Consider the following 57,671-nt stretch of genomic DNA (forward strand, 5'->3'; position numbering starts at 1 on the left):
GAGCTGCTTGCCGATGACCAGGGCGGGCTGCGACGGGCGACCGTCCTTGTAGACGACCCGCGTGTAGCTCTGCTGGGCGGCACTGCTGCTGTCGATCCGGGCGCGCAGGTTCTCCGGCACGCTCACCGTGGAGTCGACCCGCCCGGAGCCGCGCGGGGCGAGACCCGCACCGCTGTGGCCCGAGCCCGAGGGCGTGGAGTTGAGGGTGACGACGTCGAACGCGCCCTGGCCACCGCTGGACAGGGACACGACGAGATCGGTCATCCACTGGGTGACGTTCTTCGACAACGGGCCGGTCGCGGCCACACCGTCGTCGCCGCTCGCCGTCACCGTCGAGTCGGCGCCTCGCTTGGCCGCGGCGAAACCGCCGGTGGCCTGGCTCTGCGAGGCCTTCACCTTGGCGTCGAGCAGGCCGTTGCGGACCTGACCGATCACGACGAAGCCGAGCAGCAGCACGACGCCGAGCGACATCAGCAGTGTCGTCACGACGATCTTGAGCTGGATGTTGCGCCGCCACAGCCGCATCACGGGCAGCAGCGGACGGCGCACCCAGCGCATCAGGAGCCGGAGGACCGGGCTGCCCTGGACTCCGCCCTGGAGCAGCCCGCCCTCGAACAGGCGTCCCCAGCGGAAGCCCGTCATCTTCCGGCCGACAGGCCGCCCCGTACGTTCCCCCTGCTCAGCGGGCGCCGAAGCGGCACTGTCACGGGTCATGTCAGCTCGGTCCTGCCTTGTAACCGACGCCACGGACGGTCACCACGATCTCGGGCCGCTCCGGGTCCTTCTCGACCTTGGAGCGCAGCCGCTGGACATGGACGTTGACCAGCCGGGTGTCCGCCGCGTGCCGGTATCCCCACACCTGCTCCAGCAGGACCTCACGGGTGAACACCTGCCACGGCTTGCGGGCCAGCGCGACCAGCAGGTCGAACTCCAGCGGCGTCAGCGCGATCGACAGGCCCTCCCGTTTCACGGAGTGACCGGCGACGTCGATGACGAGATCACCGATGGAGAGCTGTTCGGGTGCCGGCTCCTCCGAACGGCGCAGCCGCGCCCTGATCCGTGCCACCAGCTCCTTTGGCTTGAACGGCTTCACGATGTAGTCGTCGGCGCCGGACTCGAGGCCGACCACGACATCGACGGTGTCGCTCTTCGCCGTGAGCATCACGATCGGCACCCCGGACTCCGCCCTGATCAGGCGGCACACCTCGATGCCGTCCCGTCCGGGCAGCATCAGGTCCAGGAGCACCAGATCGGGCTTGGTCTCGCGGAAAGCGGCCAGCGCCTTGTCGCCGTCGGCTACGAAAGACGGCTCAAAACCTTCACCACGCAACACGATGCCGAGCATCTCGGCCAGTGCGGTGTCGTCATCGACGACAAGGACTCGTCCCTTCATAAACGACATCATCCCATTAACTAAATCGTTACCTGGCGTGACAAGTCACACAGCTCGGCGAGAGCCTCAGCCGTCACGGGCGACACAACGCCCCCTTCGGTGACGATCGCCGTGATCAACTCCGGCGGCGTCACGTCGAACGCCGGGTTGTACGCCTGGGTCCCCAGGGGTGCCACAGGTATACCGCCTCCCGACTCCGCGCCCGCCATCGGCACCTGCGGAGCTGTGATCTCCGTCACTTCATGACCGGGTCGCTGCTCGACCTCGATGGACGCCCCGTCCGGCGTGTCCAGGTCCACCGACGTCACCGGCGCCACCACGATGAACGGCACGTGGTGGTACTTGGCCAGCACAGCGAGCGGATAGCTCCCCACCTTGTTCGCCACCGAACCGTCGGCCGCGATCCGGTCGGCCCCGATCAGCACCGCGTCCACCTCTCCGGACGCGAACAGCGAGCCGGCGGCGCTGTCCGTCAGCAGCGTGTACGCCATGCCGTTGCGTGCCGCCTCGTACGCCGTCAGGCGCGCGCCCTGCAGCAGCGGCCGCGTCTCGTCGACCCAGAGCCGCCGCAACTGCCCGGCCCGGTGCGCGGCGAGCGCCACGGCGAAGGCGGTGCCCTCGCCGCCCGACACCAGCGCACCGGTGTTGCAGTGCGTGAGCACCCGGTGTCCGCCGCCCGGCAGCAGCTCGTCGAGCAGCGCCAGACCGTGCCCGGCCATCCGCGCACTGGCCTCGGCGTCCTCCCGGTGCAGCGCCCGCGCCGCGGCGAGCGCCGCCGCCGCGGCCGCCTCCTGGTCACCGCCGTCGGCCAGCGCGGCCTGGTGAGCGGCCTGCGCCCTGCGGACACCGGCCGAGAGGTTCACCGCGGTGGGCCGGGCACCGGCGAGGTCCCGGGCCGCGTCGCCCACGTCGAAGCCGCGCACGGCGGCGAGCGCGACCCCGTACGCGCCGGCGATCCCCAGCAGGGGTGCCCCGCGCACGGCGAGCGTCCGGATCGCCTCCACCAGCGCGGGGGCGTCCGTGCACACCAGCTCGACCTCTTCGGCCGGCAGCCTGGTCTGGTCGAGAAGGACCACGACAGGTCCTTCGGGCGGCTCGTGCCAGCGGATCGCGGGTATCTCCGTCGGCCCGCTGTCCTCGCGGGATTGCGCGTAGTGATCAGCCATCCGCCCAGTCTGCCCCGTACCCGGCGGACAATTGAAGGTGTCCAGCTCATACAGGGGCCGGTCACCTGCCGGTCGGGCCGTGGCACGATGGCTGCCAACCTGCCGCCGCGACCGCGGAACGGGCACCGTGAAGGAGCGACGATGAACGACACTCCGGGCTGGGCGTCGCCCGGATCCGCCCCCTCCGACGGACAGGAGCCGGACTCCACCGGCACCCCGCAGCCCGCGGAGCAGCCCACGGACCCGGCCGGTGCGAACCAGCCCCAGCAGCCTCCGAACTGGTCCAAGGAGCAGCCCCCGCCCGCCCAGTGGTCGGCCCCCGGCTCGCAGGTACCCGCCCAGACCCCGCCCGCGCCCGGCCCGGGCTGGGGCGGCCAGTACCCCGGCGGTCAGCCCGGCCCCGGAGCACCCGGCGGCTGGGGAGCGCCCGGCCAGGGCTACGGCGGCCCCGGCGGCCCGGCCGGCTGGGGCGGCAACTGGGGCGGTCCGCCGCCCGCCGCCAAGCCCGGCGTGATCCCGCTGCGCCCCCTCGGTGTCGGCGAGATCCTCGACGGCGCCGTCTCCACCATGCGCACCTACTGGCGCACGGTGCTGGGCATCTCGCTGACGGTCGCGGTGATCACGGAGATCGCGGTCATCCTGCTCCAGGGCTTCTTCCTGAACGACACCGAGGGCTCCGACGCCCTCAGCGACCCGAGCGCCACCGTCGGCGAGCTGACGCGGGCCCTCGGCGACACGATGCTCAGCTCCGGTGTCGTCCTGCTCATCACCCTGCTTGGCACCATCGTCGCCACGGCCCTGCTCACCTCGGTCACCAGCCGCGCGGTGCTCGGCAAGCCGGTCACCACCGGCGAGGCCTGGCGGGACGCCCGGCCCCAGCTGCTGCGCCTGTCCGGCCTCACCCTGCTGCTGCCCGTCATCGCCCTCCTGATCGTCGGCGTCGGAACACTGCCCGGCGTACTCGTCGGCGTGGCCGGCTCGGGTGACGCCGGCGCCGCGCTCGCCGTCCTCGGCGGCCTCGCCGGGGCCGTCGTCGCCATCTGGCTGATGGTCCGCTTCTCGCTCTCCTCGCCCGCCCTGATGCTGGAGAAGCAGGGCATCGTGAAGTCGATGAGCCGCTCCGCAAAGCTCGTGCGCGGCTCCTGGTGGCGGGTCTTCGGCATCCAGCTGCTCGCCACGATCATCGCCAACATCGTGGCGTCGATCGTCGTCATCCCCTTCGCCCTCCTCGCCGCCGCCCTGAGCGGCGACGGCTTCAGCGGCCTGCTCGACAGCAACGGCGGCGACATCGGCTGGACGTTCCTGATCATCAGCGGCATCGGCTCGGTGATCGGCTCCATGCTCACCCTCCCGATCAGCGCGGGCGTCACCGTCCTCCTGTACATCGACCAGCGCATCCGCCGCGAGGCCCTCGACCTCGACCTGGCCCGCGCGGCCGGCGTGCCGGACTACGGCACCGAGCCCTCCGGCGCCACACCGGGGAGCTGATGCGGTGAACGGGGCGGGGGGAGCCTTCACAGCAGTACTCGCGGGACCGCACACCGGTGCCACGACCGTGCTCGCACTGGCGCGCGGGGACGCGCCACCGGTGACGACCCCGCGCGACCCCGCGCGGGAGGCCGCCAGACGCGAGCTGTCCAAGCGGATGTACCACGAGAACGACCCGGGCCTGATCCAGCGCGCCCTGAACGCCTTCTGGGACTGGGTCGACAAGCTGTTCGGCGCCGCCTCCACCGCGACACCCGGCGGAGCACTCGGCCTCGTCGTGATCGTCCTCGCCGTCCTGGCGGTCCTCGGCGCCCTCTGGTGGCGCCTGGGAACCCCGCACCGTACTTCCGTCCCGTCCGCCGCCCTGTTCGACGACCGCCCGAGAAGCGCGGCGGAACACCGTGCCGCCGCCGAGGCCCACGCGGCCCAGGGCCACTGGAACCAGGCCGTCCAGGAACGGATGCGCGCCGTCGTCCGCTCCCTGGAGGAACGCGCCCTGCTCGACCCGCGCCCCGGCCGCACCGCCGACGAGGCGGCCGCCGAGGCGAGCCGGACGCTTCCGGACCACACGGACCGACTGCGCTCGGCGGCACGGGACTTCGACGACGTCACGTACGGCGGCCGCACCGGCGACCGGCGCGCGTACCAGCACCTCACCGAACTGGACCGCGACCTGGAGCGCACCAAGCCCCTGCTCACGAGCGGCGCCCACAGCGCCCAGAAGACGTCGGCCACCACCCGCCGGGGCGCCGCCTCATGACCCAGGCCACGCTCACCCCCACGTCCACCTCCACCTCGGCCTCGCCCACGGCCCGGCAGGTGTGGACCCGCACGCGCGGAGTCGTCCTCGCCCTCGTCGTCCTCCTGGTGGCCGCCGTCGTGATCGCCGTGGTCCGCTCGGACGCCCGGCACGGCCGCCTCGACCCGCGCTCCGCCGACCCGCTCGGCAGCCGGGCCGTCGCCGAACTCCTCGCCGACCAAGGCGTCTCCACCCGCGTGGTCACCACCCTCGGCCAGGCCCGAGCCGCCGCCGGCCCCGACGCCACCCTGCTGATCGCCGCCCCGGACCTCCTGACCAAGCGTCAGCAGACCCTTCTGCACACGGCGACGGCGAACTCCGGTGGCCGGACCGTCCTGGTCGCCCCCGGCCGGCCCTCCGTCGGCACCCTCGCCCCCGGCGTGTCCGCCGACCCGGCCGTCAGCTTCGACTCGACGCTCTCCCCCGACTGCACGCTTCCCGCCGCCCGGCGAGCGGGCAGCGCCGACACCGGCGGCGTCCGCTACATCACCACCGCGCCGGACGCCGACGCCTGCTACCCCAGCGACGGCCGGCCCACGCTGCTGCGCCTCCCCGCCCGCCCGGGAAACGGCGACACCGTCGTCCTCGGCGCCCCCGACATCCTGTCCAACGAACGTCTCGACGAGCAGGGCAACGCCTCGCTCGCCCTCCAACTCCTCGGCTCCCGCTCCCACCTGGTCTGGTACCTCCCCTCGCTCTCCGACACCTCGGCCACCGACGCGGGCGACCGGAGCTTCTTCGACCTGCTCCCCTCGGGCTGGCTCTGGGGCACGCTGCAGCTCTTCGTCGCGGCGGCCCTTGCCGCCCTGTGGCGCGCACGTCGACTGGGCCCCCTCGTACCCGAACGGCTCCCCGTGGCGATCCGGGCCTCCGAAACCGCCGAAGGCCGCGCCCGCCTCTACCGCAAGGCCAACGCCCGCGACCGGGCGGCCACCGCTCTGCGCTCCACCACCCGCACCCGCCTCGCCCCCCTCGTCGGCGTCCCCCCGGCCCAGGCACACGCGCCCGAGGCCCTGCTCCCCGCCCTGTCCGCCCACCTCGACGGCGACGGCCAGGCCCTGCACCAGCTCCTCTTCGGACCGCCGCCGCACGACGACGCAGCCCTCGTCTCCCTCGCCGACCAACTCGACGCCCTCGCAAGAGAGGTACGCCATTCATGATGGACCCGACCACTGACAATGCCGGATACGCCGGACATTCCGGGGATGCGAGCACCGCCCGCGCCTCCCTGGAGTCCCTGCGCGCCGAGATCGCCAAAGCCGTGGTCGGCCAGGACCCCGCTGTGACCGGCCTCGTCGTCGCCCTGCTGTGCCGCGGACACGTCCTCCTCGAAGGCGTCCCCGGAGTGGCCAAGACGCTGCTCGTCCGAGCTCTGGCATCCGCGCTCGAACTCGACACCAAGCGCGTCCAGTTCACCCCCGACCTGATGCCGAGCGACATCACCGGCTCCCTGGTCTACGACGCCCGCACGGCCGAGTTCTCCTTCCAGCCCGGCCCGGTCTTCACCAACCTGCTGCTGGCCGACGAGATCAACCGCACGCCCCCGAAGACCCAGGCGTCCCTGCTGGAAGCCATGGAGGAACGCCAGGTCACGGTCGACGGCACCCCCCGGCCGCTCCCCGAGCCCTTCCTCGTCGCCGCGACCCAGAACCCCGTCGAGTACGAGGGCACGTATCCCCTGCCCGAAGCGCAACTGGACCGCTTCCTCCTGAAGCTGACGATCCCGCTGCCCACCCGGCAGGACGAGATCGCCGTCCTCACCCGGCACACCGACGGCTTCAACCCCCGCGACCTGCGCGCCGCCGGCCTGCGCCCGGTCGCTGGTCCCGCCGACCTCGAAGCCGCCCGCGCCGCCGTCGCCAAGACGGCGGTCTCCCCGGAGATCACCGGCTACGTCGTCGACATCTGCCGCGCCACCCGCGAGTCGCCGTCCCTCTCGCTCGGCGTCTCACCGCGCGGCGCGACCGCCCTCCTCGCCACCGCCCGCGCCTGGGCCTGGCTGACCGGCCGCGACTACGTCATCCCCGACGACGTGAAGGCCCTCGCCCTCCCCACCCTCCGCCACCGCGTCCAACTCCGTCCCGAAGCCGAGGTGGAGGGCGTGACGGCCGACTCCGTCATCAACGCGATCCTCACCCACGTCCCCGTCCCCCGCTGATGGCCTTCACCGGACGTGCCGCGCTCCTCGCGGCTCTCGGCGCACTCCCCGTCGGTATCTGGGAGCCGAGCTGGACGGGCATCCTCGCGGTGAACGCCCCGCTGGCCCTGGCCTGCGCCTGCGACGCCGCCCTCGCGGCCCCCGTACGCCGCCTCGGTCTGACCCGCTCCGGCGACACGTCCGTACGCCTCGGCGACACCGCGGACGTCACCCTCACCGTCACCAACCCCTCAGGCCGCCCGCTGCGCGCACACCTGAGGGACGCCTGGCCGCCGAGCAGTTGGGAGTCGGGCACCGAAGTCGCGTCCTCCCGGCACCACGTGTCCGTGCCCGCCGGCGAGCGCCGGCGTGTGACGACCCGTCTGCGCCCGACCCGCCGCGGCGACCGCCGGGCTGACCGTGTCACGATCCGCTCGTACGGCCCCCTGCGCCTCTTCGCCCGCCAGGGCAACCACAGGGTTCCCTGGTCCGTACGTGTGCTGCCCCCCTTCACCAGCCGGAAGCACCTCCCTTCGAAACTGGCCCGGCTCCGCGAACTGGACGGCCGCACCAGCGTGCTGACACGCGGTGAGGGAACTGAGTTCGACAGCCTGCGCGAGTACGTTCCGGGTGACGACACCCGTTCCATCGACTGGCGCGCGACAGCCCGCCAGAGCACGGTCGCCGTACGCACGTGGCGCCCCGAGCGGGACCGGCACATCCTCCTGGTCCTCGACACAGGCCGCACCTCGGCGGGCCGCGTCGGTGACGCCCCCCGTCTGGACGCCTCGATGGACGCGGCCCTGCTGCTCGCCGCCCTGGCCTCCCGCGCCGGCGACCGCGTCGACCTCCTTGCCTACGACCGCCGCGTCCGCGCCCTCGTCCAGGGCCGTGCGGCGGGCGAGGTCCTCCCGTCGCTGGTCAACGCGATGGCGGTCCTCGAACCCGAGTTGGTCGAAACGGACGCCCGCGGCCTGGCCGGCATCGCGCTCCGCACGGCTCCCCGCCGTTCCTTGATCGTGCTCCTGACGAGCCTGGACGCGGCGCCCGTCGAAGAGGGCCTGCTCCCCGTGCTCTCCGGTCTCACCCAGCGCCATACGGTCCTGGTGGCATCGGTCGCCGATCCGTACATCGCCCGCATGGCGAAGGCCCGGGGAGACGCCGAGGCGGTGTACGAAGCGGCGGCGGCAGCTCAGGCACAGACCGAACGTCATCGCACGGCGGAGCAGTTGAGGCGCCGTGGCGTGACTGTCGTCGACGCGATCCCGGACGATCTGGCCCCGGCTCTGGCGGACGCCTACCTGGCTCTCAAGGCCGCGGGCCGACTGTAGAAGCCGCCGGCCTCATCCGGACATCAAAAAAGGGCGGTCTCCTTTGGGAGACCACCCTTTGACAAATATCGTCGAAACGCAGAAAACCCCCGTACCGGTATCCCCGGCACGGGGGTTTTCTCAACAATAGTTCGGCGGCGTCCTACTCTCCCACAGGGTCCCCCCTGCAGTACCATCGGCGCTGTGAGGCTTAGCTTCCGGGTTCGGAATGTAACCGGGCGTTTCCCTCACGCTATGACCACCGAAACACTATGAAACTGTCAACCGGAGCCGTGGCATAGCTACGACGGTTGTTCGTGGTTTCAGAACCAACACAGTGGACGCGAGCAACTGAGGACAAGCCCTCGGCCTATTAGTACCAGTCACCTCCAGCGGTTACCCGCCTTCCAGATCTGGCCTATCAACCCAGTCGTCTACTGGGAGCCTTAACCCCTCAAGGGGGTGGGAATACTCATCTCGAAGCAGGCTTCCCGCTTAGATGCTTTCAGCGGTTATCCCTCCCGAACGTAGCCAACCAGCCATGCCCTTGGCAGGACAACTGGCACACCAGAGGTTCGTCCGTCCCGGTCCTCTCGTACTAGGGACAGCCCTTCTCAATATTCCTACGCGCACAGCGGATAGGGACCGAACTGTCTCACGACGTTCTAAACCCAGCTCGCGTACCGCTTTAATGGGCGAACAGCCCAACCCTTGGGACCGACTCCAGCCCCAGGATGCGACGAGCCGACATCGAGGTGCCAAACCATCCCGTCGATATGGACTCTTGGGGAAGATCAGCCTGTTATCCCCGGGGTACCTTTTATCCGTTGAGCGACGGCGCTTCCACAAGCCACCGCCGGATCACTAGTCCCGACTTTCGTCCCTGCTCGACCCGTCGGTCTCACAGTCAAGCTCCCTTGTGCACTTACACTCAACACCTGATTACCAACCAGGCTGAGGGAACCTTTGGGCGCCTCCGTTACTCTTTAGGAGGCAACCGCCCCAGTTAAACTACCCATCAGACACTGTCCCTGATCCGGATCACGGACCCAGGTTAGACATCCAGCACGACCAGACTGGTATTTCAACGACGACTCCACCATGGCTGGCGCCATGACTTCAAAGTCTCCCAGCTATCCTACACAAGCCGAACCGAACACCAATATCAAACTGTAGTAAAGGTCCCGGGGTCTTTCCGTCCTGCTGCGCGAAACGAGCATCTTTACTCGTAGTGCAATTTCACCGGGCCTATGGTTGAGACAGTCGAGAAGTCGTTACGCCATTCGTGCAGGTCGGAACTTACCCGACAAGGAATTTCGCTACCTTAGGATGGTTATAGTTACCACCGCCGTTTACTGGCGCTTAAGTTCTCAGCTTCGCCACCCCGAAGAGTGACTAACCGGTCCCCTTAACGTTCCAGCACCGGGCAGGCGTCAGTCCGTATACATCGCCTTACGGCTTCGCACGGACCTGTGTTTTTAGTAAACAGTCGCTTCTCGCTGGTCTCTGCGGCCACCCCCAGCTCACCGAGTAAATCGGATCACCAGTGATGGCCCCCCTTCTCCCGAAGTTACGGGGGCATTTTGCCGAGTTCCTTAACCATAGTTCACCCGAACGCCTCGGTATTCTCTACCTGACCACCTGAGTCGGTTTAGGGTACGGGCCGCCATGAAACTCGCTAGAGGCTTTTCTCGACAGCATAGGATCATCCACTTCACCACAATCGGCTCGGCATCAGGTCTCAGCCTTAATGTGTGACGGATTTACCTATCACACGGCCTACACCCTTACCCCGGGACAACCACCGCCCGGGATGGACTACCTTCCTGCGTCACCCCATCACTCACCTACTACCACCTTGGGCCGGCGGCTCCACCACTCCCCTCAACTCCGAAGAGATCAGGGCGGCTTCACGGCCTTAGCATTAATGGGCTCGATGTTTGACGCTTCACAGCGGGTACCGGAATATCAACCGGTTATCCATCGACTACGCCTGTCGGCCTCGCCTTAGGTCCCGACTTACCCTGGGCAGATCAGCTTGACCCAGGAACCCTTAGTCAATCGGCGCACACGTTTCTCACGTGTGTATCGCTACTCATGCCTGCATTCTCACTCGTGAACCGTCCACCACTGCCTTCCGGCGCGGCTTCACCCGGCACACGACGCTCCCCTACCCATCACAGCAGGCGTTGGCCCTATTGCTGCAATGACACGACTTCGGCGGTACGCTTGAGCCCCGCTACATTGTCGGCGCGGAATCACTAGACCAGTGAGCTATTACGCACTCTTTCAAGGGTGGCTGCTTCTAAGCCAACCTCCTGGTTGTCTGTGCGACTCCACATCCTTTCCCACTTAGCGTACGCTTAGGGGCCTTAGTCGATGCTCTGGGCTGTTTCCCTCTCGACCATGGAGCTTATCCCCCACAGTCTCACTGCCGTGCTCTCACTTACCGGCATTCGGAGTTTGGCTAAGGTCAGTAACCCGGTAGGGCCCATCGCCTATCCAGTGCTCTACCTCCGGCAAGAAACACACGACGCTGCACCTAAATGCATTTCGGGGAGAACCAGCTATCACGGAGTTTGATTGGCCTTTCACCCCTAACCACAGGTCATCCCCCAGGTTTTCAACCCTGGTGGGTTCGGTCCTCCACGACCTCTTACAGCCGCTTCAACCTGCCCATGGCTAGATCACTCCGCTTCGGGTCTTGAGCGCGCTACTGAATCGCCCTATTCGGACTCGCTTTCGCTACGGCTTCCCCACACGGGTTAACCTCGCAACGCACCGCAAACTCGCAGGCTCATTCTTCAAAAGGCACGCAGTCACGAGACATGTGCAAGCACATATCCGACGCTCCCACGGCTTGTAGGCACACGGTTTCAGGTACTATTTCACTCCGCTCCCGCGGTACTTTTCACCATTCCCTCACGGTACTATCCGCTATCGGTCACCAGGGAATATTTAGGCTTAGCGGGTGGTCCCGCCAGATTCACACGGGATTTCTCGGGCCCCGTGCTACTTGGGTGTCTCTCAAACGAGCCGTTGATGTTTCGACTACGGGGGTCTTACCCTCTACGCCGGACCTTTCGCATGTCCTTCGCCTACATCAACGGTTTCTGACTCGCCTCACAGCCGGCAGACTGTGAAAGAGAGATCCCACAACCCCCTGCATGCAACCCCTGCCGGGTCTCACACATACAAGGTTTGGCCTCATCCGGTTTCGCTCGCCACTACTCCCGGAATCACGGTTGTTTTCTCTTCCTGCGGGTACTGAGATGTTTCACTTCCCCGCGTTCCCTCCACACTGCCTATGTGTTCAGCAGTGGGTGACAGCCCATGACGACTGCCGGGTTTCCCCATTCGGAAACCCCCGGATCAAAGCCTGGTTGACGGCTCCCCGGGGACTATCGTGGCCTCCCACGTCCTTCATCGGTTCCTGGTGCCAAGGCATCCACCGTGCGCCCTTAAAAACTTGGCCACAGATGCTCGCGTCCACTGTGCAGTTCTCAAACAACGACCAACCACCCATCACCCCCGGTTACCACCGGAGTTCACTGGGGCCGGCACTGAAGGCAGCCAACCATCGGCCGTACCTTCAGACACCCAACAGCGTGCCCGACACCCTCGCCACTCGTGATCAGCTTTCCACGCTCCGAAGAACAGTACTTGCAGCCCGAGATGACTTGAGTGCCGAATAATCAACGTTCCACCCATGAGCAACCAGCATCGAACATTCGCCGATGTACTGGCCTCTGACCTCGCCCCGAAGGACTCGGTAAGAAGTGCTCCTTAGAAAGGAGGTGATCCAGCCGCACCTTCCGGTACGGCTACCTTGTTACGACTTCGTCCCAATCGCCAGTCCCACCTTCGACAGCTCCCTCCCACAAGGGGTTGGGCCACCGGCTTCGGGTGTTACCGACTTTCGTGACGTGACGGGCGGTGTGTACAAGGCCCGGGAACGTATTCACCGCAGCAATGCTGATCTGCGATTACTAGCAACTCCGACTTCATGGGGTCGAGTTGCAGACCCCAATCCGAACTGAGACAGGCTTTTTGAGATTCGCTCCGCCTCACGGCTTCGCAGCTCTTTGTACCTGCCATTGTAGCACGTGTGCAGCCCAAGACATAAGGGGCATGATGACTTGACGTCGTCCCCACCTTCCTCCGAGTTGACCCCGGCAGTCTCCTGTGAGTCCCCATCACCCCGAAGGGCATGCTGGCAACACAGAACAAGGGTTGCGCTCGTTGCGGGACTTAACCCAACATCTCACGACACGAGCTGACGACAGCCATGCACCACCTGTACACCGACCACAAGGGGGGCACTATCTCTAATGCTTTCCGGTGTATGTCAAGCCTTGGTAAGGTTCTTCGCGTTGCGTCGAATTAAGCCACATGCTCCGCTGCTTGTGCGGGCCCCCGTCAATTCCTTTGAGTTTTAGCCTTGCGGCCGTACTCCCCAGGCGGGGAACTTAATGCGTTAGCTGCGGCACCGACGACGTGGAATGTCGCCAACACCTAGTTCCCACCGTTTACGGCGTGGACTACCAGGGTATCTAATCCTGTTCGCTCCCCACGCTTTCGCTCCTCAGCGTCAGTAATGGCCCAGAGATCCGCCTTCGCCACCGGTGTTCCTCCTGATATCTGCGCATTTCACCGCTACACCAGGAATTCCGATCTCCCCTACCACACTCTAGCCTGCCCGTATCGACTGCAGACCCGGGGTTAAGCCCCGGGCTTTCACAACCGACGTGACAAGCCGCCTACGAGCTCTTTACGCCCAATAATTCCGGACAACGCTTGCGCCCTACGTATTACCGCGGCTGCTGGCACGTAGTTAGCCGGCGCTTCTTCTGCAGGTACCGTCACTTTCGCTTCTTCCCTGCTGAAAGAGGTTTACAACCCGAAGGCCGTCATCCCTCACGCGGCGTCGCTGCATCAGGCTTTCGCCCATTGTGCAATATTCCCCACTGCTGCCTCCCGTAGGAGTCTGGGCCGTGTCTCAGTCCCAGTGTGGCCGGTCGCCCTCTCAGGCCGGCTACCCGTCGTCGCCTTGGTGAGCCACTACCTCACCAACAAGCTGATAGGCCGCGGGCTCATCCTTCACCGCCGGAGCTTTTAACCCCCACCCATGCAGGCAGGAGTGTTATCCGGTATTAGACCCCGTTTCCAGGGCTTGTCCCAGAGTGAAGGGCAGATTGCCCACGTGTTACTCACCCGTTCGCCACTAATCCACCCCGAAGGGCTTCATCGTTCGACTTGCATGTGTTAAGCACGCCGCCAGCGTTCGTCCTGAGCCAGGATCAAACTCTCCGTGAATGTTTTCCCGTAATCGGGACGACACCACGAGAGCGGAACAACCGGTCGGAATAGGACCGGTCGTTCACAGCGTCCTCGCTGTGCGCCTACCCCGAGGGGCAGGACTTTTTCAAAGGAACCTCGTCCCGGCCGATCGGCCGGAGACGGGGTATCAACATATCTGGCGTTGATTTTTGGCACGCTGTTGAGTTCTCAAGGAACGGACGCTTCCTTTGTACTCACCCTCTCGGGCTTTCCTCCGGGCGCTTCCCTTCGGTCTTGCGTTTCCGACTCTATCAGACCGTTTCCGTATCCGATTTCCTCGGCGCTTTCCAGGTTTTCGCTTTCGCGTTTCCCTTTCCGGCGAGTCCGACTCTATCAGATCCTTTCGGGCCTGATTTCCTCGGTGCTTTCAAGTTCCGCGCTTTTCGCGCTTTCCTTTTCAGCGACTCCGACTTTATCAGAAGGTGTGGGCCGGATTTACCGGCGACCGTTTCTGAATCATCAAGAGGGGGGCTTCTTCGAATCGACGTATCGATTGCTTGGAGAAGCTCGCAGACTCTAACCGCTGCCGCCGGACGTGTCCAGTTCTAGGCAACTGTTCTAATCTACCTCCCCGAGCAACCCGTGTCAACGGGTCCCTTGGGGCGAAGAGGAGACTAGCAGCTCAGCGGAGGCCCACGCACATCAGGCGGCCGTGGGGAGAGTGGCGCTGCGCTCGGAGGCGTCGACGTCGCCTGTGACGCCCGAGCGGACCGCCCGGCCTCCGAGCACGTACACGTACAAGAGGAAGGCCAGTTCGGCCGCGATGCCGATGGCGATGCGCGCCCAGGTGGGCAGGCCGGACGGTGTGACGAAGCCTTCGATGGCACCCGAGACGAAGAGCACCAGCGCCAGGCCGACAGCCATTCCCAGTGCGGCGCGGCCTTCCTCGGCGAGCGCCGTGCGGCGGGAACGCGGGCCCGGGTCGATGACCGTCCAGCCCAGTCGCAGGCCGGTGCCCGCGGCGACGAACACGGCGGTCAGTTCGAGCAGGCCGTGCGGAAGGATCAGTCCCAGGAAGGTGTCGAGGCGGCCGGCCGATGACATCAGGCCGATGCCGACACCGACGTTGAGCATGTTCTGGAAGAGGATCCAGAGCACCGGGAGACCCAGGAAGATGCCGAGGACGAGGCACATGGCCGCGGCCTGGGCGTTGTTCGTCCATACCTGGGCCGCGAACGACGCGGCGGGGTGGCTGGAGTAGTAGGTCTCGTACTCGCCACCGGGACGGGTGAGGTCGCGGAGCTGGCTGGGCGCGGCGATCGAGGCCTGGACCTCCGGGTGCGCGGCGATCCACCAGCCCAGGAGCGCAGCCACCGCGGTGGACAGCAGTGCCATGGGCACCCACCAGTGACGGGAGCGGTAGACCGCCGCGGGGAAGCCGCGGGTCAGGAAGCCGGTGACGTCGCGCCAGGAGGCTCGGCGGGTGCCGGTCACGGCGCTCCGCGCGCGTGCCACGAGTTGGCTGAGCCGGCCGGTGAGCTGCGGGTCGGGCGCGCTGGACTGGATCAGCGAGAGATGGGTGGCGGTTCGCTGGTACAGGGTGACGAGTTCGTCCGCCTCGGCCCCGTCGAGGCGGCGCTGACGGCGCAGGAGGGCTTCGAGTCGGTCCCACTCGGCTCGGTGGGCGGAGACGAAGACGTCGAGGTCCATCGGTTTGCCTGCTCCTCGGCTGCTCGTCGGCGACTCTTGGTCGATGTCAGCTTGTCTTACTGCGGCGCGAAGTGCGCTCAGCTTGGCAGACTGGCGGTTCTCGGGGCAGGTCAGGGGAAGGGCGGCACGTGTGAGTGAGCTTGTGACGGGCGAGGCGGTGGCGCTGGAGCTGCGTCCCGCGAAACTGCCGAGCCGGGCGCTGGCCGTCGTGCTCGACCTCGCCGCGGCGATGGTGGTCTACCTCGTCGTGACGATCGGGCTCGTCGCCGCGACCGCCGCGTTGGACGACGCGGCGCAGGTCGCTCTGTCGATCGCGAGCTTCCTTCTTGTGCTGGTCGGCGTGCCCATCGCGGTGGAGACGCTCAGCCATGGCCGGTCGCTGGGGAAGCTGGCGTGCGGGCTGCGGGTGGTGCGGGACGACGGCGGGCCGATCCGGTTCCGGCACGCGCTGGTGCGCGGGGCGGTGGGGGTCGTCGAGATCCTGATGACGTTCGGCATCGTCGCGTGCATCGCCTCGCTGGTGTCGGAGCGCGGTCGTCGGCTCGGGGACGTGTTCGCCGGGACCCTCGTGGTGCGTGAGCGGATTCCGGTGGGGCGTATGCCTCATGTTCCCCCGCCGCCCCCCTGGCTCGCGGGACGCTTCGCCGAGCTCGACCTGTCCGCGGTGCCGGACGGGCTGTGGCTGGCCATCCGCCAGTACCTGACGCGGATGGGGCAGTTGGATCCGCGAGTGGGCGGGGCGATGGCGGAACGGCTCGCGATGGATCTCGCGACGCGTACGGGAACACCGCCGCCGCAGGGTGTGCCCGCGGGGGCGTACCTGGCGGCCGTGGTGCAGGAGCGGCAGGCCCGTGAGGCTCGTCGGGTCTTCGGAGGCGGCGCGGCTGCCGGAATGCCCCAGCCCGTTCCTGGCGGATACCCCTATCCGCCAGGTCCTGGCGGATACCCCTTCGCGCAGGTCCCTGGCGGATACCCCCAGCCGATGGGGCACGGCGGTTATCCCCCGCCGCCCGCCAACACCGGCTATGCCTCACCCCTCGCGCCGGCCGGCTATCCCGCGCAGGGAAATCACGGCGGCCACACCCCTCAGGGTGGGCCACCCTCTGGTCAGCAGCCCGATCCGTCCCAGGACGGGCGGGATCGCTCGGTCGACCCGGGTCGGCCCGCAGGTGGGCCGGGACAGGACGAGCGGCCGGCGACGGGGTTCGCGCCGCCCGCATAGCCGTTCTCCCCGGTGCGAGCGAGGCCCTCTCTTCACGAGCGGGTCCCTTTCCGCACGGTCGGATCTCGCCCTTCACGCCGGACGACGCCCGTTCGTCGGCGTCGCATCGCGTCGTGCCTGCCGTGCCCTGCCCTGCCCTGCCGTCAGGTGAACGCCGACGGAGGCGACTCCAGGTCCTCCAGCTCGATGCCGGGGGCCGCGAGCACCACGTCCCCCGCGATGTGGACAGCGTGCTGTTCCCCTGTGTCCAAGGCTGTGACCTGGTATTCGTCCACGGTCAGGGGGCCGTTGTCAGTGCTGTGTGTTTCGCTTTCGATCAAGGCCCAGGACTGGTCGAGGGTGCGCGGGGCGAGGACCGGGCCGGTGAAGGAGACGAGGCGAACGCGGGTTGCCGCGGTGCCGGCGGAAGGGGTGAGGCGCAGGAGGCGGGCGGTGGCGACGAGGAACGCGGGAGAGGTGCCGGTGAAGGCGTGGGCAGCCACGTTTCCTTCGGTCGCCTCGGTGCCGGCGGGGTCGGTGCGGACCCAGGTCACGCCGTCGATGGCGGCGCCGCGCACCTGCCAGTTCGCGGAGTGGAGTTCGAGCCGGATGGGTCGGCCGAGTTCGTCGACGGCGAGGTCGACGGAGCCGGTGACGGTGTTCTCCCCGGGGAGGCCGTCGGGTCCCGTCGTGGAGGGGGTGGTGAGTTGGGCGACGTAGCGCCAGCCGGAGGGGCCGGGCGCGCAGTGGAAGTGTTCTTCGCCGAGGGGGGTGTGATCGTGCGGATCATGGAGCGAATAGCGGCCGCGGGGCATGGGCGTTCAGGTCCTCATCGGGGACAGGCCCCCGCCGGGAGGGCGAGGGCCTGCTGACATCCGGACGCCGAGCGGGGGTACCGCTGCTCGGCGGGTGTGCTCAGTAGCGGTAGTGGTCCGACTTGTACGGGCCCTCGACCTCGACACCGATGTACGAGGCCTGCTCGGGGCGGAGCGTCGTGAGCTTCACGCCGAGCGCGTCCAGGTGGAGACGGGCGACCTTCTCGTCGAGGTGCTTCGGCAGCACGTAGACGTCGGTCGGGTACTCCTCGGGCTTGGTGAACAGCTCGATCTGGGCCAGGGTCTGGTCCGCGAACGAGTTGGACATCACGAAGGACGGGTGTCCGGTCGCGTTGCCCAGGTTCAGCAGGCGGCCCTCGGACAGCAGGATGATGACCTTGCCGTCGGGGAACTTCCAGGTGTGGACCTGCGGCTTGACCTCGTCCTTGACGATGCCGGGGATCTTGGCGAGGCCGGCCATGTCGATCTCGTTGTCGAAGTGGCCGATGTTGCCGACGATCGCCTGGTGCTTCATCTTGGCCATGTCCGCGGCCATGATGATGTCCTTGTTGCCCGTCGTGGTGACGAAGATGTCCGCCTTGTCGATGACCTCGTCGAGGGTCGTGACCTGGTAGCCGTCCATCGCCGCCTGCAGGGCGCAGATCGGGTCGATCTCGGTGATGATCACGCGGGCGCCCTGACCGCGCAGGGACTCCGCGCAGCCCTTGCCCACGTCGCCATAGCCGCAGATGACGGCGGTCTTGCCGCCGATGAGGGTGTCGGTGGCGCGGTTGATGCCGTCGATCAGGGAGTGGCGGCAGCCGTACTTGTTGTCGAACTTCGACTTGGTGACGGCGTCGTTCACGTTGATCGCCGGGAACAGCAGGGTGCCGTCACGGTGCATCTCGTACAGACGGTGGACGCCGGTGGTGGTCTCCTCGGTCACGCCGCGGATCTCCGAGGCGAGCTGGGTCCACTTCTGCGAACCCTCGCTGATGGTGCGGTTGAGGAGTTCGAGAACGACGCGGTGCTCCTCGTTCTCGGCGGTGTCGGCCGAGGGGACCTTGCCGTCCTTCTCGTACTTCACGCCGTTGTGGACGAGGAGGGTGGCGTCACCGCCGTCGTCCAGGATCATGTTCGGGCCGCCGGTGGGGGTGTTCGGCCAGGTCAGCGCCTGCTCCGTGCACCACCAGTACTCCTCCAGGGTCTCGCCCTTCCAGGCGAAGACCGGGACACCCTGGGGGTTGTCGGGTGTGCCGTTCGGGCCGACGGCGATGGCGGCGGCCGCGTGGTCCTGGGTGGAGAAGATGTTGCAGGAGGCCCAGCGGACCTCGGCGCCGAGGGCGACGAGGGTCTCGATGAGGACGGCGGTCTGGACCGTCATGTGCAGGGATCCGGTGACGCGGGCGCCGGCCAGGGGCTGCGCCGCGGCGTACTCCTTGCGGATCGACATCAGGCCGGGCATCTCGTGCTCGGCGAGGGTGATCTCCTTGCGGCCGAAGTCGGCCAGCGAGAGATCGGCGACCTTGAAGTCCAGTCGGCTGTCGACAGTCGTCATGACGAGCTGCTCCTCGGGTTCGGGGCGAGTTGGGCTGTTCTGCGCGGCGGTGGGCACATACGGATGCCCGAGAGGGGCACGGACGTGCCCCGGCAGGACACAGGGGTGCCCGGTGCGCGCAGCGCAGTCCGTCGGAGGCCCTCTCTCCCTCGGCCGGTCCGCGGGGGGACCGCCCGACCGCCATCAGCAGCGACGTCTGGCTCAGTCACCCAAGCTACACCGGTGAGCCCGCCCGTCCCCAGTCCGCCTCCGGAAGGGACCGTGTCCCGGGACGGGGGCCGAGGGGTCCTGGCGGCGCTGCGCCACGGGCCGCGGCTGCCGGGGTCATGGGCTCCCGGCCTGCGGATGTGGGGGCCTCCGGGCCGGGGGATCGGGAGGGCTCCGGGCCCGGGGACGGGGACGGGGACGGGGACGGGGAGGGGGTGATGTTCGGCGTCTTCGATCGTGGGCAGGGGTGCCAGGGCATCGGAAACATGTCAGTGGTTCCGCGGGCGTCCGCGAGGCGTGCCGCCCGCGTGAACGCGGCGTTCAGGGCGCCGCAGGCGTTAGGAGATCGACGTGACCAGTCCGGCCGGCCCTCCCCCCACGGGCGACGGCGGTGACGAGCCGCAGCGGTTGAAGCTGCTGGCGGTGACCGCGTGTCCGACCGGCATCGCGCACACGTACATGGCGGCCGAGAAGCTCTCGCAGGCTGCGGAGCGGCTCGGGATCGACATGAAGGTGGAGACGCAGGGATCCATCGGGGCTGAGAACGTGCTCGATGACAACGATGTCAGAACCGCCGACGGGATCATCGTCGCGGCCGACAAGGATGTGGACCTCGGCAGATTCGCGGGCAAGCGGGTGATCACCGTCGGGGTGGCAGAGGGGATCCACCATCCGGAGCGGCTGATCGAGCAGGTCCGGTCGGCGCCCGTGCACACCGCCGACGGTCCCGCGCCGACCTCCGGGAAGGGCGGCAGCGGCGGCAAGGAGCGGAGCCTGCCGTACAAGGCGCTGATGAACGGGGTCAGTTACATGATCCCGTTCGTGGTGGTCGGCGGGCTGCTGATCGCGATATCGCTCTCGCTCGGCGGGCACACCGACCCCTCCGGCGGCCTGGTCATCCCCAAGGACTCCTTCTGGACGGACGTGAACAACATCGGTGTCATCGGCTTCACGCTGATGGTGCCGATCCTGTCCGGATACATCGCCTACGCGATCGGCGACCGGCCCGCGCTCGTGCCCGGCATGATCGGCGGGTGGATCGCCAACACCGGCGCGCTGTACGACTCCAAGTCCGGGGCCGGGTTCATCGGAGCGATCGTGACCGGCTTCCTCGCCGGTTATCTGGTCCTGTGGATCAAGAAGGTCAAGGTCCCGAAGTTCGCCCAGCCGATCATGCCGATCATCGTGATCCCCATCGTCGCGACGACGGCTCTCGGCCTCTTCTTCATCTACGTCATCGGGAAGCCGATCTCGTGGGTCTTCGAGCACCTGACCAGCTGGCTCAGCGGGATGACCGGCACCAGCGCCGTGCTGCTCGGCGCGATCCTCGGCCTGATGATCGCGTTCGACATGGGCGGGCCGGTCAACAAGACGGCCTTCCTCTTCGGCTCCGGGCTCATCGCGACCGGCAACCAGACCGTGATGGGCATGTGCGCCGCCGCGATTCCCGTGATGCCGCTCGGCCAGGGCGTGGCCACCCTGATCCGCAAGCGCCTCTACACCGAGCAGGAACGGGAGACGGGACTGGCCTCGCTGTTCATGGGCTGCTTCGGCATCTCCGAGGGCGCCATCCCGTTCGCCGCGGCGCGGCCCGCGCAGGTCATTCCCGCGAACATGCTCGGCGGTGCCGTGGCCGGTGCGGTCGCCGGACTCGCCGGGGTCAGCGACGCCGTCCCGCACGGCGGGCCGATCGTGGCGGTGCTGGGTGCCGTGGGCGGCGTGCCGATGTTCTTCGTGGCCGTCGCCATCGGTACCGCGGTGACGGCGCTGACGACCGTCACGTTGGTCGACGTCAGTGAGCGCAGGCGGCGGGGCGAGGTGCCGGTCCCCTCGGCGCGGACGCCCGAGCCGGCGCTCGCCGCCGCGGTCGCCGTCCCCGGGACCGGCGGCGCCACGGGACCGGTGCGCGCCGCCCTCGCGAAGGAGAGCGGCCCGACCGCCGAGGCCACTGGGGCGCCCGTGTCCGGCGGTTCCGCGGCCACAGGCGCGGGATCGACGGCGACCGCTGTCGCCGACGAGGCCGAGGTGCTCTCCGGCTACGTCACGGAGGAGACCGTCACGGTCCGGCTCGCGGCCGAGGACAAGGAGTCCGCGATCCGCGAGATGGCCGGACTGCTCGCCGCCTCCGGCAAGGTCCGGGACGTCGAGGAGCTGGTGCGGACGGCGCTGCGCCGTGAGGAGCAGGGCACCACGGGCCTCGGCGAGGAGATCGCGGTCCCGCACGCCAAGACGGACGCCGTGAGCGCCCCGGTCGTCGCGTTCGCGCGCTCCGACGCGGGCATCGAATGGGGTTCGCTGGACGGGACCAGGGCCCGGCTGGTGTTCATGATCTCCGTGCCGGAGGCCGCCGCGGGCGACGAGCACCTGAGGATCCTGGCGCTGCTGTCGCGCAAGCTGATGGACCCCGCCTTCCGGGAGCGGCTGACGGCCGCGGCGGACGCGCGGGCGATCCTCGCGGTGCTGAGCGAGATCGAGTAGTCGGAGGTACCGCGACCGCCCGGCCGCTGGACGACGTCGGGGCCCGCCTGAGATCTCAGGCGGGCCCCGATGTCGTACGGACGAGAGGTCAGTGGTCGGACGGCGACTGGGCCGGTCCGCCGGGGGTGGCGTCGCGGTCGGCGCCCTTGACGGCCTCCGCCTCGCTGTAGATGTCCGGCTCCAGGTAGATCACCCGGGCGATCGGGACGGCCTCGCGGATACGGGCCTCGGCCGCGTCGATCGCGGAGGCGACCTGGGTGGCCGTGTCGTCGTGCCGGACGGCGATCTTCGCCGCGACGAGGAGTTCCTCGGGGCCGAGGTGGAGCGTGCGCATGTGGATGATGCGGGTGACCGTGTCGCCGTCGACCATCGCGGCCTCGATCTTCGTGGTGTTCTCCGGGCCCGCCGACTCACCGAGCAGCAGCGACTTGGTCTCGGCGGCGAGGACCAGGGCGATCAGGATGAGCAGGACACCGATGCAGATCGTGCCGATGCCGTCCCAGGTGCCGTCGCCGGTGAGCAGGGCGATGCCGACGCCGCACAGGGCCAGGACCAGACCGATGAGCGCGCCGAAGTCCTCCAGGAGGACGACGGGCAGCTCGGGGGCCTTGGCCCGGCGGATGAACTGGGACCAGGAGTGCGTCCCGCGGATCTGGTTGGACTCCTTGATCGCCGTGCGGAACGAGAAGCCCTCGGCGATGATCGCGAAGACCAGGACGCCCACCGGCCAGTACCAGTGCTCGATCGCGTGCGGGTGCTTGATCTTCTCGTAGCCCTCGTAGACGGCGAACATGCCGCCGACCGAGAACAGGACGATCGAGACGAGGAACGCGTAGATGTAGCGCTCGCGGCCGTAGCCGAAGGGGTGCTCCGGGGTGGCCTCGCGCTGGGCCTTCTTGCCTCCGATCAGCAGGAGTGCCTGGTTGCCTGAGTCGGCGAGCGAGTGGACGCCCTCCGCGAGCATCGAGGAGGACCCGCTGAACGCGAACGCCACGAACTTCGCTACCGCGATCGCGAGGTTGGCGCCGAGTGCCGCCACGATCGCCTTGGTGCCGCCTGAAGCGCTCATCTGCTCCTGCTGTCCCTTCGTACGCCGTCCGGACCCCGTTCGTACCCTCGTACCCCGGTCCGGGCTTTGCCCGCCCTTTGCGGTGGGCCATTCTTGCAGCCCGGGCCGGCAGCGGCGCCTCAGGCCTGCGCTGTCGTCCCGTCAGGCCACCACTGTCGCACGGAAGATCGTGCCGGACCCGGACACTTCGGCCTTTTCGCCGGCCGGTACGAACACCGAGTGTCCGGGCGTCAGGTCGATGCCGTCGGCGCGGGCCAAGCCCGCCGTGCACAGCAGGATCTGCGGGGTGTCGCGGGTGAGGTCGCGGGGGGCGGCGCCTTCGGAGAGGGAGTAGCGGGACAGGCGGAACTCGTCGATGGGGGTCGCGTAGAGCTCCTCGCCGTCGGCGGACGCCTCGGGGCGCAGGACGCCGGGGTCGCTCGCCTCGAAGCGGACCACGCGCAGGAGTTCGGGGACGTCGACGTGCTTGGGCGTCAGGCCGCAGCGCAGGACGTTGTCGCTGTTGGCCATGATCTCGACGCCGAGGCCGTTCAGGTACGCGTGCGGGATGCCGGCGCCGAGGAACAGGGCCTCGCCGGGCTGGAGCCGGACGTGGTTCAGGAGCATCGCGGCGATGACCCCGGGGTCGCCCGGGTAGTGGTGGGCGAGATCGGCGTACGGGGCGTGGTCGCCGCCGAGGCGGGCACAGGCGGCCGTGGTCTCGGTGACCGTGCGGGCCATCTCGTCGGGGTCGGCGCCGAGGACGGCCGTGAGGACCTCGCGCAGGGCGGCTTCCTCGGGGTGCGCGCGCAGCAGGTCGACGTACGGCTTGAGGGCGTCGACGTCGAGTGCGGCGAGGAAGTCGGCCGCTTCCCCGGGGGCGCGGAAGCCGCACAGTCCGTCGAACTCGGTGAGGGCGCAGATCAGTTCGGGCTTGTGGTTGGCGTCCTTGTAGTTGCGGTGCGGGGCGTCGATGGGGACGCCCCGGCTCTCCTCGTCCTCGTAGCCCTCGCGGGCCTGTTCGAGGTCGGGGTGGACCTGGAGGGAGAGGGGGGCACCGGCGGCGAGGAGCTTGAGGAGGAACGGCAGGCGGGGGCCGAACTTGGCGACGGCCGCACGGCCGAGTTCCTTCTCCGGGTCCTCGGCGACGACCTCGTCGAGCGGACCGCGCTCCGTGCGCGAGGGTGCGCCCGGGTGGGCGCCCATCCACATCTCCGCCTGCGGCTCGCCGGTCGGTTCCACGCCGAGCAGGTGCGGGATGGCGGTGGTGGAGCCCCAGGCGTAGGGGCGGACGGTGTTGTCGAGGCGGTCCATCGGTGTCTTCTTCTCCATACGTGCGCTGCGCGGCCCGCTCCGTGCGGGGCCGGTGGGGAGGCGTGGCGGCGGGTTCCGGTCGGCGGACCCGGTGGCCGGGGCGCCGGTCGCGGGGCCCCGGCCCCAGGTCAGGCCCCCGAGGCGAGCGCCAGGTAAACGGCGGCGAAATCCGTGGTGGCGATCAGCTCGGCGAGGGTCTCCAGTTCGCCGCCCTCCTCGGGTTCGAGCTCGCTGATCGCGGTGTCGTGGGTGAGGGCGAGTTCGCGGGCGGCTGGGGCGGCGCTGATCCCGCCGATGGGGCGGTCGCGGAGCAGCACCACGCGCGCGTGCAGCGCCTGGGCCTCCTCGACGCGGTCACGGAAGAAGTCGTCGGGGTCGGCGCCCGCGGCGAGGGCTCCGGCGAGGAGCACGCTGTGCGAGGCGAGGGCCTCGGGGAGTTCGGCGGCCAGCGCGGGGCGGCCCGCGAGTTCGGCGAGCGCGGCGGTGAAACGGCGGCCGGCCGGTCCGGCCGAGGTGCCTTCCGTCCAGATGACCGGGAGTGCCTCGGCCAGTTCGACGGCGAGGGTCTTGGCGGGGTTGCTGTACGCGGCGATCGCGGGGCCGCAGCGTTCGGCGACGCGGTCGAGACGGTCGGCGACCTTCTGCAGGGCCTCCGGCGGGGCCGAGACGAGGCCGGTGCGGTCGAGGAGCGCGAGCAGCGGGGTGAGGAGCGCCCACAGGACGCCGGGCGCGGAGGCCGCGATCGGCTCCTCCGGTTCGTACGGGGCGGTCGCCATCGGGACGAAGAGGCCGTGGATTCCCGTCACCCAGCCGGAGAGCGGGGAGCCGGCGGGGGCCACGGCGGCGACGGTGCAGCCGCGCCGGTAGGACTGCTCGATGAGGAGGTCCAGGCCGGGTTCGCTGCCGTCGGGGGTGGCGATCAGCAGCAGGTCGACGGGGCCGGCCCAGCCGGGCAGTTCCCAGCGCAGGGCGCCCGCGGCGGGGGCGACACCCTGGGGGGTGAGCCGTGTGACGGGGCAGCTCGCGCCGGCGAGGGTGCCGAGGAACTCGGCGACGCCGGTGGCGGCCATGCCGGGGCCGGCGATCAGGACGGCGCGGGGGCGGCCGTCCGGCTTGAGCTCGGAGATCCCGGCCTCGGCGGCGTGCCGGACCGCGGTGCGCACCCGGGCGCCGGCCTCGGCCGCGCCGCGGAGCAGGGCCCGCCGGTCGGCCCGGGCGAGTGCGTCGGGGTCGTCGAGCAGCGATTCGTCGAGCATGGGGTCGGGAGCCTCCGATCGCCGGGGCGGCGTCTGCGCGCCGGCCGCCGGTGTCGCGTGCACGGGGTCGCTCGCGTGAGGTGCCGAGCGGCGCTGGGTCGGACCGGGGACCGGCCGGGTGCGGCGCCGGTCGCCGAGCGGGACGGGCGTCGCCGGTGTCCCGTGCGGACGACGGCGACGCTGTCGCCTGTGGTCGCTTGTCGTTGCGTGTCGTCGCCGGTCAGGGGAGCTGCCGGTCGGCCCGCAGGGCGGACCGGGGCGGCGCCGCGGGGGCCTGTCCTGGCGGGCGGCGGTGCGGGTCAGGCGGGGCGGCGGGCCTCGTCGACCAGGAGGACGGGGATGCCGTCGCGGACCGGGTAGGCGAGGCCGCAGTCCGCTCCCGTGCAGATCAGCTCGGTCTCCTGCTCCTTGAGCGGGGCGTGGCAGGCCGGGCAGGCGAGGATCTCCAGGAGGCCGGCTTCGAGCGGCATGGGGTGTCCTTCCGAAACGGTGGATGCGGCCTGGTCAGGGTACCGCTGCGGGAAGCCCGGCGCGGGGGCGCGGGGGCCTGTTCGTCAGGCGCGCGGAGCCGGGCGCGGCAGGGCGTGTCCGGCCGTTCCGGGGTGTACGCGTCCCGGGTCCGCTAGGGCCCGGCGCGCCCGTGGCACGCCGGGCGGGAGGGCTCAGCCGCGGATGATGGCCAGCACCTCGTCGCGGACCTTCGTCATCGTCGTCTCGTCGCGGGCCTCGGCATTGAGGCGGAGGAGGGGTTCGGTGTTGGAGGGGCGGACGTTGAACCAGGCGTCCTCGGTGGTGACCGTCAGGCCGTCGAGTTCGTCGATGGTGACGCCCTCGCGTCCTTCGTAGGCGGCCCGGACGGCGGCGAGGCGGGCGGCCTGGTCGTCGACGGTGGAGTTGATCTCGCCGGAGCCCGCGTAGCGGTCGTACTCCGCGACGAGTCCGGAGAGCGGGCCGTCCTGTCCGCCGAGCGCGGCGAGGACGTGGAGGGCGGCCAGCATGCCCGTGTCGGCGTTCCAGAAGTCGCGGAAGTAGTAGTGGGCGGAGTGCTCGCCGCCGAAGATCGCGCCGGACGTGGCCATCTCGGCCTTGATGAAGGAGTGGCCGACGCGGGTGCGGACCGGGGTGCCGCCGTGCTCGCGGACGACCTCCGGGACCGACCAGGAGGTGATGAGGTTGTGGATGACGGTGCCGCCGCCGTGCTTGGCGAGTTCGCGGGCGGCCACCAGCGCGGTGATCGCGGACGGGGAGACCGGCTCGCCGCGCTCGTCCACGACGAAGCAGCGGTCGGCGTCGCCGTCGAAGGCGATGCCGAGGTCGGCGCCCTCCTCGCGGACCCGCTTCTGGAGGTCCACGATGTTCGCCGGGTCGAGCGGGTTGGCCTCGTGGTTGGGGAAGGTGCCGTCCAGTTCGAAGTACATCGGGACCAGTTCCAGCGGCAGCCCGGCGAAGACGGTCGGGACGGTGTGTCCGCCCATGCCGTTGCCCGCGTCGACGACGACCTTCAGCGGGCGGACGGACGTCAGGTCGACCAGCGAGCGGAGGTAGGCCGCGTAGTCCTCCAGCGTGTCCCGGCTCGTGATCGTGCCGGGCTTGACGTCCGCGGCCGGGGCCGGGGCGCCGGAGTCGAGCCAGGACTCGGCGAGCCGGCGGATCTCGGACAGGCCGGTGTCCTGGCCGACGGGGGCCGCACCCGCCCGGCACATCTTGATGCCGTTGTATTGGGCGGGGTTGTGCGAGGCGGTGAACATGGCGCCGGGGAGGGTGAACGCGCCCGAGGCGTAGTAGAGCTGGTCCGTCGAGCAGAGGCCGATCTCGGTGACGTCGACGCCGCGGGCGGCCGCTCCGCGCGCGAAGGCCCGGGACAGTCCGGGCGAGGAGGGCCGCATGTCGTGCCCGATCACGATGGCGTCGGCTCCGGTCACCTGGACGAACGCGGCACCGAACAGCTCGGCCAGCGGCTCGTCCCACTGGTCCGGGACCACCCCGCGCACGTCGTACGCCTTCACGAGCTGCGACAGATCAGCAGTCACGGGCCAACCCTCCAGAAGTCCACTTCGGTCGGCCCAAACTACCCTTCCGGGCCGACCGGGCGGCGTACCGAGCCACGGTGGAGCACAACCGCGACCTGCGGAACCGGCCCTTCCCGGGCGGGCGCCGACGCATCGGCCCCGGGAGGGGTCGGTGCGCGGCTCAGGGCAGCATCCAGGACAGCACCGGCGAACTCTGTCCGACCACGATGAGACACATCACGAGCAGGAGCCCGAGGCTCCAGGGCAGCACCTTGCGCAGGAGGTCGCCCTCCCGGCCCGCGAGCCCGACCGACGCGCAGGCGATCGTCAGGTTCTGCGGCGAGATCATCTTGCCGAGGACACCGCCCGAACTGTTGGCGGCGGCGAGGAGTTCGGGCGACAGCCCCGACTCCTTCGCGGCGCTCACCTGGAGGGCGCCGAAGAGGGCGTTCGCCGAGGTGTCGGAGCCGGACACGGCCACGCCGAACCAGCCAAGGACGGGTGACAGGAAGGCGAGCCCGGCTCCGGCGGCCGCCACGAACCGGCCGATGGTGGCGGCCTGTCCGGAGAGGTTCATGACGTAGGCCAGCGCCAGCACGGACGTCACGGTGAGGATCGCGAACCTCAACTCGTGGACGGTCGCGAGCCATTCCCGTACCGCCACACGCGCGTGCACCCCGAGCACGACGGCGGTGCACAGTCCGGCGATCAGGACGAGGGTGCCGCCGGTCGCCACGATCGGCCAGGTGAAGACGTTTCCGCCCACCGGCTTGCCGTCCGGGCCGACGACGTCCAGGAAGGGCCAGTCGTACGTCCGGGTGGCCCCCGCGAGCCAGTCCTTCACGACCGGGATCTGCGCGACCGAGAAGACCAGGACGATCAGGGCGTACGGCGCGTAGGCGCGCAGGACTTCGCGGCGCGGGTCCGGCTCGTCGAGGTCCTCGCTGCGGGTGCCGGTGAGGACCGACGCCCGTACGGACTCGGGGCGGGTACGCGCGTGCGCGGCACGGCGACCAGGGCTGCGGCGCCGGCCAAGGAGGCCGCGATGTCGGCGAGTTGCGCGGAGAGGTGGTTGGAGACGGCGAACTGGGCCGCGGCGAAGGCGACTCCGCACACCAGGGCGGGCACCCAGGTCTCCCGGAGTCCGCGCCTGCCGTCGACCAGCCCGACCAGTATCAGGGGGACGACCAGCGCGAGCAGCGGTGTCTGCCGGCCCACCACGGAGGCGACCGAGTCCAGCGGCAGGCCGGTGACTTGGGCGAGCGTCACCACCGGTGTGCCCATCGCGCCGAAGGCGACCGGGGCGGTGTTGGCGACGAGGGCGACGACCGCCGCGCGGACGGGGTCGAAGCCGAGGGCGACCAGCATCACCGAGCAGATCGCGACGGGTGCGCCGAAACCGGCGAGGGCTTCGAGGAGCGCGCCGAAGCAGAACGCCACGACGAGTGCCTGGATGCGCGGATCGTCCGAGAGCCGCCCGAAGGAGCGGCGCAGGATGTCGAAGTGCCGGGTGCGGACGGTCATCCGGTACACCCACAGGGCGTTGACGACGATCCACAGGATGGGGAAGAGGCCGAACGCGGCGCCCTGGGCGGCGCTGGAGAGCGTCTGGCCGACCGGCATGCCGTAGGCGAGGCAGGCGACCAGTCCGGCCGCGAGAAGGCCCGCCAGGCCCGCCAGGTGGGCTTTCATGCGGACACCGCCGAGCAGGACCAGCACGACGACGAGGGGCAGGGCGGCCACGAGGGCAGACAGGCCGAGCGAGTCGGCGACGGGTTCCAGCTCCTGGACGTACACGGGTGCCTCCCCGGGATTCCGTGACGCGAAAGCGGTTTCTCACGGCAGACGGAATCGTCGTGTCCGCGACAACTTCACGTCAATGGGTGTGCGCGGCCCGATGCGATCGACGAGGCCGTGCGCTCGACCGGCACGGCGTCCGGGACGGGTGCCCGGGGTCTCGCGGGGCGGGGTGGACCCGAGGGGCCGTCAGGAGACGTCGACGCCCGGCGCGTGGACAGCGGTGCGGGGCTGTCGGTCCGGCCGCGCGAGGCGGGCCGCGGGGGCGCTCAGTTGTCCGGCGAGCGGAGGACCCGCAGGTGGCCGCGGCGCGCGACCTCCATCGGGTCGGCCGAGCGGGCGCCGCCGCCACCGGCCTCGGCCGTGCGCTGCTGAGGGCGGGCCGCCTCGCGCACCGCGTTCGCCAGCGCCTCCAGGTCGTCACCGCTCGGGCGGGCGGGACCCGAGGAGTCGGCGAGCCGGACGACCTCCCAGCCGCGCGGCGCGGTGAGGCGCTCGGAGTGCTCGGCGCACAGGTCGTAGCAGTGGGGTTCGGCGTAGGTGGCGAGCGGGCCGAGGACCGCGGTCGAGTCGGCGTAGACGTACGTCAGCGTCGCGACGGCGGGACGGCCGCAAGCGGTGCGCGAACAGCGACGTACAGGGCTCACGACGTTGGACGGTACCGCACTCTTGAGCGGGCCGCGACGACTCTCCCCCAGGTCACCCCACCGTGTCGTTCTGTGAGACGGCCCACACCGCATCGCGATCATCACCCCCTGACCTGGGGGGACATCACCGCCGGCAGGACCGAACAGGCCTGTGTCCGATCACCACTTGGTACACATCGGGTCAATTGCCATGTCAGCGACGGTCCTGGAGAGATACGGAATCGAGCCCAACCTTGGCCGGAATGGTCATCGGGCGACATCCGGAACAGAAGCAGGATCACCGGGTGTCGGCCGGGAGGGCGGTGATCCGGCGCAGCGTGGGGCCGGGCGGCCGGGCCGGGCGGGGACTACTCTTCGTCAGTGATGGACAACCCCGTACCGCCTCCCGCCGCACCAGCCGGTCCCCGCCGTCGTGACCGCCATGGCCGCGGCATGCGCGGCCCCGTGGCGCCGCCCCAGGTGCCGCTCGCGGCGAGCCGCGCCGAAGTGTTCGCGGACCTGGTGCAGGACTCCGTGGAGCGGCTGGAGCGGCGCTGGCCGCAGCTCGCCGACATCGACTTCATGGTCCTCGAAGTGCCCCGCCTGGAGGGCTCGGGCGACGGCTGGAACGACGAGGCGGTGCCCCTGGGGGGCACGATCGCCGCACGCGAGGGCCGTCCCGCACGCGTGGTGGTCTACCGCCGGCCGGTCGAGATCCGCACCAAGGGCCGGGACGAGCGCGCGGCCCTGGTGCACGAGATCGTCGTGGAACAGGTCGCGGAGCTGCTGGGGCTGACCCCGGAGACCGTCGATCCCCGGTACGGCGAGGACTGAGCCGAGGACGGGATCGCCCCGGCCGCGTCACCGGCCGGAGATCACCCGTACGCGGTCAGCCTCCCCGGCTCACTTGCCGAGCAGCACCGAGAGGTCCTGGTCCGCCTCCGGTACCGAGACCGTGCCCCGGTCGTCCGGGAGGGTCTGGACGGTGAACGCGGGAACGCCGTCCTGGGTCGTGGCCAGCATCCGGGAGGCGTAGACCGGGCCTCCGGAGACCGGCTCGACGGTGAGGGCGTAGGTGCCCTTGAGGCCGCTCGGGACCGGCGCCTCGACGTTCTGCGTGGTGCCGGCCTTGATGGTGAACGTCTTCGAGACCGCGGTGCCGCCGCCGCTGCCCGCGGAAGCGGTGACCTTGACCGTGGCCCCCTTGCCCGGGGCGGTGACCGCGAGGGTGGACCCCTTGGCGCTGTTGTCCGCCGCCGTCGCACGCGTGCCGACGGGAGCGGTGGCCGGGATGAACGCGGTCTCCTGCCGGTCGCCCTTGCCGCGCACCACCCGCAGGGCGGCGACCACCGGAACGGAGGCGTCGCTGGGCGTGAGCACCAGGGAGCCGGCCTCGCCGCGGGTGACGTCCCCGAGGTCGACGGCGGAGGTCATGCCGGCCTTCACGTGCAGCGTCTCGTGGCCCGCCGGGGTGATCAGGCCCGAGGGCGAGGCGAGGCGGACCTTCAGGTCGGCGTCCGTTTCGCCGGGCGCGAAGGCGACCAGGCGCACGGAGGTCGCGTCCTTGGGGATGCCCGGCAGGACGAGGCTGCCGGCCGGGTCGGCGGAGGCGGCCAGCCAGTCGCCGCCGATCTTGTCGTCCAGCGCCTGCACGGCGGCACCGACACGGCCGCTGCGGACCGTCACGTGCACCGTGAGGTTGGTCTGCGGGTCGCCGGTCAGTGTGTTCAGCAGGATCGGCTCGCCGGCGTGCGGCTGGACCGTGATCCCGTCGGCCACCGTGGACTTGAGGGTGCCGTCCTTGCCGTACAGGTCGATGTCGACGACGGCCGCGGAGTCGTCCGGGTTGGTCAAGTGCACATAGTCGGTGCGGTCGTCGGCCGTGCTCGCGCCCGGGAACCAGAACTCGGTGTCCGGAGCGGTGCAGTTGGTGCCGAGCAGGCCGCGTCCGGTGCCCACGGCGACGTCGGTGGTCTCCTGGACCGTCCAGCCGGGCGCGAACCTGCCCTCCGCGGTGCCGACGAGCGCGGGCGCCTGGGAGCCCGAGGCGTCACCGGTCGCGGGCTTGCCCGGCTCCTTGACCCGCACGACGGGCTCGGTCGCCTTGCCGCCGCTCTTCTTGCCGCCGTCCGACTCCTCGGTGGCCGCCGTCAGTTCGGCCTTGCCGCCCGCGCCCGCGCCGTCCGCGACGGGGGTGAACGACGTGTACGCGGTGTCGGCGATGTCGGAGGTGCTCGGCTGCGGGCAGAGCAGGCTGGTGCGCTCCACGGGCAGTCGCGCGGCCGCCCGTGCCGTGTCGTCCCCGGAGGCGTCCGGGGACTGGAGCGTGGCGAATCCGGTGACGGCGGCGAGCGCGGTCGCGCCGGCGATCAGGGACAGGGTGGTGCGGTTCACTGCTGGCTCCCGTCGGGGCGCTCACTGTCGGTGCCGTGCGGCGGGGGCTGCGTGGGGTCGTACGCCGGGTCGTAGCCCTGCTCGCCCGTGCCGTAGCCCTGGCCCTGGGCGTCGTACGGCCGGCCGTTCGCGTCGTAGCCCTGGCCGTACGCCGGGTCGTAGGGCGTGCCGCCGTAGGCGTACGGGTCGTACTGGCCGCCCTGGTAGGGGTCCGCCTGGTACGGCTGCTGGTAGCCGCCGGTCGCGTACTCACCGGTGCCGTCGTACTGCTCGGCGCCGTACGTGCCGTACTCGGCGCCCGCGTAGCTCGGAGTGTCCCACTCGCCGTAGGTCTGCTGGTGCGGGACGGCGCCGGCCGGGACTTCCTCGTCCACGGCGGTGACGCCGTCGAGGTCCTCGTCGGATCCTTCGGCCTCCGCCTCCGCCTGGGCGCGCAGACGGCGGGCGCGGCGGCCGTCCCCCGTGGTGTCCTGGGCGGGCACGGCCCGCTCCTCGGGGAGGTCGTCGTCGACGTCGCGGCGGCGGCCCGGCAGGGCGAGCACCACGAGGACGAGGGCGAGCGCGCCCTGCGCCCACAGCCAGGCGATGTGGCTCAGCGGGGCGTCGAAGGTGACGTCCAGCCGGCCGCCGCCCGTGGGCAGTTCGAAGCCCTGGGCCCAGCCGTCGACCGTGGTGCGGGTGAGGGGCTTGCCGTCCAGGGTGGCCGTCCAGCCCGGGTCGGCGCTGTCGGCGAGCCGCAGGACGCGGCCGTCGGCGCCGGTCGGGACGGTGGTGTGCACCTCGACCGGTCCGGCGGCGATGGACTGGGGTTCACCGGAGGCGGGGACGATCGCGGCGCGCGAGACCTGCCGGTTGACACGCCACAGGGCGCTGCCGTCCTGCTGGCTGAGCCGGGTCAGACCGGGCGTGGCGTCCAGGACGCGGCTCACCTCGCGGGGCGCGCCCTTGCGGACCAGGACGTACCGCACGGCGAAGCCGCCGAGTTCGTCGGCCTGGTCGGCGCCGGAGCCCGCCACGAGGTTGGCGACGACCTTGTCGAGCTTCTTGTTCTCGCCGCCCGCCGAGGCCAGTTCGGCGTCGCCGAGGCGGGCGCCGGAGCCGCGGACGAGCGTATAGCGGACCTGGGCGGCCGAGCGGCTGTCGAGAACGAGGGTGCGGGCCTGGTCTCGGGTGCCGCTCTCCTCGGCGACGAACGCGGGCACCTGCACCGGGTCGCGGCGCTCCACGGGTCCGTCGGCGCCGCCGATGATCCATCCGGCGGCGATGAGCAGGGGTCCCGCGGCGCAGGCGAAGGCGATGAGCGCGGCGACCGGCTGACGCCAGCCGAAGCTCTGCTCGGCCACCCGCGCGCGGGCTCCGTCGGCTCCGACGGCCGCGGCGGAGAGCAGCGCGAGGCCGTAGACGAGGGTGGCGGGGCCGGCCCAGGTGGAGCTGTTGGACAGGACCGCGAGGACGAGCGCCACCAGGGCGACGACCCAGGCGGTCCTGATCCCCGCCTGACGGTCGGTGCGCAGCAGGGCAGCGAGCGCGGCGAGCACGACACCGAAGAGCATCAGGCCGCTGACCGTGCCCGGGCCGCCGGGGCTCGCGCCGAGCAGATCGAGCGCGGAGGCCGCGCTCGCTCCGTACTCCAGGCCGGCCTCCTTGAAGAAACCGAACGGCAGCAGCGTGAGCGACCAGGGGGCGAGGACCAGGAGCGGGGTGCCGAACTGGGCGAGGAACCGCGGTCCGTACGCGGACAGTTCCCTGCGGCGCACCGCGAGGAGCGCGAGGCCGAGGATCAGCGCGAGGGGCCACACGATCGGGGTGAACGCCGTGGTGAACGTCAGCAGCAGGGCGTAGGCCCAGGTGGCGCGCCAGCTGCCGCGCGCTCCCGAGGAGTGCGCGAGGCCGCTCGCCGCGACGCCCGCGCGCGCGAGGAGCGGCAGCAGGATCGCGAGGACGGCCGTGCCGATGCGGCCGCCCGCCAGCGCGCCGGTGGCGGCGGGCAGGAAGGCGTAGGCGACGGAGGCCCAGGCGCGCAGCAGGCGGGACTCGACCAGCGGGCGCGAGGCGAAGTAGGCGGCGAAACCGGCGAGCGGCACGGACGCCACGAGGAGCACGGTGACCGCGAGTCCGGTCGAGCCGAGGAGGAGGGAGGCCAGCAGCGCGACGAGCGCGAGGTAGGGCGGGGCGGCCTGGGTGTCGCCCGCGCCGACCGGATGCCAGCCGTCGGCATAGCGGGCCCAGAGATCGGAGGCGTCCGACGGTGCGGGCAGCAGCGCGCCGCCCGCGAGGGCTCCGCCGCCGAGCAGGGCGCGGCAGGCGAGGAGCGAGACGAACAGGAGGACCAGGAAGACCATCGGGCCGGGGTTGCGCGCGATGCGCTTGAGCCGGGCGAACTGCTCGATCTCCAGGAAGTCGCCGTCGTCGCCGCCGGGTCCGGACTCGACGGCGCCGCCGTGCCGGCCGGCGCCCGTGGTCAGTTCGGCGTCGGAGCGGCCCACCAGGTTGCCGGCGACCTGCTCGACGGTGGCCCGCACGGTCGCGCCGGGCGGCGGGAACAGCGGGCGCAGTTCGCCCTTGTCGACCTGGGGGCGGCCGCGCCTGCGGCGGCCGGCGATGATCCGCTCCGGACGCAGCAGGGTGCCGAGCAGGCCGCGGATCTCGTCGACGGCCTGGCCGGGGACCTTGCCCACGAGGTAGGCGACGGTGCGCAGCAGGGTGCCGAGGACCAGGCGGACCAGGATCCAGGGGAGCTGCGCCGTGCGGGCGTTGACGAGGAGGGTGTAGACGGCGCCCGCCTTGTCGACCTTGTGCGGGGACGCGGAGGTGCGGCCCACGCAGTCGACGGTGCGGCGCTCGCGGGAGGCGGCCTCGGCGTGCCGTACGACCGCTTCCGGGGCGACGAGGACGCGGTGGCCGGCGGCCTGGGCGCGCCAGCACAGGTCGACGTCGTCGCGCATCAGGGGCAGTCGGCGGTCGAAGCCGCCGAGCTCCTCGAAGACGTCGCGGCGGACGAGCATGCCGGCGGTGGAGACGGAGAGGACCGGGTGGACGTGGTCGTGCTGTCCCTGGTCCTGCTCGCGGCGGTCGAGTCCGGTCCAGCGGCGGCCGGAGTTGGCGATGGTGACGCCGACCTCGAGGAGCTGGCGGCGGTCGTACCAGCCGCGGAGCTTGGGGCCGACGACGGCGACCTCGTGGCCCAGCTCGCGTTCGTTCTCCACGACGCGCAGCAGGTGGGCGAGGGCGTCGGGTTCCGGGGCGCTGTCGTCGTGCAGCAGCCAGAGCCACTGCTCGGGCTCGCCGTACGGGAGGTCCGGCATGTCGTAGGCGTCGTCGCGCCAGCTGCGGGTGACGGGGTCCCAGCCGCTCGGCCGCTTCAGGTAGGGCAGGTCGTCCGGGGTCAGCAGACCGGCGGTGCGGGTCGCCTCCTCGACGGCCTGGCCGAATCCCGTGCGGCGGGCGAGGTGCAGGACGTGGTCGGCACCGAGGGCGTCGGTGAGCAGCTGGGCGGAGTCGTCCGCGCTGCCGGTGTCGGCCGCCACCGCGTTCTGCACGGGGCGCTCCTGGCCGAGCAGCCCGGCGAGCGCTTCGGGGAGCCAGCGGGCGCCGTCGTGGGAGACGAGCACCGCGGTCACGACGTGGCGCGGGAACTCAGGTGCGGCAGCTGCGTCGTGACGGGCTGCCGAATGGCTGTGCACGGACATCGAGGTACGGGCCCCGGTTCGATGGACTGCGGTGGACGTCTGTGTCCGGCGGGGACAGCGGGACGTCTCGGACGAGGGCCCACACTAACGGCTGGGCAGGACGACGGCCCGCCGCCTGTGGATAACCCACGTGCGACGGGCCGTTCGTTACGTGAGCGTGTGTGCCGATTGGTCGGCGGCTCCCACGCGTGCGTGCGGCTGTTTTCCGTCCGCATTTCCGTGCGACTGTTTTCGGACAGCGTCCTTCTTCGTGCGCGTGCCCGTCAGGCGGTCGTTCAGACGGCGGCCTTCTTGAGACGGCGCCGCTCCCGCTCCGACAGACCGCCCCAGATGCCGAACCGCTCGTCGTTGGCGAGCGCGTATTCGAGGCACTCGGAGCGGACCTCACAGGCGAGGCAGACCTTCTTGGCCTCGCGGGTGGAGCCGCCCTTCTCGGGGAAGAAGGACTCGGGGTCGGTCTGGGCGCACAGCGCGCGCTCCTGCCAGCCGAGTTCCTCGTCCGCGTCGTCGACCAGCAGTTGCTGCACCAGCTCGGTCATGTGCGCCCCTCGTCTGTCTTTCGCGTCCCCGTGATGCTGCCGTTACCGATTTCGGCTGAACGACACGAGTGAAATTACAAGTGTGCCGATCCGGGCCAGTCAAGCCGAGATCTGCTATTGGGCCCCTTATTCACTCTGCGGAACCAAGGCTATGCGGAAAGTGTTCAAATCGGCATAAACCCTGACAGCCCAAGGGGTCCGACCGGACGTCCACTCCCGTTACGGGGGAAGACGGCCAGGAGTTCGATCGCGTTCCGACGCCGACCTCGAAGCGAACCTGATCACATGGGGATCACGGGCTCGCGCTGAGGTTTGTGCGCCCGGTTGTGCGCCATGTGTCCGGGGAGGCGGGTGAACAAACCTTTCGCCTGCCAGATGAACCGGATGAGGTGAAACATCCCCCACATAACGGACATGAAGTTGACAGTAGGGGTGTGAACCGGTGACCTTATGGGCATGCTCGCGAACTTGGCATCCACCTCGACCCGCACCGCCGGGTCCCACGGTGCTGCCCACGTCCGCTGCAGCTGTTGTTGCTGTTCCAGCTGTTGAGCCCTACCGCGCTCCGGCTGCCTCGCCGCCACTGAGGCGAAACTCCCGCCCCCTCCGGGCGACCGCCCGCACCAGGGCACTCCCCTCCCGCCCGCCACCCGGGCGTGAACCCCCGCTCGCGACCCGGGCGGAAACGGCCAGCGACACCCCAGCACTCTTCTGCCGAGGAACCACCGCACCCATGAACAGCGACAGCGACCTCCAGATCGCCGGCGACATCCTCGAAGTACCGCACCTGCTCCAGCCGCCGCGCGAACACCCCGTCACCGTGGCCGACTTCGTCGGCATGGCGCGCTCCATCGCCGCCGACCGCTCCCAGTGGGAGCACCTCGTCGAGTACGACGCCACCTCACGCTGGTACCACCGGCTGCGCACCGGCCCCGGCTACGAGGTCTGGCTGCTGTCCTGGGTGCCCGGCCAGGGCAGCGGACTGCACGACCACGGCGGCTCCTCCGGCGTACTGACCGTCCTCGACGGCGCGCTGACCGAGCGCACGGAGCGCGGCACACGCGCCCTGGGCTCCGGCGCGCAGCGGGTGTTCGCGCCCGGCTACGCCCACGAGGTCGTCAACGACTCGCTCGAAGGGGCCGTGAGTCTGCACGTCTACTACCCGGGTCTCACGGAGATGCCGATGCACGCGGCGCGTTGCGCGGTCGCCGGGAGCGTGGAGCCGGACGGCGTGCCCGCGGGGGCCGAGGTCGCGTGACCGGCTGACACGCCGTCGCCGCCGCCTGCAAGACTGAACCCCATGCGCATTGTGGTTCTGGCAGGCGGTATCGGTGGTGCACGGTTCCTGCGTGGTCTCCAGCGGGCCGTCCCGGACGCGGACATCACGGTCATCGGCAACACCGGCGACGACATCCACCTCTTCGGGCTGAAGGTCTGCCCGGACCTCGACACGGTGATGTACACGCTCGGCGGCGGCATCAACGAGGAGCAGGGCTGGGGCCGTGCCGAGGAGACCTTCCATCTGAAGGAGGAGCTCGCGGCGTACGGGGTCGGACCGGAGTGGTTCGGGCTCGGCGACCGCGACTTCGCGACGCACATCGTGCGCACGCAGATGCTCGGCGCGGGCTATCCGCTCAGCGCCGTCACCGAGGCGCTCTGCGACCGGTGGAAGCCGGGCGTGCGGCTCATCCCCATGTCGGACGACCGCGTCGAGACGCACGTCGCCGTCACGCTGCCGGACGGCGACGCGGCCGACGGCGCCGGCGAGCGCAAGGTGATCCACTTCCAGGAGTACTGGGTGCGCCTGCGGGCCTCCGTGCCCGCCGAGGCGATCGTGCCGGTGGGTGCCGAGCAGGCCAAACCGGCCCCCGGGGTCCTGGAGGCCATCGGCGAGGCCGACGTCATCCTCTTCCCGCCGTCCAACCCCGTCGTCTCCGTCGGCACCATCCTCGCCGTGCCCGGCATCCGCGAGGCGATCGCCGAGGCGGGCGTGCCCGTGGTCGGCCTCTCCCCCATCGTCGGCGACGCGCCCGTGCGCGGCATGGCCGACAAGGTGCTCGCCGCCGTCGGCGTCGAGTCCACCGCCGCCGCCGTCGCCGAGCACTACGGCTCGGGACTGCTGGACGGCTGGCTCGTCGACACCGTGGACGCCTCCGTGGTGGAGCGCGTCGAGAGCGCCGGCATCCGCTGCCGGGCCGTCCCGCTGATGATGACCGACCTCGACGCGACGACGCGGATGGCCCGCGAGGCGCTCGCCCTGGCGGAGGAGGTACGGACTCCGTGACCACCGGCAACCATGCGGCGGACACGCCGTGGCCCTCGGACCGGGAGGAGCCGGCGGAGCGGGTAGGGCCCGGTTACCGGGTCTGGGCGCCGACCGGACTGCCCGAGGTGCGGCCGGGCGACGACCTCGCGAAACTCATCGCGGCCGCCGGGCCCGGTCTGGCCGACGGGGACGTGCTCCTCGTCACCTCCAAGATCGTCTCCAAGGCGGAGGGCCGGATCGTGGAGGCCGTGGACCGCGAGGCGGCCATCGACGCCGAGACCGTCCGGGTCGTGGCGCGCCGCGGCGCGCTCCGGATCGTCGAGAACCGGCAGGGGCTCGTGATGGCCGCCGCCGGGGTCGACGCCTCCAACACGCCCGCCGGGACCGTGCTCCTGCTGCCCGAGGACCCCGACGCGTCCGCGCGGGCGATCCGCGACGGGCTGCGGGACACCCTCGGAGTCGACGTCGGCGTCGTCGTCACGGACACGTTCGGGCGCCCTTGGCGCACCGGGCTCACCGACGTCGCCATCGGCGCGGCGGGCGTGAAGGTGCTCGACGACCTGCGCGGCGGCACCGACGCCCACGGCAACCCGCTCAGCGCGACCGTCGTCGCGACGGCCGACGAACTCGCCGCCGCCGGTGACCTCGTCAAGGGCAAGGCCTCCGGGCTCCCCGTCGCCGTCGTGCGCGGACTCGCGCACCTGGTGGCGGAGGACGACGGCGAGGGGGCACGGGCCATCGTCCGGGGCGCCCGCGACGACATGTTCCGGCTCGGCACCTCGGAGGCCGTACGGGAAGCGGTCACCCAGCGGCGCACGGTCCGGGCCTTCACGGACGAACCCGTCGACCCCGGTGCCGTGCGCCGGGCGGTCGCCGCGGCCGTGACCGCCCCGGCGCCGCACCACACCACTCCCTGGCGGTTCGTGCTCCTGGAGTCGCAGGAGTCACGGACACGGCTGCTCGACGCCATGCGGGACGCCTGGCGCGCCGACCTGCGGGCCGACGGGAAGAGCGAGGAGTCCGTCGCCAAGCGGGTCCGCCGCGGCGACGTGCTGCGCAACGCGCCGTATCTGGTGGTGCCGTGCCTGGTCATGGACGGCTCCCACACCTACGGCGACGCCCGGCGGGACGGCGCCGAGCGCGAGATGTTCGTGGTCGCCACGGGCGCGGGCGTGCAGAACTTCCTGGTCGCCCTGGCCGGGGAACGGCTCGGCTCCGCCTGGGTGTCGTCGACGATGTTCTGCCGAGACGTCGTCCGCGCGGCGCTGGACCTGCCGGCGAACTGGGACCCGATGGGCGCGGTGGCCGTGGGCCACGCGGCGGAGGAACCCCGGGACCGTCCGGCACGGGACGCGGAGGCGTTCGTCGAGGTGCGGTGAGGAGGGTCGCGGGGCGGACCGCCCGGGGCCCGGTCAGGCCCCGTGGACCGCACCGCACCGCACCGCGGCCGGCCGGGCCGTGGACCGTGCGGTGACGGGGCTTCGCGGAGGGGCAGGTCGGACGGCGCCGCGAACGGTGCGTCTTCGGCCGGGCGAGCGCCTACCCTCGTAGGGCACCCCGAGCACCCCTAGGACCTCATCCGTGGCTGGACGTTTCGCTCCCCGGCCGACGCGTACGACCGTGCGCGGCGGACATGTCGTGGTGCCCGGCGGAGTGCCGCGGCAGGCCGCCCAACCCGCCCGCGTCCGTACCTGGGACCCCGAGGGGCCGCTCGACCTCGGGCTGGTGCTCGGCCCGCTCCGCCGCGGCCCCGGCGATCCGACGTTCCGTACGACACCCGACGGCTCGGTGTGGCGGGTCTGCCGCACGCCCGCCGGGCCCGGCACCCTGCGCGTGACGCTGCGGGACGGAACGGCCCGGGGCGAGGCCTGGGGACCCGGCGCCGACTGGCTGCTCGACCGGCTCCCCGAACTGCTCGGCGCGGCCGACGACCCCGACGCCTTCGAACCCCGGCACCGCCTCCTCGCGGTCACCCGGCACCGGCGCCCGGGACTGCGGCTGCTGCGGACCGGGCTCGTCATGGAGTCGCTGATCCCGTCCGTCCTGGAGCAGAAGGTCACCACCGACGAGGCGTACCGGGCGTGGCGGCTGCTCGTGCGGAAGTTCGGCGAGCCCGCGCCGGGGCCCGCGCCCGAGCGCATGTACGTCATGCCGGCGCCCCGGACCTGGGCGCTGATCCCCTCCTGGGAGTGGCACCGCGCCGGTGTCGACGACAAGCGGGCGTCCACCGTCCTGCGGGCCGTACGGGTCGCTCCCCGGCTGGAGGAGGCCGTGCGGCTCGATCCCGTGCGGGCGCGGGAGCGGCTGGAGCTGGTGTCCGGGATCGGGCCTTGGACCTCCGCGGAGGTCGTGCAGCGCAGTCACGGTGCGGCCGATTCCGTGACCGTGGGGGATCTTCATCTCCCCGGGATCGTGGGGTACGCGCTCGCGGGGGACCGGGACGCGGACGACGCGATGATGCTGGAATTGCTGGAGCCCTATGCCGGGCAGCGGCATCGGGCGGCTCGGCTGATCCTGTTGTCGGGGCGGACGCCTGCGCGGCGCGTGCCCAAGATGCCCCGGGGTGACATCGGGAAGCTCTAGGCGGGGCTCGCCTTCGGCTTCGTCCGCCCGGCTTCCCCGGTGTCCCGGGTTCCGCCCACCTTCCTCTTGCCTCCCGTGGGCCGGGGTTCCCTGCATGCCTCGAGCACAGCGGGATGTCGCCCCCTCCGCCCCTGCCCGTCCCGTACCCGGGGCTCCGCCCCGGACCCCGCTCCTCAAACGCCGGAGGGGCTGGATTTTTCCTCCCGAGAGGCTCGAACAGTGACCGCCGGAGGGGCTGGATTTTCCCGCCGGAGAGGCTCGAACAGTGACGGCCGGAGGGGCTGGTGGGCCCCTCCGGGCGGTGTGGTCGGTCTGCTACTGGTCCGACGAGAAGCGGAGTGCTCCCGCGGGGATGTGGGCGTCGCACCAGATGCGGACTCCGTCGCGGAGTTCGTTGTCGGGGCCGACGGTCGCGCCGTCGCCGATGACCGCGCCCGTGAGGATCGTGCGTTCGCCGATGCGGGCGGCGAGGCCGACGAGGGAGTCGGTGACGACCGCGCCGGGCTCGACGACCGCTCCGGCGAGGATCGTGCTGCCGGAGATCCGGGCGCCCTCACCGATCCGGGCGCCCTCGCAGACGACCGTGCCGCCGGTGAGCTTGGCGTCGGGCGCGACCGTGGCCGTGGGCAGGACCAGACGGTCGCCGCAGCGGCCGGGGACCGCAGGGGAGGGCGCGCGGCCGAGGACGAGGTCGGCGGAGCCGCGGACGAAGGCCTGCGGGGTGCCCAGGTCCAGCCAGTACGTGGAGTCCACCATGCCCTGGAGGTGGGCGCCGGTGGCCAGGAGCTCCGGGAAGGTCTCGCGCTCGACGGAGACGGGACGGCCCTCGGGGATGGTGTCGATGACCGAGCGGCGGAAGACGTACGCCCCCGCGTTGATCTGGTCGGTGACGATCTCCTCGGGTGTCTGCGGCTTCTCGAGGAACGCGGTGACGCGGCCGGTGGAGTCCGTGGGGACGAGCCCGAACGCGCGCGGGTCCTCGACCCGGGTGAGGTGCAGGGACACGTCCGCGCCGGTCGTCTCGTGGGTCGAGACCAGGGCCGGGATGTCCAGCCCGGTGAGGATGTCGCCGTTGAAGATCAGGACGGGTTCGTCGGGGCCGGAGTGGAGCCGGGACGCCACGTTGCGGATGGCGCCGCCGGTGCCGAGCGGCTCCTCCTCGGTGACGTACTCGAGGTGGAGGCCCAGCGAGGAGCCGTCGCCGAAGTACGGCTCGAAGACCTCGGCGAGGTAGGACGTCGCCAGCACGATGTGCTCGACGCCCGCCGCGCGGGCCCGCGCCAGCTGGTGCGTCAGGAAGGGGACTCCGGCCGCGGGCACCATCGGCTTGGGCGTGTGCACCGTGAGGGGGCGCAGCCGGGTGCCTCTGCCGCCGACCAGGAGGATCGCTTCTGTCACCTGTCGTCTCTGCTTCCTGCCGGGACCGGCCGAACTGTGTTCCGGCCGGCCAGTGTATGCAGACTGTTCGATGGCGCCTTCGATGGCCGTGCGGTCTCCGTCGAGGGGCCGTGCTCGTGACGTCAGGTGATCCCCGCCCGGCCCCGGCCGGCCGGGCGGTGCCGGCGGTGCCGGTTCCGGGCCCTGCCTACCGGCCCTGGTAGCGGGCCGCCGTCTTGCGTGCCGAGCCGAGCTTGCCGTAGAGCAGCCGTCCGGGGCACTCCGTGGCGAACCCGTCCCGATGGCCGGAGATCACATTCAGTCGTACGTTCTTTCCCTTTCGGTAGAGATTGCCACCGCCCGACTTCAGGTATGTCTTGCCACGCGGATTGCCACCGTAGAGGCCCAGCTTCCATGCGGTCAGACGGGCGATGGCCTTGAGGGACGCGTCGGTCGGCTTCGTGTTCTGGAAGGTGCCGAGGACGGCGATCCCCATGCTGTTGCTGTTGAATCCGAGGGTGTGGGCCCCGAGGACCGCCTTGGCGACGCCCCCGGCCCGGCCTTCGTAGATGTTTCCGCACTTGTCGACGAGGAAGTTGTAGCCGATGTCACGCCAGCCGCTGCTCACCACGTGGTAGCGGTAGATACTGCGGATGACCGAAGGCACCTGGGAGCAGCTGTAGTTGTTGCCCGACGCGGTGTGGTGCACGAAGGCCGCCTCGACCTTCTTCGTGTAGACGAAGCCGCGCTCGCGCAGCTTCTCGTTCGCGCCCCAGCCCTTGCGGGTGATGATGCGCGGGCGTGCGCCGATGTACGGCTTCACGCGCTGTACGGCGGAGTCCGCGGAGAGGTACTCGCGCTCCGTCTCCGCCTGGGTGAGCGCGCCGATCTCGGTGTCCCCGGCAGCCGGAACCCCGTCCGAGGCGCCCGCGCGTACGCTTCCGGCGCGCGTGGCGGGGTGCGCGCCCCCGGCCCGGCCCGCCGCGCGCGCGTCCGCGCGTCCCGGGGGTCCGCCGGGGTCGATCAGTTCGAGGTGCAGGCCTCTGGGGAGCGGGGTGTCCGGGGCCGCGCCCGCGCGCTCGCCCCCCGCTTCGTCCCCGGGTGTCGTCCGGGGTGTCCGGTCCGCGTCGACGCGGACCTCGATGCCGTCCGAGGCGCCGACCCAGAGCGGGGCGGTGGCGCCGCGCACACGCCGTGAGGCGCCCTCGGCGGTGTCGGGGTCGGCGCCGTGCTCGTGGTTGTGGGTGTCGACCGCCTGCCAGCCCGACCAGTGGCCGGTGCCGGCGGCCCGGGTGCGGACCTGGACACGGCCGCGCAGCTCACTGCCCGGATCGTCCCAGATGACGCCGACCAGGGAGAAGGGCCGGGCGTCCCGGCGGCCGAGGCCCTGTTCGGGTGCGGCGGCCCCGAGGGCGCGGTCGCCGGAGAGGGGGACGAGGGGCAGGGACTGGGTGCTGCCGGGGACGGAGGTCTCGGACGTCAGCGCCGACGGCCCGGCCTGTGCCGGGGCGGGCAGGGCGAGCGGAAGGGCGAGAGCGGCCGCGCAGGTGACGCCGACCGAGGAAGCAAGGAATCCACGCATGCCCCTGATCTTGGACATAGTCATACATATCTGTCCATCCCGGAATTGACGGACCGTCGGACGCGCTCCGCCGAACCGGTGGCTCGCGCCGCCGGTGCCGCGTGGCGTCCCCGCGTAGGCTTGCCCGCGTGAACGCCACCGACCGCACCCCCGCCGACCTGCTGCGATCCGCGCTCTCCACGGATCCGGCGCGCCCCCTGGTGACCTTCTACGACGACGCGACGGGCGAACGCGTCGAATTGTCCGTGGCCACCTTCGCCAATTGGGTGGCCAAGACGGCCAACCTGCTGCAGGGCGAACTGTCCGCCGAACCCGGCGAGCGCGTCGCGCTGCTGCTGCCCGCGCACTGGCAGACGGCCGTGTGGCTGCTCGCCTGCTCGTCGGTGGGTGTCGTCGCGGACCTCGGGGGCGACCCGGCCGCGGCGGACCACGTCGTCGCCGGACCGGGCAGGTTCGAGGACGGCCTCGCCTGCTCCGGCGAGCGGATCGCGCTGTCCCTCGCCCCGCTCGGCCGCCGCTTCCCGGCCCCGCCCGCGGGGTACGCCGACTACGCGGTGGAGGTCCCGAGCCAGGGCGACCGGTTCGCGCCGTACGCGCCGGTCGACCCCGAGGAGCCGGCACTGATCGTCGCGGGGGCCGCCTGGACCGGCGCGGAGGTCGTCGAGCAGGCCCGCTCCGACGCTCCCGGACTGGACCTGACGGGACCCGGCTCACGGATCCTCTCGGCGCTCCCGTACGACACCTGGGAGGGTCTGTCCGCGGGCCTCTACGCGCCGCTCGCCACCGGCGGCTCGGTGGTGCTGTGCCGCCACCTCGACCAGCTGGGGGACGACCGCCTCGCGCAGCGGATCGAGAGCGAGCGCGTGACGGCGACGGCCCGCTGACCGGTGGGCTACGGCCCCGGGGACCCGGGGCCGTAGCCCGTTCGGCCCATCACCGGCCCCCCTCACCAGCCACTTCGGGACATGGTCGTAGGAGCAAGACACGCTCGTACACCAGGAGGGGTGGTGGATTCCGACGTGACCGACTCCGAAGGCACTCCCCCCGGACGTCCGCAGGGGCCGGTGCCGGGAGCGTCGCCCACCGGGGCCGGGCTGACCCGCCGGCGCAGGCGCTGGCTGCGCTACACAGCGATCGGTGCGGCGGTGGTGGTGCTCGGCGCGGGGGTGGCCGGCTGGGTCGTCTACGAGAAGCTGAACGGGAACATCACGGCCGACGACGACGCGGCGGCCGAGCTCGCCCGGTACGAGAAGGAACGGCCCACCGCGCTGGTGCACGGCGCGCAGAACATCCTCATGATCGGCTCGGACTCGCGCTCGGGCGCCGGCAACAAGAAGTACGGACGCGACTCGGGGACGGAGCGGTCCGACACCACGATCCTGCTGCACCTCGCAGCCGACCGGCGCAGCGCGACCGCCATGTCCCTGCCCCGCGACCTGATGGTGGACGTGCCGGGCTGCCGGCGCCCGGACGGCACCCGTACCGAGCCCATGTTCGCGATGTTCAACTACGCGTTCCAGGTGGGTGGTTCGGCCTGCACCATCCGGACCGTCGAGAAGCTGACGAACATCCGCGTCGACCATCACATGGTGGTGGACTTCCACGGCTTCAAGGACATGGTCGACGCGGTGGACGGTGTCGAGGTGTGCCTGAAGAAGCCCATCGACGACAAGGCCGCGAAGCTGCGGCTGCCCGCGGGCAAGGTCGTGCTCGACGGCGAGCAGGCGCTGGGCTACGTCCGCGCCCGCAAGACCATCGGCGACGGCAGCGACACCGACCGCATGGACCGCCAGCAGCGGTTCCTCGGCGCGCTCGTCAACAAGGTGCGCAGCAACGACGTCCTGCTGAACCCGGCCAAGCTGTATCCGGTCCTGGACGCGGCCACCTCGTCGCTCACCACCGACCCGGGCCTCGCGAGCCTGCGCGGCCTCTACGACCTGGTGCGCGGTATGCGGAACATCCCCACGCAGAGCGTGCAGTTCCTGACGGTGCCGCGGACCGCGTACGCCCTGAACGCCAACCGCGACCAGCTCGTGGAGCCCGAGGCGACCCAGCTCTTCGAGCGGCTGCGCACGGACCAGCCCGTGACGGTCACGAAGGAGTCCGCCGAGAAGGCCTCCGAGGGCCCGCCGCCGCATTCCGCAACTCCGTACGAGAACTCCCTCTCCCGTCACCCGGCGCAGTCGAACAGCGACGGTAGGTCGATGCTGCTGCTTCCCGGCGCCCTTACAGGAACGCCTGATCCCGCGCCGACTTTCCGGGGTAACACTGCGGCCGAGGACGCCTGCGGGTAAAGCGTGCGCCAAGGCGGGGAACAGCTGAGCTAAGAACTCTCCGAGAAATAGGGCGGATTGCCCGGTTGTAGGGACGTTGAATTTGTCACGGTCGTGGCTCGACGCTGAACTGGGCGGATAGTGTGAGCGATCCGGTGCACCCGGCCACGAGGTTGGTCCTCGTGGGTCGCGCATCGCTGACCGAGACCCGAGCGCCTTTTGAGGGGGAAAGGCGCCGCGTGGCCCCGACGGAGGATTCAGACAACCGTGGACGCGCAAGGCCGTGGGCGGGCGGACAACATCGATCCCGCAGACCAGTGGGTGCTCAACCCGAACACCGGCGAATACGAACTGCGACTGACCCCTTCCGGAGCGCAGTCGGGAGTGCCGCGCCCGCGCAGGGGTACGCCCCCTTCGCAGGCACGCACCCGGACCGAACCGGGCCGGGACCGCGCGGCGCCGGGGCGGGACCGTGAGGCGCCGGGCACCGACGTGCCCGGACCGCGGCGACGCCGTGGCGAACCGCCGGAGCCCGAGCCGGGGCGACGGCGCGGACGCACCAAGCCGAAGAAGAAGTCGAAGGCGAAGAAGGTCCTGCTGTGGACCGGCGGCACGATGGCGTTCGTGCTGATCGCCGCCTCCGGTGCCGCGTACGCCTACCTCAAGCACCTCGAGGGCAACGTCAGCTCGACGGACATCGGCGACTCGGGCAAGGACGGCTTCAGCAAGGACGAGGCCTTCAACATCCTCATCATCGGCACCGACAAGCGGACCGGTAAGGGCAACGAGGGCTACGGCGACAAGAACAGCGTCGGGCACGCGGACACGAACATCCTGTTGCACGTCTCCAAGGACCGGACGAACGCGACCGCGATGAGCATCCCGCGCGACCTCATCGTCGACATCCCCGAGTGCAGGACGAAGCTGGACGACGGCACCGAGAAGGTCATCCAGCCGACTCGCAACGTCCGCTTCAACACGAGCCTCGGGCAGGAGGACCGCAACCCCGGCTGCACGATGGACACGGTGAAGGCCGTCACCGGCATCTCCGTGGACCACTTCGCGATGGTCGACTTCAACGCGGTGAAGACCCTCACCAGCGCGGTGGGCGGTGTGGAGGTCTGTCTCGCCAAGGACGTCGACGACCCGGACTCGCACCTCAAGCTCTCCGCCGGCAAGCACACCATCGAGGGCGAACAGGCCCTCGCGTTCGTGCGCACCCGGCACAGCTTCGGCAACCAGGGCGACCTCGACCGCATCAAGGTGCAGCAGCAGTTCATGGCCTCGCTGATGCGCAAGATGAGTTCGGGCGACACCCTCACCAATCCGAAGAAGCTCATCGATCTGGCCGAGGCGGCCACCAAGGCGCTCACCGTGGACACCGGCATCGCCAAGGTCACCACGCTCAAGGACATGGCGCTCGAACTGAAGAAGGTGCCGACGAAGAACATCACCTTCACGACGGTCCCGGTGATCGACAATCCCGCCGACGGCGTGATCCACAAGACCGTGATCGTCAACCCGACGACGTCCCAGCCGGTCTTCGACGCCATCAAGAACGACGTCTCCTTCACCGCCGTGAAGCAGAAGGCGAAGAAGGAGAAGGCGGAGGTCACCGCCCGCCTCAAGGGCTCCCGCTCGTCCGCCTCCGACATCCGCGTCGACATCTACAACGGCGGCGCCAAGGCAGGCTCCGCACAGGAAACTCTTAACTGGCTGCAGAACACTGAGGGCGTGCTCAAGTCCAGCCAACTCGGAAACGCCGACGAAACACTCGACAAGACGAGCCTGGAGTACTCTCCCGACCAGGCCGACCAGGCACGCAAGCTGGCGGACCTCATGGGGCTGCCCGCTTCGGCGATGAAGCCGGGCAAGAGCGAGAAGAACGCTCAGGGGCTGCCGGCGATCGTGCTGACCCTGGGCAAGGACTTCAAGGGCGCCGGGGTGCCGCTGACGGCTTCCACGAAGGCGCCTGACGTGGACAAGTCCACGGCGGACAAGACGGTGTGCGCCAAGTGATGACCTAACGGGTCCGAGAAGCGTCCTACAGGACGCGAGAGACCGGCCGGCCGGACGTTCTACGCGTCCGGCCGGACGCGCGACGGATCCGTTTGTCAGGCGCAGGGGTGGGAGGGGCTGGGGAGATGGCGCAGAGCAGTGTGCGTGGGGAGAGTGCACGACCACGTGTCCGGCGGGCCGGCGAACCGGGCTGGGGCGAGAACCTGTTCGAGGAGGGCGACGAGCCCGTTCGTACGGACGGCACCGAACACGGACCGGCCGCGGGTGACACGTCCGGGCAGGCCGACGACGGCACGTCGGCCGCACCGCGGAAGCAGGACCGCGGCGGCGGGGGCCGGGGCGGACGACGGCACGGCGGCGGCGGACGCCCCCGGCGCAGACGCCGCATACTCCGCTGGTCGGCGATGGTCCTGGCGCTGCTGATACTCGGCACCGCCGGCGCGGGCTATCTCTACTACCGGCATCTGAACGCGAACATCAAGAAGGACGACCTGAACATCGGCGACGACAAGAACCGGGCACCGGCGCCGAAGCCGAACGCCGCGGGTCAGACGCCGCTGAACATCCTCCTGATCGGTTCCGACGGCCGCAACTCCAAAGAGGACCAGAAGCTGGGCGGCGCGAAGGACACCTTCAACTCGGCGCCGCGCGCGGACGTCCAGATGCTGCTGCACCTGTCGGCGGACCGCACCAACATGTCGGTCGTGAGCATGCCCCGGGACACGCTGCTCCAGATCCCCGAGTGCACCGACCCCCACACCGACAAGACGTACGCCGCGAGCACATCACTCACCATGACGAACGACTCTCTGGGCCGCGGGGGCCCCGGGTGCACGGTCGCCACGTGGGAGAAGCTCACCGACATCCACATCGACCACTTCATCATGGTCGACTTCGCCGGAGTGGTGTCGATGGCCGACGCCATCGGAGGCGTCCCGGTGTGCGTGGACGCCAACATCTACTCCCACACCTCCAACGGCCACGGCTCCGGCCTGAAGCTCAAGAAGGGCACGACGTCCGTCCAGGGCAAGCAGGCCCTGGAGTGGCTGCGCACCCGCTACGGCTTCGAGGACGGCAGCGACATAGGCCGCACCAAGGCCCAGCACCAGTACATGAACTCGATGGTGCGCCAGCTGCGGGAGAACGCCACGCTGAGCAACCCGGGCAAGCTGAAGAACCTCGCCGAGACCGCCACCGACGCCCTGACCGTCGACGACGGGCTCGGCTCGGTCACCAAGCTCTACGACCTCAGCAAAGAACTCAAGAAGGTCCCGACGGACCGCATCAACATGACCACGATGCCGTGGGTGTACTCCTCCGACGGCAACCGCGTGCTCCCCAAGCCGACCGACGCCGACAAGGTCTGGCGGCTGCTGCGCGAGGACATCGCGCTGGACGGCGTCGGAAAGAAGAAGGCCAAGGAGCGCACGTCGAAGGACCCGGCCGCGGCGGACGACCGGATCGCCGTGCAGGTGCAGAACGGCACCCGTACCGACACTCTGGCGCCGGTCGGCGGTCGGGCCAGCACGGTGAGCGCGCTGCTCACGGAGAAGGGTTTCACGCGGGCCACCGCCGACCAGACGACGGCGACCGCCGAGGACACCACGCTGATCCGCTACCCGAGCGGCGACCTGGAGGGTGACGCCCTGCGCGTCGCCAAGGCTCTCGGTGTTCCGTCGAGCGCGGTGGAGAAGTCCGCCGACGTCTCCGGGGTCACCCTGGTCGTCGGGGCGGACTGGCGGGACGGCACGAAGTACAAGGCCCCGAAGGACGACGACTCGACGCCGTCCTCGGCCAAGCTCGACAAGGGCTCGGACACCGGCGCGTGCATGCACGTCGACCCGGACTACACCTGGTAGGAACGGCGCCGGACCCAGCGGGCGGCCGCACGACACGCGTCGGGCCCCTCTCTTCCGAGAGGGGCCCGACGCGTGTGCGGGACAGGTCAGTCGGAGCTGGCGGCCGGCGCCGTCGCCGCACCGCCGAGCACCGCCGGACGCCGGGACGCGACGACCTTCCGGGCCAGCGCCTTCGGGCTGGTGAGGAAACCCCAGCCCCACGACATGTGCATCGTCGCCAGGGCGACGGGGATCTGCAGACGGGCCTTCACGGGCAGCCCCCTGCCCGCGGGCAGCGAACCGAGCGCGATGGCCGCGAGGTAGCCGGCCGGGACGGCGAAGCCCCACGGCGTCAGCGCCGCTCCGACGACGACGCCCGCGGCGATCGCGCACACCGCGGTCGGCGGGGCGAGGTAGCGCAGGTTGATGGAGCCCTCGTGGTAGCGGGCGACGACGTGCCGCCAGCGGCCGTAGTCCTTGTACTGCTTGGCCAGCGCCTTCACGCTCGGCCGCGGCCGGTACGACACCCGCAGCTCGGGCGAGAACCAGATCAGGCCGCCCGCCTCCCGGATGCGGAAGTTCAGCTCCCAGTCCTGGGCGCGGACGAACTCCTCGTTGTACCCGCCCTGTTGCTCCAGCGCCTCGCGCCGGAACACCCCGAGGTACACGGTCTCGGCCGGAGCCGCGTCGCCGCCCGTGTGGAAGGCGGCGTTGCCCACACCGATCTTCGACGTCATGGCCGCGGCGACGGCGTGCTCCCAGTCGTTCTCGCCCTCGGCGTGCATGACGCCGCCGACGTTCTGCGCGCCGGTCTCCTCCAGGAGGCGTACGGCGGTGGCGATGTAGTCCGGGGAGAGGATGCCGTGGCCGTCGACCCGCACGACGACGGGGTGCCGGGACGCCTTGATCGCGGCGTTCAGCGCGGCGGGCGTGCGCCCCGTCGGGTTCGGCACGGTGTGGACCCTCGGGTCCTCACGCACGAGGTCGGCCGCGATCTCGTCCGTCCGGTCCGTCGAGGGACCGAGGGCGATCACGACCTCCATCTCGCCGTCGTACCGCTGCGCGAGGATCGCTCGGACCGCCCCGCGCAGATGCCGCTCCTCGTTGAGGACGGGCATGATCACAGAAACGGCGGGAGTGCGCACGTCAGACTTCTCGCTCATCGGGCGCCACGTTACCGCGAACGGGGGACACGGGCGCGCGCCGCCCGGCTCGGGGACCGGGCCGCAGATCGTATGGGCCTACCGTTCACACGGATCCCCACGCCCAGCGGTACGCGGCCCCCGTCCGGCCTCGCGGAACGCGTCCCTCCCCCGTCCAGCCTCGCGGAGGTGTCCCCCCTTGCCCACGCCGCCCCGCTCCCCCGCACGCCCTCAGCGCCCCTCGCAGCCGTCCCCCGCACGCCGACCGGCCGTCCGGTCCGACGGCCGCCCCGCGCGTCCCGTGCGCCCCGTACGGCGTAAGAAGCCACGCTGGGCCATGCGGGCGGTGACGACCGTCTCCGTGGTGGTCCTCGCGTCGGCGGGCATCGGGCACGCGGTGGTGACCAGCCTGGACGCGGACATCGCCCGGGTCGACCCCTTCAAGGACATGAAGAACCGGCCCGAGGCCGGGAACGGCATGAACGTGCTCCTCGTCGGCACCGACGGCCGGGACAGGATCACCGAGGCGGAGCGGCGGAAGTACCGGCTCGGCGGCGCGCCCTGCCACTGCACCGACACGATCATGATCGTGCACATCTCGGAGGACCGGGAGCGCGCCAGTGTCGTCAGCCTGCCGCGCGACTCGTACGCCGAGACGCCCGCGCACACCGACGCCGTCTCCGGCAAGCGGCACGAGCCGCACCCCATCAAGCTGAACGCGGCGTACGCGGAGGGCGGCCCGACCCTGACCGTGCGGACCGTCGAGAACATGACCCACGTGAAGATCGACCACTATCTGGAGGTCGACTTCACCAGCTTCATGAAGACGGTGGACGTGCTCGGCGGGGTGAAGATCTGCACCGTGCAGCCCCTGAAGGACAGCTACACCGGCCTCGACCTGGCGCCGGGCTCGCACGTGCTGGGCGGTGGCCAGGCCCTGCAGTTCGTCCGGTCCCGGCACGCCGACGGCTCCTCCGACCTCGGCCGGATGCAGCGCCAGCAGCGCTTCCTCGCGGCCCTCGTCGACCAGGCCACCTCGTCCGGGGTGCTGCTGAACCCGATGAAGTTCCGTGACGTCACGCGGGCCGTGCTGGGCTCGGTGCGGGCCGACAAGGGCTTCGGGACGGACGAGCTGCTGGACCTCGGCCGGGCGATGCGGAACTTCGCGCCGTCCTCGTCGGAGTTCACGACCGTGCCGATCGGACAGATGGGGTACGTCGTCAAGGGCATCGGCTCGACCCTGAAGTGGGACCCGGAGAAGTCGCGGAAGCTCTTCGAGGCGCTGCGCGAGGACAAGCCGCTCACGGAGCACAAGGCCCCGCGGCAGCAGGCCGTCCGGGTCGACGTGGCCCCCCAGCAGATCCGCGTCCAGGTGGAGAACGGGACCGCCACGGCGGGCCTCGGCAAGCAGGTCGACAGCGCGCTGGCCGCCACCGGCTTCCGTACGACGCACCAGCCCGCCACCGCCCAGGACCGGACCGTGCAGCGCACCGTCGTCGCGTACGACCCGCGCTGGGACCGCTCGGCGAAGTCGCTCTCGACGGCGCTGCCCGGCTCCGAACTGCGCGCGGTCCCCGGACAGGGTCCGCTGCTGAAGGTGATCGCCGGCTCGGACTTCAAGAAGGTCACGCGGGTCCGCGCGGACGACCCGGGCCAGGGCGAGTTCGGCGCGGTGACGGGCGACCAGGTGGTGTGCCCGTGACAGCGGTGTACTCGTGACGAGCGGGCGGAGGGCCCGGCGGCGGGCCCGTCGCCCGGCCTGAGGCCGGTGGCACCCGTCACGGGGTGTCGGAGGGCGTCAGAGGGTGTCGAGACCCTCCGCGGCGCGCTTCTCGCGCAGTTCCATGATCGCGCGGCGGCGGGCCAGGCGGTGGGTGCGGCGGATCTGGGCCTCCTGGTAGCGGCGCTCGTCGCGCTCGGTCTCGGGGAGGACCTGCGGGACCCGGCGCGGCTTGCCGTCGGCGTCGACGGCGGCGAAGACCAGGTAGGCCGAGCCGACCTGCTGGGCGGGCGTCGACTCGTTCCAGCGCTCGGCGAGGACCCGGACGCCCACCTCCATCGAGGTCCGGCCCGTCCAGTTGACCTGCGCCTTCACATGGACGAGGTCGCCCACGCGGACCGGTTCGAGGAAGGCCATCTCGTCCATCGAGGCGGTGACGGCCGGCCCGCCGGAGTGCCGCCCGGCCACCGCGCCCGCCGCGTCGTCGACGAGCTTCATGATCACGCCACCGTGCACCGTGCCCAGGAGGTTGGTGTCGTTGTGGGTCATGATGTGGCTCAGGGTGGTCCGGGACGCGGAGGTCGGCTTGCCCGGAATATCGAATTCCGGGTTGGGGGCCAGGTCTGTCATGACGTCCACCTTATGCCGGGGGCACACACGGTCGTTTTGCATCAGCTCTGCAACAGGCGTGACCCAGATCTCCCGGCTCTCTTGTAAGAGACATGGTGGAGCCCTGCACACTGGTCGGCATGAACGATTGGCCCGACGACAGCCGCGGCAACGGCGGCAACCGCTACGGACGCGGCAGCGCAGGCTCGCAGCCTGAAGGTGCCCGCGTCATGCGCCAGGTCCGCCGTGGACCGTCGGCACCCGCTCCGGGCCCGGACGCACCGCCGTACGGCGGCGGGGTGCCCCGGCAGCCTCAGTACGTCGACGGGCAGGGCTACGACGACGGCTACGACAACGGGTACGACTCCGGCTACAACACGGGGCACGTGTACGGCGCCCCGGGCGGCCCCGGCGGTCCGCAGGGCCCCGGCGCCGGTCCCGGCCGTCCGCGTCAGGCACCGAACTGGCGGCGCCGGATCAAGTGGACGGCGATCACGCTGGTCACGCTGCTGGTCGTGGTCTCCGTCGGCACCTACTTCTGGGCCGACTCCAAGCTGCACCGTGACGTCGATCTCTCCAAGGTCATCGACCGGCCGGAGGCCGGTGAGGGCACGAACTACCTGATCGTCGGTTCCGACAGCCGCGCCGGCATGTCCGCGGAGGACAAGAAGAAGCTGCACACCGGCTCGGCCGCGGGCAAGCGCACCGACTCGATGATGATCCTGCACACCGGGAGCAACGGGTCGACGCTGGTCTCGCTGCCGCGTGACTCGGACGTCGAGATCCCCACGTTCAAGGGTTCCGACTCCGGCAAGACGTACCAGGGCACCGGCCGGCACGTGAAGCTGAACGCGGCCTACGCCGAGGACGGCCCCGAACTGCTCGTGCGCACGGTCGAGTTCAACACCGGCCTGCGCATCGACCACTACACGGAGATCGGCTTCGGCGGCTTCGCGAAGATCGTCGACGCGGTCGGCGGTGTCGAGATGAACCTCGACAAGGGCTTCAAGGACAAGTACTCGGGCGCCGACTTCAAGGCGGGCAAGCAGACGCTGAACGGCGAGCAGGCCCTGGCGTTCGTCCGGACCCGGCACGCGTTCGCCGCCTCCGACCTGGAGCGCACCAAGAACCAGCAGAAGTTCCTGGCCGCGCTGGCCCACCAGGTGGCGACCCCGTCGACGGTGCTGAACCCGTTCAAGCTCTACCCGACCATGGGCGCCGGCCTCGACAGCCTCGTCGTCGACAAGGACATGAGCCTGTGGGACCTGGCCGACATGTTCTGGGCCATGAAGGGCGTCACCGGCGGCGAGGGCAAGTCGATGAACATGCCGATCTCCGGCTCCACGGGCGGCAACCTCGTCTGGGACAAGACGAAGGTGAAGGAGCTGGTGACCCAGCTCAAGAACGACGACAAGGTGACGGTCACCGGCAACTGAGCCCGCGCCGGACCGGCTGACGTACGACGAAAAGGTGGGAGGCCCCCTCGGGGGGTGCCTCCCACCTTTCGCGTCGGCCGGCCGTCACCGACCGTTTTCTGACTACGGCAGGTTGCGGGCCATGACGATCCGCTGGACCTGGTTCGTACCCTCGTAGATCTGCGTGATCTTCGCGTCGCGCATCATGCGCTCGACCGGGTAGTCGCGGGTGTAGCCGTAGCCGCCGAGGAGCTGGACGGCGTCCGTGGTGACCTCCATGGCGACGTCCGAGGCGAAGCACTTGGCGGCGGCGCCCTGGAAGGTGAGTCCCTTTTCCCCACCTCCGGCGGCGACGCGCTCCGAGGTGGCGGCAGCCGCGTACGTGAGCTGGCGGGCGGCCTCGATCTTCATGGCCATGTCGGCGAGCATGAACTGGATGCCCTGGAAGTCGGCGATCGGCTTGCCGAACTGCTTGCGCTCCTGGACGTAGCCCTTGGCGTAGTCGAGGGCGCCCTGGGCGATGCCGAGGGCCTGGGCCGCGATGGTGATGCGGGTGTGGTCCAGCGTCTTCATGGCGGTCGCGAAGCCGGTGCCCTCCTCGCCGATCATGCGGTCGGCCGGGATGCGCACGTTGTCGAGGTAGACCTCGCGGGTCGGGCTGCCCTTGATGCCGAGCTTGCGCTCCGGGACACCGAAGGAGACGCCCTCGTCGGACTTCTCGACCACGAAGGCGGAGATGCCCTTGGAGCGCTTCGTCGGGTCGGTGACGGCCATCACCGTGTAGTACTCGGAGACGCCCGCGTTGGTGATCCAGCGCTTGACGCCGTTCAGGACCCAGAAGTCGCCGTCGCGCACGGCCTTGGTCTTCATGCCGGCCGCGTCGGAACCGGCGTCCGGTTCGGAGAGGCAGTACGAGAACATGCCGTCGCCCTTGGCGAGCGGGCCCAGGTACTTCTTCTTCAGGTCCTCGGAGCCGGAGAGGATCACCGGCAGCGAGCCGAGCTTGTTCACGGCGGGGATCAGCGAGGAGGACGCGCAGACGCGGGCCACCTCCTCGATCACGATGACCGTGGCGAGGGCGTCGGCGCCCGCGCCGCCGTACTCCTCGGGGACGTGCACGGCGTGCAGGTCGTTGGCGACGAGGGCGTCCAGCGCCTCCTGCGGGAAGCGGGCCTCCTCGTCCACGGCCGCGGCGAACGGCGCGATCTTCGCCTCGGCCAGCGAACGGATCGCGTCCCGGAGCATGTCGTGCTCCTCGGACGGGCGGTACAGGTCGAAATCAGCCGATCCGGCCAAGGTCTCTCACGCTCCAAGGAATGCTGTGACAGCGACGCTAACTACTGTTAAGTAACCCAAATTTTAGGGGTCCGCCCACGCGAGGGATACGTGAGCTTGGCGACAAGGGGGAAACTGCCCGTGAAAGCGCTCCCCCAAGCCCCGACTATGCTCGGGCGCGCACCGACGCCGCACACCCCAGGAGCACCCATGGCCCTCAAGATCACCGTGATCGGCACCGGCTACCTCGGCGCCACGCACGCCGCGGCCATGGCCGAACTCGGCTTCGAGGTGCTCGGGCTCGACGTGGTGCCGGAGAAGATCGAGATGCTCCAGCGGGGCGAGGTCCCGATGTACGAGCCCGGTCTGGAGGAGCTGCTGCGCAAGCACGTGGCCGGGATCGAGGGCTCGACGGGCCGGCTGCGCTTCACCCTGGACTGGGCCGAGGCCGGGGCCTTCGGCGACGTTCACTTCGTCTGCGTGAACACCCCGCAGAAGCACGGCGAGTACGCGTGCGACATGTCGTACGTCGACTCCGCCTTCGAGTCGCTCGCGCCGCACCTGCACGGTCCCGCGCTGGTCGTCGGCAAGTCCACCGTGCCGGTGGGTTCGGCGGCGCGGCTGGCGGAGCGGCTCGCGGAGCTGGCGCCCGCCGGGGAGGACGCCGAGCTCGCCTGGAACCCCGAGTTCCTGCGGGAGGGCTTCGCGGTGAACGACACCCTGCACCCCGACCGGATCGTGGTGGGTGTGCGCAGCGAGCGCGCCGAGAAGCTGCTGCGCGAGGTCTATGTCACGCCGGTCGCGGAGGGGTCGCCGTTCGTGGTGACCGACTTCCCGACCGCCGAGCTGGTGAAGACGTCCGCGAACTCCTTCCTCGCCACGAAGATCTCGTTCATCAACGCGATGGCCGAGGTGTGCGAGGCCGCCGACGGCGACGTGGCCAAGCTGGCCGAGGCCATAGGGCACGACGAGCGGATCGGGAAGAAGTTCCTGCGGGCCGGGATCGGCTTCGGGGGCGGCTGTCTGCCCAAGGACATCCGCGCGTTCATGGCGCGCGCCGGTGAGCTGGGCGCCGACCAGGCGCTGACGTTCCTGCGCGAGGTCGACGCCATCAACATGCGGCGCCGCGGTCAGATGGTGGAGATGGCGCGTGAGGCGCTCGGTGGCGGCTCGTTCCTCGGCAAGCGGGTCGCCGTGCTCGGCGCGACCTTCAAGCCGGACTCGGACGACGTGCGGGACTCCCCGGCGCTGAACGTCGCCGGGCAGATCCACCTCCAGGGCGGCCAGGTCACCGTCTACGACCCGAAGGGCATGGCGAACGCGCGCCGGCTCTTCCCCACACTGGGGTACGCCGACAC

39 protein-coding genes, 3 rRNA genes and 1 pseudogene (2 of these 43 cut by a window edge) are annotated in these 57,671 nt (G+C 70.5%); 19 read left to right on the forward strand and 24 right to left on the reverse strand.

Going from position 1 to position 57,671, the window contains the following annotated elements; all coding sequences use genetic code 11:
- The 3 genes in view from mtrB to mtnA are tightly spaced (at most 8 nt apart) and all read right to left on the reverse strand, a layout consistent with a single transcriptional unit that may run on beyond the window.
- Positions 1-714, reverse strand: partial view of an MtrAB system histidine kinase MtrB gene (mtrB, locus tag B0675_RS05520; protein WP_081217630.1) — the 5' portion only. The gene continues 1,392 nt to the left of window position 1, outside the view; 714 of the gene's 2,106 nt are visible here — the first part of the coding sequence; its start codon is at positions 712-714; its stop codon lies beyond the left edge, outside the window.
- 1 nt (position 715) lies between these two features.
- A complete protein-coding gene (gene mtrA, locus B0675_RS05525) occupies positions 716-1,405 on the reverse strand; it encodes a two-component system response regulator MtrA (RefSeq protein WP_193791570.1) in 690 nt (229 codons plus the stop codon).
- Between the two features lie 8 nt (positions 1,406-1,413).
- Complete coding sequence (gene mtnA, locus B0675_RS05530) at positions 1,414-2,559, reverse strand: S-methyl-5-thioribose-1-phosphate isomerase (protein WP_081217632.1); 1,146 nt, start codon at positions 2,557-2,559, stop codon at positions 1,414-1,416.
- A 141-nt stretch (positions 2,560-2,700) separates the two neighbouring features.
- Between mtnA and B0675_RS05535 the strand changes: the two genes are divergently transcribed.
- The 5 genes from B0675_RS05535 to B0675_RS05555 all read left to right on the forward strand — a co-directional run bounded on the left by B0675_RS05535 (position 2,701) and on the right by B0675_RS05555 (position 8,314).
- Positions 2,701-4,047, forward strand: coding sequence for a hypothetical protein (locus B0675_RS05535; RefSeq protein WP_081217633.1), 1,347 nt, complete (start codon positions 2,701-2,703; stop codon positions 4,045-4,047).
- Positions 4,048-4,114: 67 nt separating this feature from the next.
- Complete coding sequence (locus B0675_RS05540; RefSeq protein ID WP_241539898.1) at positions 4,115-4,807, forward strand: DUF4129 domain-containing protein; 693 nt, start codon at positions 4,115-4,117, stop codon at positions 4,805-4,807.
- Entirely contained in the window at positions 4,804-6,006 is a 1,203-nt protein-coding gene (locus B0675_RS05545; protein ID WP_081217635.1) for a DUF4350 domain-containing protein, read from the forward strand. Before B0675_RS05540 ends, B0675_RS05545 begins: the two co-directional genes overlap by 4 nt.
- Positions 6,006-7,004, forward strand: coding sequence for a MoxR family ATPase (locus tag B0675_RS05550; protein ID WP_107482565.1), 999 nt, complete (start codon positions 6,006-6,008; stop codon positions 7,002-7,004). The genes B0675_RS05545 and B0675_RS05550 overlap by 1 nt, the downstream gene beginning before the upstream one ends.
- Positions 7,004-8,314 carry a DUF58 domain-containing protein gene (locus B0675_RS05555; RefSeq protein ID WP_081217637.1) on the forward strand — a complete coding sequence of 437 codons (1,311 nt, stop codon included), beginning with the start codon at positions 7,004-7,006 and terminating at the stop codon, positions 8,312-8,314. The genes B0675_RS05550 and B0675_RS05555 overlap by 1 nt, the downstream gene beginning before the upstream one ends.
- Before the next feature lie 129 nt (positions 8,315-8,443).
- Here B0675_RS05555 and rrf read toward each other — a convergent pair.
- The 4 genes from rrf to B0675_RS05580 all read right to left on the reverse strand — a co-directional run bounded on the left by rrf (position 8,444) and on the right by B0675_RS05580 (position 15,283).
- Positions 8,444-8,560: ribosomal RNA gene (gene rrf / locus B0675_RS05560) — 5S ribosomal RNA — on the reverse strand.
- Between the two features lie 86 nt (positions 8,561-8,646).
- Positions 8,647-11,768, reverse strand: a 23S ribosomal RNA gene (locus B0675_RS05565).
- 315 nt (positions 11,769-12,083) lie between these two features.
- Positions 12,084-13,609 (reverse strand): 16S ribosomal RNA (locus tag B0675_RS05570).
- Together the 16S, 23S and 5S rRNA genes form the textbook arrangement of a ribosomal RNA operon.
- A gap of 666 nt (positions 13,610-14,275) precedes the next feature.
- Complete coding sequence (locus tag B0675_RS05580; RefSeq protein ID WP_081217638.1) at positions 14,276-15,283, reverse strand: stage II sporulation protein M; 1,008 nt, start codon at positions 15,281-15,283, stop codon at positions 14,276-14,278.
- 130 nt (positions 15,284-15,413) lie between these two features.
- On the opposite strand from B0675_RS05580, the gene B0675_RS05585 reads away from it, so the two are divergent.
- Positions 15,414-16,505, forward strand: a complete 1,092-nt coding sequence (locus B0675_RS05585; RefSeq protein ID WP_081217639.1) for an RDD family protein — start codon at positions 15,414-15,416, stop codon at positions 16,503-16,505.
- A 143-nt stretch (positions 16,506-16,648) separates the two neighbouring features.
- Here the strand turns inward: B0675_RS05585 and B0675_RS05590 are convergent, their stop codons facing one another.
- Together B0675_RS05590 and ahcY are read right to left on the reverse strand one after the other, a co-directional pair.
- On the reverse strand, positions 16,649-17,299 hold the full coding sequence (locus B0675_RS05590; RefSeq protein ID WP_081217640.1) for a hypothetical protein: 651 nt from the start codon (positions 17,297-17,299) through the stop codon (positions 16,649-16,651).
- 100 nt (positions 17,300-17,399) lie between these two features.
- Positions 17,400-18,857 carry an adenosylhomocysteinase gene (ahcY, locus tag B0675_RS05595; protein WP_081217641.1) on the reverse strand — a complete coding sequence of 486 codons (1,458 nt, stop codon included), beginning with the start codon at positions 18,855-18,857 and terminating at the stop codon, positions 17,400-17,402.
- A gap of 558 nt (positions 18,858-19,415) precedes the next feature.
- On the opposite strand from ahcY, the gene B0675_RS05600 reads away from it, so the two are divergent.
- Entirely contained in the window at positions 19,416-21,542 is a 2,127-nt protein-coding gene (locus tag B0675_RS05600) for a fructose-specific PTS transporter subunit EIIC (protein ID WP_081217642.1), read from the forward strand.
- Positions 21,543-21,630: 88 nt separating this feature from the next.
- Here the strand turns inward: B0675_RS05600 and B0675_RS05605 are convergent, their stop codons facing one another.
- The 7 genes and pseudogenes from B0675_RS05605 to B0675_RS05635 all read right to left on the reverse strand — a co-directional run bounded on the left by B0675_RS05605 (position 21,631) and on the right by B0675_RS05635 (position 29,706).
- Positions 21,631-22,611 (reverse strand): cation diffusion facilitator family transporter, encoded by a 981-nt coding sequence (locus tag B0675_RS05605; protein ID WP_081217643.1) that lies wholly within the window; start codon positions 22,609-22,611, stop codon positions 21,631-21,633.
- 141 nt (positions 22,612-22,752) lie between these two features.
- Positions 22,753-23,904, reverse strand: coding sequence for a mannose-6-phosphate isomerase, class I (gene manA / locus B0675_RS05610; RefSeq protein WP_081221604.1), 1,152 nt, complete (start codon positions 23,902-23,904; stop codon positions 22,753-22,755).
- 128 nt (positions 23,905-24,032) lie between these two features.
- Positions 24,033-25,160 carry an SIS domain-containing protein gene (locus B0675_RS05615; protein WP_081217644.1) on the reverse strand — a complete coding sequence of 376 codons (1,128 nt, stop codon included), beginning with the start codon at positions 25,158-25,160 and terminating at the stop codon, positions 24,033-24,035.
- A gap of 299 nt (positions 25,161-25,459) precedes the next feature.
- On the reverse strand, positions 25,460-25,630 hold the full coding sequence (locus B0675_RS05620; protein ID WP_078943765.1) for a Trm112 family protein: 171 nt from the start codon (positions 25,628-25,630) through the stop codon (positions 25,460-25,462).
- A 192-nt stretch (positions 25,631-25,822) separates the two neighbouring features.
- Positions 25,823-27,190: a phosphomannomutase/phosphoglucomutase gene (locus tag B0675_RS05625; RefSeq protein ID WP_081217645.1), complete on the reverse strand. Its 1,368-nt coding sequence runs from the start codon at positions 27,188-27,190 to the stop codon at positions 25,823-25,825.
- 160 nt (positions 27,191-27,350) lie between these two features.
- Positions 27,351-28,966 (reverse strand): annotated as a pseudogene (locus B0675_RS05630) (L-lactate permease).
- 269 nt (positions 28,967-29,235) lie between these two features.
- Positions 29,236-29,706, reverse strand: coding sequence for a DUF3499 domain-containing protein (locus tag B0675_RS05635; RefSeq protein WP_081221605.1), 471 nt, complete (start codon positions 29,704-29,706; stop codon positions 29,236-29,238).
- A gap of 270 nt (positions 29,707-29,976) precedes the next feature.
- Here B0675_RS05635 and B0675_RS05640 point away from each other — a divergent pair, with 270 nt between their 5' ends.
- Positions 29,977-30,426, forward strand: coding sequence for a metallopeptidase family protein (locus B0675_RS05640; protein WP_081217646.1), 450 nt, complete (start codon positions 29,977-29,979; stop codon positions 30,424-30,426).
- A 69-nt stretch (positions 30,427-30,495) separates the two neighbouring features.
- On the opposite strand, the gene B0675_RS05645 is transcribed toward B0675_RS05640, so the two are convergent.
- From B0675_RS05645 to B0675_RS05655, 3 genes are all read right to left on the reverse strand, one after another.
- The gene (locus B0675_RS05645; RefSeq protein WP_081217647.1) at positions 30,496-31,986 is read right to left on the reverse strand and encodes a DUF5719 family protein; all 1,491 of its coding nucleotides are present in this window, start codon (positions 31,984-31,986) and stop codon (positions 30,496-30,498) included.
- Positions 31,983-35,675 carry a glycosyltransferase family 2 protein gene (locus B0675_RS05650; protein ID WP_081217648.1) on the reverse strand — a complete coding sequence of 1,231 codons (3,693 nt, stop codon included), beginning with the start codon at positions 35,673-35,675 and terminating at the stop codon, positions 31,983-31,985. The genes B0675_RS05645 and B0675_RS05650 overlap by 4 nt, the downstream gene beginning before the upstream one ends.
- Positions 35,676-35,950: 275 nt before the next feature.
- Positions 35,951-36,214, reverse strand: a complete 264-nt coding sequence (locus B0675_RS05655) for a WhiB family transcriptional regulator (RefSeq protein ID WP_003975777.1) — start codon at positions 36,212-36,214, stop codon at positions 35,951-35,953.
- A gap of 733 nt (positions 36,215-36,947) precedes the next feature.
- On the opposite strand from B0675_RS05655, the gene B0675_RS05665 reads away from it, so the two are divergent.
- The 4 genes from B0675_RS05665 (at position 36,948) to B0675_RS05680 (ending at position 41,063) form a co-directional block, all read left to right on the forward strand.
- Positions 36,948-37,472 (forward strand): cysteine dioxygenase family protein, encoded by a 525-nt coding sequence (locus B0675_RS05665; RefSeq protein ID WP_081217649.1) that lies wholly within the window; start codon positions 36,948-36,950, stop codon positions 37,470-37,472.
- A gap of 42 nt (positions 37,473-37,514) precedes the next feature.
- Positions 37,515-38,498, forward strand: coding sequence for a 2-phospho-L-lactate transferase (gene cofD / locus B0675_RS05670; protein WP_081217650.1), 984 nt, complete (start codon positions 37,515-37,517; stop codon positions 38,496-38,498).
- Entirely contained in the window at positions 38,495-39,859 is a 1,365-nt protein-coding gene (locus B0675_RS05675) for a coenzyme F420-0:L-glutamate ligase (RefSeq protein WP_277624516.1), read from the forward strand. Before cofD ends, B0675_RS05675 begins: the two co-directional genes overlap by 4 nt.
- Positions 39,860-40,061: 202 nt before the next feature.
- Positions 40,062-41,063, forward strand: a complete 1,002-nt coding sequence (locus B0675_RS05680; RefSeq protein WP_081217651.1) for a DNA-3-methyladenine glycosylase — start codon at positions 40,062-40,064, stop codon at positions 41,061-41,063.
- A 315-nt stretch (positions 41,064-41,378) separates the two neighbouring features.
- Here B0675_RS05680 and B0675_RS05685 read toward each other — a convergent pair whose 3' ends face one another.
- Together B0675_RS05685 and B0675_RS05690 are read right to left on the reverse strand one after the other, a co-directional pair.
- On the reverse strand, positions 41,379-42,461 hold the full coding sequence (locus tag B0675_RS05685; protein ID WP_081217652.1) for an NDP-sugar synthase: 1,083 nt from the start codon (positions 42,459-42,461) through the stop codon (positions 41,379-41,381).
- 187 nt (positions 42,462-42,648) lie between these two features.
- Positions 42,649-44,022 (reverse strand): peptidoglycan recognition protein, encoded by a 1,374-nt coding sequence (locus B0675_RS05690; RefSeq protein WP_241539705.1) that lies wholly within the window; start codon positions 44,020-44,022, stop codon positions 42,649-42,651.
- A gap of 128 nt (positions 44,023-44,150) precedes the next feature.
- Between B0675_RS05690 and B0675_RS05695 the strand changes: the two genes are divergently transcribed.
- The 4 genes from B0675_RS05695 to B0675_RS05710 all read left to right on the forward strand — a co-directional run bounded on the left by B0675_RS05695 (position 44,151) and on the right by B0675_RS05710 (position 50,173).
- Positions 44,151-44,906: a TIGR03089 family protein gene (locus B0675_RS05695; RefSeq protein ID WP_081217654.1), complete on the forward strand. Its 756-nt coding sequence runs from the start codon at positions 44,151-44,153 to the stop codon at positions 44,904-44,906.
- Between the two features lie 135 nt (positions 44,907-45,041).
- Positions 45,042-46,316, forward strand: coding sequence for an LCP family protein (locus tag B0675_RS05700; protein WP_081221608.1), 1,275 nt, complete (start codon positions 45,042-45,044; stop codon positions 46,314-46,316).
- Positions 46,317-46,562: 246 nt separating this feature from the next.
- Positions 46,563-48,314 carry an LCP family protein gene (locus B0675_RS05705; protein ID WP_081217655.1) on the forward strand — a complete coding sequence of 584 codons (1,752 nt, stop codon included), beginning with the start codon at positions 46,563-46,565 and terminating at the stop codon, positions 48,312-48,314.
- 125 nt (positions 48,315-48,439) lie between these two features.
- Positions 48,440-50,173, forward strand: coding sequence for an LCP family protein (locus B0675_RS05710; RefSeq protein WP_081217656.1), 1,734 nt, complete (start codon positions 48,440-48,442; stop codon positions 50,171-50,173).
- Between the two features lie 86 nt (positions 50,174-50,259).
- On the opposite strand, the gene B0675_RS05715 is transcribed toward B0675_RS05710, so the two are convergent.
- Entirely contained in the window at positions 50,260-51,315 is a 1,056-nt protein-coding gene (locus B0675_RS05715; RefSeq protein WP_081217657.1) for a glycosyltransferase family 2 protein, read from the reverse strand.
- A gap of 316 nt (positions 51,316-51,631) precedes the next feature.
- Between B0675_RS05715 and B0675_RS05720 the strand changes: the two genes are divergently transcribed.
- Positions 51,632-52,996: an LCP family protein gene (locus B0675_RS05720; protein ID WP_241539706.1), complete on the forward strand. Its 1,365-nt coding sequence runs from the start codon at positions 51,632-51,634 to the stop codon at positions 52,994-52,996.
- 96 nt (positions 52,997-53,092) lie between these two features.
- Here B0675_RS05720 and B0675_RS05725 read toward each other — a convergent pair whose 3' ends face one another.
- On the reverse strand, positions 53,093-53,644 hold the full coding sequence (locus B0675_RS05725) for an acyl-CoA thioesterase (protein WP_081217659.1): 552 nt from the start codon (positions 53,642-53,644) through the stop codon (positions 53,093-53,095).
- Positions 53,645-53,763: 119 nt separating this feature from the next.
- On the opposite strand from B0675_RS05725, the gene B0675_RS05730 reads away from it, so the two are divergent.
- A complete protein-coding gene (locus B0675_RS05730; protein ID WP_081221609.1) occupies positions 53,764-55,059 on the forward strand; it encodes an LCP family protein in 1,296 nt (431 codons plus the stop codon).
- Between the two features lie 102 nt (positions 55,060-55,161).
- On the opposite strand, the gene B0675_RS05735 is transcribed toward B0675_RS05730, so the two are convergent.
- Positions 55,162-56,334, reverse strand: a complete 1,173-nt coding sequence (locus tag B0675_RS05735) for an acyl-CoA dehydrogenase family protein (protein ID WP_081217660.1) — start codon at positions 56,332-56,334, stop codon at positions 55,162-55,164.
- A 189-nt stretch (positions 56,335-56,523) separates the two neighbouring features.
- Here B0675_RS05735 and B0675_RS05740 point away from each other — a divergent pair, with 189 nt between their 5' ends.
- Positions 56,524-57,671: the 5' portion of a UDP-glucose/GDP-mannose dehydrogenase family protein gene (locus tag B0675_RS05740; RefSeq protein WP_081217661.1), read on the forward strand. Its footprint extends 196 nt past the window's final position; 1,148 of the gene's 1,344 nt are visible here — the first part of the coding sequence; its start codon is at positions 56,524-56,526; its stop codon lies beyond the right edge, outside the window.

This window comes from Streptomyces sp. M41(2017) (assembly GCF_002078175.1).
Taxonomy (GTDB): domain Bacteria; phylum Actinomycetota; class Actinomycetes; order Streptomycetales; family Streptomycetaceae; genus Streptomyces.

What these genes read in the sequence shown, in the direction of transcription:
- B0675_RS05580 (WP_081217638.1), bottom strand. Translation starts at nt 15,283, where the DNA reads ATGGACCTCGACGTCTTCGTCTCCGCCCACCGAGCCGAGTGGGACCGA.
- B0675_RS05615 (WP_081217644.1), bottom strand. Translation starts at nt 25,160, where the DNA reads ATGCTCGACGAATCGCTGCTCGACGACCCCGACGCACTCGCCCGGGCC.
- B0675_RS05545 (WP_081217635.1), top strand. Translation starts at nt 4,804, where the DNA reads ATGACCCAGGCCACGCTCACCCCCACGTCCACCTCCACCTCGGCCTCG.
- B0675_RS05605 (WP_081217643.1), bottom strand. Translation starts at nt 22,611, where the DNA reads ATGAGCGCTTCAGGCGGCACCAAGGCGATCGTGGCGGCACTCGGCGCC.
- B0675_RS05690 (WP_241539705.1), bottom strand. Translation starts at nt 44,022, where the DNA reads ATGCGTGGATTCCTTGCTTCCTCGGTCGGCGTCACCTGCGCGGCCGCT.
- B0675_RS05665 (WP_081217649.1), top strand. Translation starts at nt 36,948, where the DNA reads ATGAACAGCGACAGCGACCTCCAGATCGCCGGCGACATCCTCGAAGTA.
- B0675_RS05620 (WP_078943765.1), bottom strand. Translation starts at nt 25,630, where the DNA reads ATGCCGCTCGAAGCCGGCCTCCTGGAGATCCTCGCCTGCCCGGCCTGC.
- B0675_RS05590 (WP_081217640.1), bottom strand. Translation starts at nt 17,299, where the DNA reads ATGCCCCGCGGCCGCTATTCGCTCCATGATCCGCACGATCACACCCCC.
- cofD (WP_081217650.1), top strand. Translation starts at nt 37,515, where the DNA reads ATGCGCATTGTGGTTCTGGCAGGCGGTATCGGTGGTGCACGGTTCCTG.
- B0675_RS05655 (WP_003975777.1), bottom strand. Translation starts at nt 36,214, where the DNA reads ATGACCGAGCTGGTGCAGCAACTGCTGGTCGACGACGCGGACGAGGAA.
- B0675_RS05710 (WP_081217656.1), top strand. Translation starts at nt 48,440, where the DNA reads ATGGCGCAGAGCAGTGTGCGTGGGGAGAGTGCACGACCACGTGTCCGG.
- B0675_RS05715 (WP_081217657.1), bottom strand. Translation starts at nt 51,315, where the DNA reads ATGAGCGAGAAGTCTGACGTGCGCACTCCCGCCGTTTCTGTGATCATG.
- manA (WP_081221604.1), bottom strand. Translation starts at nt 23,904, where the DNA reads ATGGACCGCCTCGACAACACCGTCCGCCCCTACGCCTGGGGCTCCACC.
- mtnA (WP_081217632.1), bottom strand. Translation starts at nt 2,559, where the DNA reads ATGGCTGATCACTACGCGCAATCCCGCGAGGACAGCGGGCCGACGGAG.
- B0675_RS05730 (WP_081221609.1), top strand. Translation starts at nt 53,764, where the DNA reads ATGAACGATTGGCCCGACGACAGCCGCGGCAACGGCGGCAACCGCTAC.
- B0675_RS05535 (WP_081217633.1), top strand. Translation starts at nt 2,701, where the DNA reads ATGAACGACACTCCGGGCTGGGCGTCGCCCGGATCCGCCCCCTCCGAC.
- B0675_RS05720 (WP_241539706.1), top strand. Translation starts at nt 51,632, where the DNA reads ATGCGGGCGGTGACGACCGTCTCCGTGGTGGTCCTCGCGTCGGCGGGC.
- ahcY (WP_081217641.1), bottom strand. Translation starts at nt 18,857, where the DNA reads ATGACGACTGTCGACAGCCGACTGGACTTCAAGGTCGCCGATCTCTCG.
- B0675_RS05725 (WP_081217659.1), bottom strand. Translation starts at nt 53,644, where the DNA reads ATGACAGACCTGGCCCCCAACCCGGAATTCGATATTCCGGGCAAGCCG.
- B0675_RS05635 (WP_081221605.1), bottom strand. Translation starts at nt 29,706, where the DNA reads ATGCGGTGTGGGCCGTCTCACAGAACGACACGGTGGGGTGACCTGGGG.
- B0675_RS05550 (WP_107482565.1), top strand. Translation starts at nt 6,006, where the DNA reads ATGGACCCGACCACTGACAATGCCGGATACGCCGGACATTCCGGGGAT.
- B0675_RS05650 (WP_081217648.1), bottom strand. Translation starts at nt 35,675, where the DNA reads ATGTCCGTGCACAGCCATTCGGCAGCCCGTCACGACGCAGCTGCCGCA.
- B0675_RS05640 (WP_081217646.1), top strand. Translation starts at nt 29,977, where the DNA reads ATGGACAACCCCGTACCGCCTCCCGCCGCACCAGCCGGTCCCCGCCGT.
- mtrA (WP_193791570.1), bottom strand. Translation starts at nt 1,405, where the DNA reads ATGATGTCGTTTATGAAGGGACGAGTCCTTGTCGTCGATGACGACACC.
- B0675_RS05555 (WP_081217637.1), top strand. Translation starts at nt 7,004, where the DNA reads ATGGCCTTCACCGGACGTGCCGCGCTCCTCGCGGCTCTCGGCGCACTC.